Source organism: Kovacikia sp. CALU 1929 (assembly GCF_056784235.1).
Map to the genome: position 1 here is coordinate 115344 of NZ_JBXBCF010000075.1, position 56991 is coordinate 172334.

General features: G+C 49.9%; 57 protein-coding genes (2 of these 57 running past the window's edge). 27 read left to right on the forward strand and 30 right to left on the reverse strand.

The window, feature by feature from the left end:
- Positions 1-1494, reverse strand: partial view of a bifunctional 3,4-dihydroxy-2-butanone-4-phosphate synthase/GTP cyclohydrolase II gene (gene ribBA / locus AC1S52_RS18985; RefSeq protein ID WP_482030611.1) — the 5' portion only. Its footprint begins 186 nt before the window's first position; the window shows 1494 of its 1680 coding nt (coding positions 1-1494); its start codon is at positions 1492-1494; the stop codon falls past the left edge of the window.
- Between the two features lie 427 nt (positions 1495-1921).
- Here ribBA and argC point away from each other — a divergent pair, with 427 nt between their 5' ends.
- Positions 1922-2980, forward strand: coding sequence for an N-acetyl-gamma-glutamyl-phosphate reductase (argC, locus tag AC1S52_RS18990; protein ID WP_482030612.1), 1059 nt, complete (start codon positions 1922-1924; stop codon positions 2978-2980).
- Between the two features lie 177 nt (positions 2981-3157).
- On the opposite strand, the gene AC1S52_RS18995 is transcribed toward argC, so the two are convergent.
- Entirely contained in the window at positions 3158-3481 is a 324-nt protein-coding gene (locus tag AC1S52_RS18995; protein ID WP_482030613.1) for a phasin family protein, read from the reverse strand.
- A gap of 541 nt (positions 3482-4022) precedes the next feature.
- Here AC1S52_RS18995 and AC1S52_RS19000 point away from each other — a divergent pair.
- Both AC1S52_RS19000 and AC1S52_RS19005 read left to right on the forward strand, forming a co-directional pair.
- A complete protein-coding gene (locus AC1S52_RS19000) occupies positions 4023-5684 on the forward strand; it encodes an iron uptake porin (RefSeq protein WP_482030614.1) in 1662 nt (553 codons plus the stop codon).
- Between the two features lie 32 nt (positions 5685-5716).
- Positions 5717-6034: a TIGR03792 family protein gene (locus AC1S52_RS19005; protein ID WP_482030615.1), complete on the forward strand. Its 318-nt coding sequence runs from the start codon at positions 5717-5719 to the stop codon at positions 6032-6034.
- A gap of 78 nt (positions 6035-6112) precedes the next feature.
- Here AC1S52_RS19005 and AC1S52_RS19010 read toward each other — a convergent pair whose 3' ends face one another.
- A complete protein-coding gene (locus AC1S52_RS19010) occupies positions 6113-6400 on the reverse strand; it encodes an RNA recognition motif domain-containing protein (RefSeq protein ID WP_482030616.1) in 288 nt (95 codons plus the stop codon).
- Between the two features lie 393 nt (positions 6401-6793).
- Here AC1S52_RS19010 and AC1S52_RS19015 point away from each other — a divergent pair, with 393 nt between their 5' ends.
- From AC1S52_RS19015 to AC1S52_RS19025, 3 genes are all read left to right on the forward strand, one after another.
- The gene (locus tag AC1S52_RS19015) at positions 6794-8002 is read left to right on the forward strand and encodes a 4-hydroxy-3-methylbut-2-enyl diphosphate reductase (RefSeq protein WP_482030617.1); all 1209 of its coding nucleotides are present in this window, start codon (positions 6794-6796) and stop codon (positions 8000-8002) included.
- A 176-nt stretch (positions 8003-8178) separates the two neighbouring features.
- The gene (locus AC1S52_RS19020) at positions 8179-9168 is read left to right on the forward strand and encodes a tetratricopeptide repeat protein (protein ID WP_482030618.1); all 990 of its coding nucleotides are present in this window, start codon (positions 8179-8181) and stop codon (positions 9166-9168) included.
- Between the two features lie 165 nt (positions 9169-9333).
- Positions 9334-9483 carry a hypothetical protein gene (locus AC1S52_RS19025; protein WP_482030619.1) on the forward strand — a complete coding sequence of 50 codons (150 nt, stop codon included), beginning with the start codon at positions 9334-9336 and terminating at the stop codon, positions 9481-9483.
- 137 nt (positions 9484-9620) lie between these two features.
- Here AC1S52_RS19025 and AC1S52_RS19030 read toward each other — a convergent pair whose 3' ends face one another.
- Positions 9621-10115, reverse strand: coding sequence for a hypothetical protein (locus AC1S52_RS19030; protein ID WP_482030620.1), 495 nt, complete (start codon positions 10113-10115; stop codon positions 9621-9623).
- Between the two features lie 520 nt (positions 10116-10635).
- Between AC1S52_RS19030 and AC1S52_RS19035 the strand changes: the two genes are divergently transcribed.
- Positions 10636-11259 (forward strand): esterase/lipase family protein, encoded by a 624-nt coding sequence (locus AC1S52_RS19035; protein ID WP_482030621.1) that lies wholly within the window; start codon positions 10636-10638, stop codon positions 11257-11259.
- Positions 11260-11303: 44 nt separating this feature from the next.
- On the opposite strand, the gene AC1S52_RS19040 is transcribed toward AC1S52_RS19035, so the two are convergent.
- Positions 11304-11744, reverse strand: a complete 441-nt coding sequence (locus AC1S52_RS19040; protein WP_482030622.1) for a VOC family protein — start codon at positions 11742-11744, stop codon at positions 11304-11306.
- A 178-nt stretch (positions 11745-11922) separates the two neighbouring features.
- Between AC1S52_RS19040 and AC1S52_RS19045 the strand changes: the two genes are divergently transcribed.
- On the forward strand, positions 11923-12849 hold the full coding sequence (locus tag AC1S52_RS19045; RefSeq protein ID WP_482030623.1) for a TIGR00297 family protein: 927 nt from the start codon (positions 11923-11925) through the stop codon (positions 12847-12849).
- Between the two features lie 320 nt (positions 12850-13169).
- On the opposite strand, the gene AC1S52_RS19050 is transcribed toward AC1S52_RS19045, so the two are convergent.
- Together AC1S52_RS19050 and AC1S52_RS19055 are read right to left on the reverse strand one after the other, a co-directional pair.
- Positions 13170-14579, reverse strand: coding sequence for a hypothetical protein (locus AC1S52_RS19050; RefSeq protein ID WP_482030624.1), 1410 nt, complete (start codon positions 14577-14579; stop codon positions 13170-13172).
- A 254-nt stretch (positions 14580-14833) separates the two neighbouring features.
- Positions 14834-16489, reverse strand: a complete 1656-nt coding sequence (locus AC1S52_RS19055) for a PAS domain-containing protein (RefSeq protein ID WP_482030625.1) — start codon at positions 16487-16489, stop codon at positions 14834-14836.
- A gap of 958 nt (positions 16490-17447) precedes the next feature.
- On the opposite strand from AC1S52_RS19055, the gene AC1S52_RS19060 reads away from it, so the two are divergent.
- From AC1S52_RS19060 to AC1S52_RS19085, 6 genes are all read left to right on the forward strand, one after another.
- The gene (locus AC1S52_RS19060) at positions 17448-19337 is read left to right on the forward strand and encodes a protein kinase domain-containing protein (RefSeq protein ID WP_482030626.1); all 1890 of its coding nucleotides are present in this window, start codon (positions 17448-17450) and stop codon (positions 19335-19337) included.
- A 160-nt stretch (positions 19338-19497) separates the two neighbouring features.
- Positions 19498-21192, forward strand: a complete 1695-nt coding sequence (locus AC1S52_RS19065) for a 4Fe-4S binding protein (RefSeq protein WP_482030627.1) — start codon at positions 19498-19500, stop codon at positions 21190-21192.
- 135 nt (positions 21193-21327) lie between these two features.
- Positions 21328-22872, forward strand: coding sequence for an FHA domain-containing protein (locus tag AC1S52_RS19070; RefSeq protein WP_482030628.1), 1545 nt, complete (start codon positions 21328-21330; stop codon positions 22870-22872).
- Between the two features lie 438 nt (positions 22873-23310).
- Entirely contained in the window at positions 23311-23601 is a 291-nt protein-coding gene (locus AC1S52_RS19075; RefSeq protein WP_482030629.1) for an ArsR/SmtB family transcription factor, read from the forward strand.
- Between the two features lie 10 nt (positions 23602-23611).
- Positions 23612-24148, forward strand: a complete 537-nt coding sequence (locus AC1S52_RS19080) for a DUF3122 domain-containing protein (protein ID WP_482030630.1) — start codon at positions 23612-23614, stop codon at positions 24146-24148.
- A gap of 223 nt (positions 24149-24371) precedes the next feature.
- Positions 24372-24701, forward strand: coding sequence for a rhodanese-like domain-containing protein (locus AC1S52_RS19085; RefSeq protein ID WP_482030631.1), 330 nt, complete (start codon positions 24372-24374; stop codon positions 24699-24701).
- Between the two features lie 346 nt (positions 24702-25047).
- Here AC1S52_RS19085 and AC1S52_RS19090 read toward each other — a convergent pair whose 3' ends face one another.
- Both AC1S52_RS19090 and AC1S52_RS19095 read right to left on the reverse strand, forming a co-directional pair.
- On the reverse strand, positions 25048-25788 hold the full coding sequence (locus AC1S52_RS19090; RefSeq protein WP_482030632.1) for a CADD family putative folate metabolism protein: 741 nt from the start codon (positions 25786-25788) through the stop codon (positions 25048-25050).
- On the reverse strand, positions 25781-26716 hold the full coding sequence (locus AC1S52_RS19095; RefSeq protein WP_482030633.1) for an ATP adenylyltransferase family protein: 936 nt from the start codon (positions 26714-26716) through the stop codon (positions 25781-25783). The genes AC1S52_RS19090 and AC1S52_RS19095 overlap by 8 nt, the downstream gene beginning before the upstream one ends.
- A gap of 238 nt (positions 26717-26954) precedes the next feature.
- On the opposite strand from AC1S52_RS19095, the gene AC1S52_RS19100 reads away from it, so the two are divergent.
- The 4 genes from AC1S52_RS19100 (at position 26955) to AC1S52_RS19115 (ending at position 29478) form a co-directional block, all read left to right on the forward strand.
- A complete protein-coding gene (locus AC1S52_RS19100) occupies positions 26955-27521 on the forward strand; it encodes a Uma2 family endonuclease (RefSeq protein ID WP_482030634.1) in 567 nt (188 codons plus the stop codon).
- 91 nt (positions 27522-27612) lie between these two features.
- Positions 27613-27822 (forward strand): DUF4058 family protein, encoded by a 210-nt coding sequence (locus AC1S52_RS19105; RefSeq protein WP_482030635.1) that lies wholly within the window; start codon positions 27613-27615, stop codon positions 27820-27822.
- A gap of 253 nt (positions 27823-28075) precedes the next feature.
- A complete protein-coding gene (locus AC1S52_RS19110; protein ID WP_482030636.1) occupies positions 28076-29107 on the forward strand; it encodes a cyanophycinase in 1032 nt (343 codons plus the stop codon).
- Positions 29108-29190: 83 nt separating this feature from the next.
- Positions 29191-29478, forward strand: a complete 288-nt coding sequence (locus AC1S52_RS19115; protein WP_482030637.1) for a hypothetical protein — start codon at positions 29191-29193, stop codon at positions 29476-29478.
- A gap of 66 nt (positions 29479-29544) precedes the next feature.
- On the opposite strand, the gene AC1S52_RS19120 is transcribed toward AC1S52_RS19115, so the two are convergent.
- Entirely contained in the window at positions 29545-30402 is an 858-nt protein-coding gene (locus AC1S52_RS19120; protein ID WP_482030638.1) for a DUF1206 domain-containing protein, read from the reverse strand.
- On the opposite strand from AC1S52_RS19120, the gene AC1S52_RS19125 reads away from it, so the two are divergent.
- Positions 30401-30538: a hypothetical protein gene (locus tag AC1S52_RS19125; protein ID WP_482030639.1), complete on the forward strand. Its 138-nt coding sequence runs from the start codon at positions 30401-30403 to the stop codon at positions 30536-30538. The genes AC1S52_RS19120 and AC1S52_RS19125 overlap by 2 nt on opposite strands.
- On the opposite strand, the gene AC1S52_RS19130 is transcribed toward AC1S52_RS19125, so the two are convergent.
- The 6 genes from AC1S52_RS19130 to AC1S52_RS19155 form a co-directional block, all read right to left on the reverse strand.
- The gene (locus AC1S52_RS19130; RefSeq protein WP_482030640.1) at positions 30522-31136 is read right to left on the reverse strand and encodes a nucleotidyltransferase family protein; all 615 of its coding nucleotides are present in this window, start codon (positions 31134-31136) and stop codon (positions 30522-30524) included. The two genes, AC1S52_RS19125 and AC1S52_RS19130, sit on opposite strands and share 17 nt — an antisense overlap.
- Positions 31118-32275 carry an XdhC family protein gene (locus AC1S52_RS19135; protein WP_482030641.1) on the reverse strand — a complete coding sequence of 386 codons (1158 nt, stop codon included), beginning with the start codon at positions 32273-32275 and terminating at the stop codon, positions 31118-31120. The genes AC1S52_RS19130 and AC1S52_RS19135 overlap by 19 nt, the downstream gene beginning before the upstream one ends.
- A 30-nt stretch (positions 32276-32305) precedes the next feature.
- Positions 32306-32680, reverse strand: a complete 375-nt coding sequence (locus AC1S52_RS19140; protein WP_482030642.1) for a hypothetical protein — start codon at positions 32678-32680, stop codon at positions 32306-32308.
- Between the two features lie 154 nt (positions 32681-32834).
- Complete coding sequence (locus tag AC1S52_RS19145; protein ID WP_482030643.1) at positions 32835-34949, reverse strand: xanthine dehydrogenase family protein molybdopterin-binding subunit; 2115 nt, start codon at positions 34947-34949, stop codon at positions 32835-32837.
- Positions 34946-35938, reverse strand: coding sequence for an FAD binding domain-containing protein (locus AC1S52_RS19150; protein WP_482030644.1), 993 nt, complete (start codon positions 35936-35938; stop codon positions 34946-34948). Before AC1S52_RS19150 ends, AC1S52_RS19145 begins: the two co-directional genes overlap by 4 nt.
- On the reverse strand, positions 35935-36708 hold the full coding sequence (locus AC1S52_RS19155) for a 2Fe-2S iron-sulfur cluster-binding protein (RefSeq protein WP_482030645.1): 774 nt from the start codon (positions 36706-36708) through the stop codon (positions 35935-35937). The genes AC1S52_RS19150 and AC1S52_RS19155 overlap by 4 nt, the downstream gene beginning before the upstream one ends.
- 316 nt (positions 36709-37024) lie before the next feature.
- Here AC1S52_RS19155 and mutL point away from each other — a divergent pair, with 316 nt between their 5' ends.
- Both mutL and AC1S52_RS19165 read left to right on the forward strand, forming a co-directional pair.
- Positions 37025-38812, forward strand: coding sequence for a DNA mismatch repair endonuclease MutL (gene mutL, locus AC1S52_RS19160; protein ID WP_482030646.1), 1788 nt, complete (start codon positions 37025-37027; stop codon positions 38810-38812).
- 363 nt (positions 38813-39175) lie between these two features.
- Entirely contained in the window at positions 39176-39613 is a 438-nt protein-coding gene (locus tag AC1S52_RS19165; protein ID WP_482030647.1) for a hypothetical protein, read from the forward strand.
- A gap of 202 nt (positions 39614-39815) precedes the next feature.
- On the opposite strand, the gene AC1S52_RS19170 is transcribed toward AC1S52_RS19165, so the two are convergent.
- From AC1S52_RS19170 to AC1S52_RS19200, 7 genes are all read right to left on the reverse strand, one after another.
- Positions 39816-41834 carry a ribonuclease catalytic domain-containing protein gene (locus AC1S52_RS19170; RefSeq protein WP_482030648.1) on the reverse strand — a complete coding sequence of 673 codons (2019 nt, stop codon included), beginning with the start codon at positions 41832-41834 and terminating at the stop codon, positions 39816-39818.
- A 137-nt stretch (positions 41835-41971) separates the two neighbouring features.
- Positions 41972-42187 (reverse strand): 30S ribosomal protein S18, encoded by a 216-nt coding sequence (gene rpsR / locus AC1S52_RS19175; RefSeq protein WP_482030649.1) that lies wholly within the window; start codon positions 42185-42187, stop codon positions 41972-41974.
- A 104-nt stretch (positions 42188-42291) separates the two neighbouring features.
- Positions 42292-42486 carry a 50S ribosomal protein L33 gene (rpmG, locus tag AC1S52_RS19180; RefSeq protein ID WP_482030650.1) on the reverse strand — a complete coding sequence of 65 codons (195 nt, stop codon included), beginning with the start codon at positions 42484-42486 and terminating at the stop codon, positions 42292-42294.
- A gap of 58 nt (positions 42487-42544) precedes the next feature.
- On the reverse strand, positions 42545-43063 hold the full coding sequence (locus AC1S52_RS19185; RefSeq protein WP_482030651.1) for an RDD family protein: 519 nt from the start codon (positions 43061-43063) through the stop codon (positions 42545-42547).
- Positions 43064-43960, reverse strand: coding sequence for a low-complexity tail membrane protein (locus AC1S52_RS19190; protein ID WP_482030652.1), 897 nt, complete (start codon positions 43958-43960; stop codon positions 43064-43066).
- Positions 43961-44251: 291 nt separating this feature from the next.
- Positions 44252-44755 carry a DUF29 domain-containing protein gene (locus AC1S52_RS19195; protein ID WP_482030653.1) on the reverse strand — a complete coding sequence of 168 codons (504 nt, stop codon included), beginning with the start codon at positions 44753-44755 and terminating at the stop codon, positions 44252-44254.
- A gap of 174 nt (positions 44756-44929) precedes the next feature.
- Positions 44930-45208, reverse strand: coding sequence for a hypothetical protein (locus AC1S52_RS19200; RefSeq protein ID WP_482030654.1), 279 nt, complete (start codon positions 45206-45208; stop codon positions 44930-44932).
- A gap of 333 nt (positions 45209-45541) precedes the next feature.
- Between AC1S52_RS19200 and thrC the strand changes: the two genes are divergently transcribed.
- Positions 45542-46666 (forward strand): threonine synthase, encoded by a 1125-nt coding sequence (gene thrC / locus AC1S52_RS19205; RefSeq protein WP_482030655.1) that lies wholly within the window; start codon positions 45542-45544, stop codon positions 46664-46666.
- Positions 46667-46820: 154 nt separating this feature from the next.
- On the opposite strand, the gene fabI is transcribed toward thrC, so the two are convergent.
- Positions 46821-47615 carry an enoyl-ACP reductase FabI gene (gene fabI, locus AC1S52_RS19210; RefSeq protein ID WP_482030656.1) on the reverse strand — a complete coding sequence of 265 codons (795 nt, stop codon included), beginning with the start codon at positions 47613-47615 and terminating at the stop codon, positions 46821-46823.
- An 813-nt stretch (positions 47616-48428) separates the two neighbouring features.
- Between fabI and ntcA the strand changes: the two genes are divergently transcribed.
- Positions 48429-49100 (forward strand): global nitrogen regulator NtcA, encoded by a 672-nt coding sequence (gene ntcA, locus AC1S52_RS19215; protein ID WP_482030657.1) that lies wholly within the window; start codon positions 48429-48431, stop codon positions 49098-49100.
- A gap of 27 nt (positions 49101-49127) precedes the next feature.
- Here ntcA and nagA read toward each other — a convergent pair whose 3' ends face one another.
- Positions 49128-50282, reverse strand: coding sequence for an N-acetylglucosamine-6-phosphate deacetylase (gene nagA, locus AC1S52_RS19220; protein ID WP_482030658.1), 1155 nt, complete (start codon positions 50280-50282; stop codon positions 49128-49130).
- Between the two features lie 89 nt (positions 50283-50371).
- Here nagA and AC1S52_RS19225 point away from each other — a divergent pair, with 89 nt between their 5' ends.
- The 3 genes from AC1S52_RS19225 to AC1S52_RS19235 all read left to right on the forward strand — a co-directional run bounded on the left by AC1S52_RS19225 (position 50372) and on the right by AC1S52_RS19235 (position 52403).
- Positions 50372-50827 carry an NUDIX domain-containing protein gene (locus AC1S52_RS19225; RefSeq protein WP_482030659.1) on the forward strand — a complete coding sequence of 152 codons (456 nt, stop codon included), beginning with the start codon at positions 50372-50374 and terminating at the stop codon, positions 50825-50827.
- 146 nt (positions 50828-50973) lie between these two features.
- Positions 50974-51489 (forward strand): 5-(carboxyamino)imidazole ribonucleotide mutase, encoded by a 516-nt coding sequence (gene purE, locus AC1S52_RS19230; RefSeq protein ID WP_482030660.1) that lies wholly within the window; start codon positions 50974-50976, stop codon positions 51487-51489.
- 83 nt (positions 51490-51572) lie between these two features.
- The gene (locus tag AC1S52_RS19235; protein WP_482030661.1) at positions 51573-52403 is read left to right on the forward strand and encodes an SDR family oxidoreductase; all 831 of its coding nucleotides are present in this window, start codon (positions 51573-51575) and stop codon (positions 52401-52403) included.
- A gap of 59 nt (positions 52404-52462) precedes the next feature.
- Here the strand turns inward: AC1S52_RS19235 and AC1S52_RS19240 are convergent, their stop codons facing one another.
- The 5 genes from AC1S52_RS19240 to AC1S52_RS19260 all read right to left on the reverse strand — a co-directional run bounded on the left by AC1S52_RS19240 (position 52463) and on the right by AC1S52_RS19260 (position 56108).
- Positions 52463-53278 (reverse strand): lysophospholipid acyltransferase family protein, encoded by an 816-nt coding sequence (locus AC1S52_RS19240; RefSeq protein WP_482030662.1) that lies wholly within the window; start codon positions 53276-53278, stop codon positions 52463-52465.
- Positions 53279-53357: 79 nt separating this feature from the next.
- Positions 53358-53888, reverse strand: a complete 531-nt coding sequence (gene tadA, locus AC1S52_RS19245) for a tRNA adenosine(34) deaminase TadA (protein WP_482030663.1) — start codon at positions 53886-53888, stop codon at positions 53358-53360.
- Positions 53889-54031: 143 nt separating this feature from the next.
- Entirely contained in the window at positions 54032-54358 is a 327-nt protein-coding gene (gene grxC / locus AC1S52_RS19250; RefSeq protein ID WP_482030664.1) for a glutaredoxin 3, read from the reverse strand.
- 163 nt (positions 54359-54521) lie between these two features.
- The gene (locus AC1S52_RS19255; RefSeq protein ID WP_482030665.1) at positions 54522-55100 is read right to left on the reverse strand and encodes a YdcF family protein; all 579 of its coding nucleotides are present in this window, start codon (positions 55098-55100) and stop codon (positions 54522-54524) included.
- 159 nt (positions 55101-55259) lie between these two features.
- Entirely contained in the window at positions 55260-56108 is an 849-nt protein-coding gene (locus AC1S52_RS19260; protein WP_482030666.1) for a tetratricopeptide repeat protein, read from the reverse strand.
- Between the two features lie 220 nt (positions 56109-56328).
- On the opposite strand from AC1S52_RS19260, the gene thyX reads away from it, so the two are divergent.
- Positions 56329-56991, forward strand: the 5' portion of a protein-coding gene (gene thyX / locus AC1S52_RS19265; protein ID WP_482030667.1) for an FAD-dependent thymidylate synthase. Its footprint extends 60 nt past the window's final position; only the first 663 of its 723 coding nucleotides appear in the window; the start codon lies at positions 56329-56331; the stop codon falls past the right edge of the window.

Genomic DNA, 56991 nt, shown 5'->3' on the forward strand with positions numbered 1-56991 from the left:
GATCTGGGAGATCGCTTCGGTGTAGGGATGGCTGGGCTGCTGGTACCATTCGGGGTCTCCAATCAGGGGTTGTTCAAACCCAAGGTGCACGACTAAATCTGCTTCGCTAAACAAGGCAGAGGCAACCGGTCGCGTTTCTTCTTGTAATATGAGATCGTGAGTTTTTGCCAGGTGGCGCAGTTTCTCCAGGCGGTTGTAGCGGTCGGTAGTGGTCAAGTTGGGATCTTGCCAATGGAGAGCAATGGTCACCAGGTAAGCTCGCAGCATCCAGTGACCCAGTTTTTCTGCCTTCGTCGCAAGATAGCCAAAGTTGTAGCTGGTCGCCTCAATCAGCAGGGGAACCCGTTCCACCACTTCCAGCCCATATCCCTTTAGTCCGGCAATCTTGCGGGGATTGTTAGTAATCAGGCGCATCTGGTGAACCCCCAGATCATTCAAAATTTGAGCACCCATGCCATAGTTTCGCAAGTCTGCCGGAAAACCAAGATGCTCATTGGCTTCTACCGTATCAAACCCCATGTCTTGTAGGGAGTAAGCCTTCAGCTTATTGACCAGCCCAATCCCTCGCCCTTCCTGACGCAGGTAAACCACAACCCCCCGCCCCACACTTTCAATCATCTTGAGTGCGGCTTGCAGTTGCATCCGGCAGTCACACCGGAGAGAGCCGAGGGCATCTCCAGTTAAGCATTCAGAATGCATTCGCACTAATACTGGTTGATGGACAAACTCAGCAGGATCGCCTTTGACAATTGCCACATGCTCGGAGTCATCCAGGGTGTGGCGATAGGCGTAAATTTTGAAATGCCCAAAGTCGCTGGGCAAGTCGGCGATCGCCTCCCGACAGATTAGCCGTTCATGCTCCAACCGATAGCCAATCAAATCAGCAATACTGATGATTTTGAGCTGATGTTCCCTGGCATATTCAACCAACTCTGGCAACCTTGCCATTGAGCCATCGGGATTTTGAATTTCACAAATGACTCCAGCGGGGTACAGCCCCGCCAGTCGCGACAGGTCAACAGCCGCTTCTGTATGCCCTGCCCGCTTGAGTACACCTCCCTCCCTTGCCCGTAGGGGAAACACGTGTCCCGGACGACGTAGATCCTGAGGGCGGGTGAGAGGGTTAATAGCAATCTGAATCGTGCGTGCCCGATCTTCAGCCGAAATCCCCGTCGTCACCCCTGCACTTGGGGAAGCATCGATACTAACTGTGAATGCCGTCTGGTTGCTGTCGGTGTTATTGGTCACCATCAGTGGCAAATCCAACTCATCCAACCGCTCTCCGGTCATTGCCAGACAGATTAAGCCACGGGCATAAACCGCCATAAAGTTAATCAAATCTGGCGTTGCAAATTGGGCGGCACAGATGAGATCCCCTTCATTTTCACGGTTCTCATCGTCTACCACGACGATCGCCCGACCTGCCATCAGATCTGCCAGTGCTGCCTCAATAGCATCAAACTTGAAGGGAATGGAAGAGGGGGAGGATTCCACAGAAAAGCTCAAAGCGATGATTCCGTAAAGTTTCTTAAAGCTTACTCACATTTAAAATTGTAGTCCGTTTCGTTGGCTAACCGCAGGAGGGGTTGTGAATAGCCGGATGAATTGAAACGGCGTTCTAACTCTTCTAACTCTAAATTCATGCCTGGAATCATCAACGCCCCGTATGAATAAAAACAGAAGCAGCTACTACACCAAAAATAGGTTGTCTGGTATTACAATGCATCAAACGTCAAAACTCTTGCGTCAATGCCTGAGTCAGGTTTAAACCCTATCCAACAATTTTCTGGGTTTGGTGCTATACCGCTGGCAGTTAAGACTGTTTGGATAGGGTTTTAGAAGGTCGATTTTTGCAACGCAAAGATCTATGTTCTGCAAGAAGTCTATTTCAGTAAATCGACCATCGAGAAGGTAAACCATCATGGGGGACATGGAACACGTACCGGTTGGGATCATTGGTGCGTCGGGGTATGGTGGAGTGCAATTGGTGCGGCTCCTGATGGATCATCCGCGTCTGGAGCTTGCCTATCTAGGCGGTGAGAGCAGTGCTGGACAATCATTTTCAGATATTTATCCTCATCTGGGGCACCGAGTACAGCAAACAGTTGAAGCATTGGATCTGGATCAGATTGCGGAACGCTGCCAGGTTGTCTTTCTGTCATTGCCCAATGGCTTGGCACTCAAAATGGTTCCTACCTTACTGGAAAAGGGTTGCAAAGTTCTAGATTTGTCGGCTGACTATCGCTTCTTTGACCTGGCCACCTATACATCCTGGTATGGTGGCGAACGGTCAGATCAGGCGGTTGCTGAGTCAGCAGCCTATGGTTTACCAGAACTGTATCGCGATCGCATTGCCCGGTCCCAACTGATTGGCTGTCCCGGTTGCTATCCCACGGCAAGTTTGCTGGCGCTTTCCCCTTTGCTAAAGCAGGGATTGATTGTTCCCGAAACCGCCATTATTGATGCCAAATCAGGCACCTCTGGCGGCGGACGGCAGGCAAAAACGAATATGCTGCTGGCTGAGGCAGATAACTCGCTGGGAGCTTACGGAGTGTCTCGCCATCGGCATACGCCGGAGATTGAACAAATTTGCAGTGACCTGGCAGGGCATGAAGTTCTGGTGCAGTTTACGCCCCATTTAATCCCAATGGTTCGTGGCATCCTGGCAACCGTGTACGCTACTCTGCGTGATCCTGGGCTAGTACGGGAGGATTTGCTCACCATCTATAGTGCTTTCTATCGCAATTCCCCCTGGGTCAAGATCCTGCCAAGCGGAGTCTACCCTCAAACTAAATGGGCATGTGGCACTAACCTCTGCTATATCGGTGTAGAAGTCGATCCCCGCACCGATCGAGTGATCGTCATGTCGGCGATCGACAACCTGATGAAGGGGCAGGCAGGGCAGGCAATTCAATGCCTCAACATCATGATGGGATGGGAAGAAACCTTAGGATTGCCGCAACTGGCATTTTATCCGTAGGTCTATAGCGGTTTCCGGCTGAATGAGGTGTGGGAGTTTGAGGTACGGTGGGACGCAAAGTGTCTTCACCGTACCTCAAACCTTTAAAGGGGCTATAAAACTTTTACTGGAAAGCTCTGGGTCTGAGTTCGCCGTGTTGTTCCTTACATATGTAAGAGTTTTGAACACTCTTTTACGTTAGCGCCATAGCTTATTTTCCAGATCTCTAACCTGGCGTTCCAGGCGATCGATCCGTCCCCGTAGCTCATCCATTTCGGATTGGCGGGGTACGCCCATGTCTTGCAGCAAGTTACGCATCTGGCGTTGCATGGTGGTTTCAAAATTCCCCTGCTCGGACTTTAGCTTCTGCACCAGGTCGTCCATCACTACCTTAGCCTGGTCAGGGTTAAGCTTGCCGTCTTTGACCAGTTCATCGCTGACTTCCTTGATTTTTTCCGCCACGATTGATGTGGTGCCTACACCCAGCATGAGCAATTGCGTAAGCCAATTGTTGTTATCCATACCATTTTCCTAAACATTGAACTGAAACAAGGCAGAGGATTGCTCTCCAATTACAACCCTATTCTGTCAAATTTGCCGTTGCCATTGAGCAGTTCAGCGTTTGTAACGTTTTTCCCTGTTATTCAGGCTTCCTTTGTCAAGTTTTTTTGACCTGCTGAAGAAATGCTTTCCAAAGTTAGAAGATAGGACTCATAGGGATTCTCATGGGCATTAAGGTACACCCATACTCCACACTGTTCAGGCTTCTAGTGTGTCAGCCAAACCATTGAGCGCTCAGGTCGAAAGTTCACTTCAATGCCCGGCGCTCCGTCCTAACGGGATGTACCTGACTTAAATAGCTATCGCCAGGTTGCTTAGGACATTGGGGGTAAAGGGGGTGTGGGGCGTTGCTCCCAGCCAGGGGTTCCGTGCAGGGGACCCCTGCACCCCGTCCTAAATCAGGTGGCTACGGCTATAAACGGGAATTGCTATATCGACTAGCCAATTGTTTAAGGAAACAGGTTTCAGTTTTTATAAAACTTTAGATATTTAAGGAACGGCAATGACTTTACTAAAAGGGAGTTCAAAAGCCTTCAAATTTTGGGCGAGTCTGCTGATAGGAGCGATCGCAACCACATCAAGCACTCTCCTGGCTGGCTCAGGAGCTTCAGCTTCTGATCCTACTCACCTGGAAGATCCGTTCGCTGATTTGGATGGAATGGAGCAGGTGACCTCGGTTTCCCAATTGAGGGATGTTAGACCCACGGACTGGGCATTTCAGGCTCTTCAGTCCCTGGTAGAACGCTATGGCTGTATTGTCGGCTACCCCGATCGCACCTACCAGGGAAACCGTGCCCTCAGCCGCTATGAGTTCGCTGCTGGCGTTAATGCCTGCATGGATCGGATCAGTGAGTTGTTGGCGGCGGCAACCAGCGATCTGGTCAGCAAGGAAGATCTGCTGGCGTTACAGAGAATACAGGAAGAGTTTGCCGCAGAACTGGCAGTACTTCGGGGTCGGGTGGATACGCTGGAAGTTCGTACTGCCACCCTGGAGGCACAACAATTTTCGACCACCACTAAGTTAAATGCTCAATTGATTGTGGCAATCACTGATACTTGGGGCGATCGCGTCGGTGGCGAGTCCAATCGAACTCAACCTTTCTTAGCGGATCGTGCCCGCCTCAACTTTGAAAGTAGTTTTAGCGGCAGAGATTTACTCAGAGTGCGGTTGGAATTTGGCAACTTCCTTGCCTCTGATGGCAGTAGCCAAATTGCCAGACTGACTGGCACCAACATGACGCGGCTCAACTTTGATACCAACTTTGCCAACCTGGTCAGCATTCCCCACGTCCGTTACTTCTTTCCGGTCAGTGAGTCCGTTTCCTTTGTCGTGGGTCCGGTCGGAATCGGCTTCACCGACATTACAGACACCATAACCCCTCCAACCGTCGCAGACGATGGACTGGGTATTCCCTCTCTATTTGGTCAATACAGCCCTTTCTATCGTCAAGGCGGCGGCGGTGGTGCCATGAACTGGAACATTACCAAAGACATGATTTTGACGGTTGGTTATCTGGCTGGTGGTAGTCCCAACTCCCCCCTTGAAAAAAATGGCTTGTTTGATGGCAACTACCATGCGATGGCTCAACTTGCCTTTTATGGTGCCTGGGGCGGGTTGGGTATTGGTTATAGCCATTCCTACTACCCTGGAGGCAGAGTCTTTTTAGCCGGGACAACGGGCAGCGCTTTAGCCAGTTCGCCCTTTGGCAACACCATTCCCACCAGCAGCAATGCCTTCAACCTGAGCGGCTTTTACCGAGTCTCTCCTAATTTCAATATCCACGCCTGGGGTGGGTACATTCGTGCCACGGCTGAGACAGCTAACCTCAGTCTGCTGCCGAACGGGCAGGGGGGTTCCAACCTGTTTCTGGTCAATGAGGCTGACCAGGCAAGTCTCTGGTATGCCGCATTTGGTGTGACCTTCCCTGATATTGGAGGCAAAGGGTTCATGCCCGGCATTTTAGTCGGCATTCCGCCTAAGGTCAGCAGCAGTGATGTGTTACGAGAGCGCAGCACTGCCTACCATGTGGAAGCATTTTACCGGCTTCAGTTGAATGACCAGATTGCGATTACTCCAGGTTTCTGGGTCATCTTCAACCCTGAAAACAATAGCGGCAATGATACCCAGTACGTTGGGGTTGTGCGCACAACGTTTAATTTTTAAGGCATCAAGGCAAATTATGGAAGGTCTGACCTATGGTGATTGAGTGGCTGAAAGTTAGGGTTTCCCCGGAATTGAGGGAAAAGTATATCCAAAAGGACGAGGAAATTTGGACCACGGCTTTATCCAAATACCCTGGCTTTCTGGGTAAGCAGGTATGGATTAACCCCAAACAGCAGAATGAGGTGGTGCTGGTAATTCAGTGGCAAAGTCGTGAGGCTTGGAATCGCGTTTCGGCACAGCACATGGAAGAGACTGAGCGCCTGTTTTCACAAGCGATGGGGGAAGCTGTCTACAGCATTATCGAAGAAGGAGAGTACCAAATACGCAAGTTTCCGCAAGCCCAACAGTAGAGCTGCGACTTCTCAGAGAAATCGTAAGTCCTGTAGATGTGGATGTTGAAACCAGCACCCAGCAACTAAAGCAAATCCCTAAAAAGAGCTACTGGTATAGCTTTTGCTATCACCGCTACGGTTTTCTCGGGGTTTGGCTTTGTTGACTTTGAGTTCCCGTCCCAGCCATTCTGCACCGTCGAGTTCAGCGATCGCGGCATCTTCGCTTGCCTCATCCTTCATCTCAACAAATGCAAATCCACGCTTTCTACCTGTTTCCCGATCTGTGGGAAGGCTGATTCGGGAGACCTCACCGTAGTCTGAGAAAACCTCCCGCAAATCATCCTCAGTAGCCTGGAAGGACAGGTTACCAATGTAAATAGTCACGCTACTCTCCAACCAAATCTTTAGGGAAGACATCCAAATGAGGATCGAAAACAGTGCAGATAAGAACTGTTCACAGCACCCCATCAGAATATTACTCGTTGAGTATTATAACCGAATCTAGCTGTAGAAGCAGCATAGATCAAACAAAATGTCTACCCTCAAAGCCATCAATTTCTATCGGGGGTATGGCGGCTTTTGAGGAGGAGAGGGGAGAGGGGAAAGGGAGCAGAGGGGAAAGGGAGCAGAAATTTAGCTCCTGACTTCCGACTCCTAACTCCTGACTCCCCAACTACTTGAAGTACGTGATTGAATGGAAGTGGTTTTCGGCTAGGCTTTAAGATGGAGTGTTTGCAAGCTAAGGTGTGGTTGTAGCGTCTGAGGGGTAACCGCTGAATGGATACGAAGGCTTTTAAGCGATCGCTAAACAGTTCCGAAAACTATCATCGCAAGGGCTTTGGGCACGAAGCCGAAGTGGCAGATCAGATGCAGTCAGAGTATGAAAGCCGTCTGATCCAGCAAATTCGCAACAGCAACTTTTGCCTGCAACGGGGAGAGGTCACCATTCGGCTAGCAGAAGCCTTTGGGTTTTGTTGGGGCGTGGAGCGGGCTGTGGCAATGGCATACGAAACCCGTCAGCATTTCCCGACTGAGCGCATCTGGATTACTAACGAAATCATTCACAATCCTTCGGTTAACCAACGGTTGCGGGAGATGGAGGTTCATTTCATCTCAGTGACAGCAGGTAATAAAGACTTCTCTGGCGTGGAAGCAGGAGATGTCGTGATTTTGCCTGCTTTTGGAGCCAGTGTTCAGGAGATGCAGTTTCTCAGCGATCGCGGTTGCACCATTGTTGACACCACCTGCCCCTGGGTGGCGAAGGTATGGAACACGGTTGAGAAGCACAAAAAAGTTGCCTATACCTCGATCATTCACGGTAAGTATAAACACGAAGAAACGATCGCAACCAGTTCCTTTGCAGGCATTTATTTGATTGTGCTGAATATGCAGGAAGCTGAGTACGTCGCCAACTATATCTTGAAGGGCGGCAATCGCGATGAGTTCATGGCAAGGTTCAGCCGTGCCTGCTCTGCTGGGTTTGACCCGGATCTCGACCTGGATCGGATTGGGATTGCCAACCAGACCACCATGCTCAAGGGTGAAACGGAGCAGATTGGCAAGCTGTTTGAGCGCACCATGATGCAGAAATATGGACCTGACCAACTCAACCAGCATTTCCTCAGCTTTAACACCATTTGCGATGCCACCCAGGAACGCCAGGATGCCATGTTTAAACTGGTCGATGAGAAGTTAGATTTGATGATTGTGATTGGGGGTTACAACTCTTCCAACACCACCCACTTACAGGAAATCGCGATCGAGCGGGATATTCCCTCCTACCACATCGATAGCGACAGTCGGATTGGTCCTGGGAACCAGATTGAGCATAAACCCTTGAATGGTGACCTGGAAGTCACTGAAAACTGGCTACCGGAGGGCCCAATTGTCATTGGCATCACATCGGGTGCTTCTACCCCAGACAAGATCGTCGAGGATGTGGTCGAGAAAATCTTTGCTATTAAACAGGTTGCCTCGGTCGTATAAGTTTCTTTACGATTGCAGCCTTCCGCTCCGTACCTGGGGAAACCTAAGCTCAAGTTCCGGTCAATCAGATGATGGGGATCGCTGCGGTAACGGTCAGAACTTAAGCAATTCTGTCTTCTAACTCAATCCGTAGCTTAAACTATTGATTGACAGGGTGGATCAGAGTTGTGTCAGTCATGGTAGGGTTTTCCGAGTTTAAGCCGGTGGGCTTATTGGCTCGAATTGCTAGTTTTGCCGCAATTCCAGGTCCAAAGCCCGCATCGGTAGGTAATGGAACAGAAGCCGAGCTTCATGACGGCTTCTGCATTACGCTGGAAAGCCAGGACGGTGCGGAAGTGTCCATTTCGGCTGAAGCGATCGCCTACATTGCCAGTGAAGCCGTTGTTCTCCATAATGTTGAAACCTACTTGCAACTAGGTGAAGTCTTATATCAGCAGCAGCAGCTAACGGATGCAGTGGCAATTCTTCAGCGGGCTGCCCAGCTTTATCCAGAAAACCCGCTCGTTGCCCGACAATTGGGAACCGTATTTGCCCAACGGGGTCAGCTTAGGGAAGCGGCATCTGCCCTTCAGAAGGCGTTACAGTTGGCCCCTCAGGATTTAGAAGCCTGCCTCTGTCTGGGAACAATCCTGGAAGGACTGGGTAACCTGAACGGAGCGATCGCCCTCTACCAAAGAGCCATGCGGCTAGATCCGCAAAACCCAGTTCCTTACAAATACTTAGGGATGGTGAGGATCCGGCAGGGAAACTTTAAAGAGGCAATGACTCTTTTCAACCGGGTGATTCAACTCAATCCTGACCATGTGGATGCTTATATTGAACTGGGTACGATTCTGTCCCAACAAGGGGCGTTGAACGAAGCAATCACGCTTTATCGCAAAGCCATCCAACTCAGCCCCAACGAGGCGAAAGCTTACTTTAGCCTGGGAGTTGCCCTCCACAAGCAGACCAAGTTAGAAGAGGCGATCGCTGCCTACAACCGGGCAATTCAAATCAACCTGGACTACGCCGAAGCCTATCTGAATTTGGGCATTGCCCTGGATCAGCAACACTCCAGGGAGAATGCGATCGTGGCGTTGCAGATGTCCAGGAACCTGTATCGCAAACAGGGCAATACCCAGAAAGCCAACCAGATTGAAACCAGTCTTCAGTTGTTTCAGGTTTGAAATTACCGCCGCGCCCAGTCTGGTTGCCTCTATGATTCTGGCTCAAAAAACCTGGGTGATATTTCTGCGATCGAAGACATTACTAAACTGAATTTAAATAGACAGAGCAACTTCGCAGTCTGCAATAGTTTGCCACCCAGGTATTGGAAGAGTCTGAGAGCCTAGATGTGGCAGATCCAAAACTACTCCCCTCAACCCTGTATCTACATCCGCACTGAAACAATTATCGGCGATCACGTCCGAATAGCGATCGCCGACAATGGTGCCGGGATGACCGAGAGCCAGCACCAGAAGCTTTTTAGACCAACCCGATAGCGAACTCAAATGGGTTTCAGCACCCGGTCAGGGTGCCGAACTCCGGATGGAAACCCCAATCTACCAATTAGGAACAGGTTTATTGATAATCCATCAGTGGATGATGTAAACCGCTAAACCAGCCTAAATCACTACCCCTAGTTAGATGCCTTCACATTGCGTGCCATATCCAGGTAAGAAGCCATATTTGCCCCAGGGCGACGACGACCGTTGGTGCTGGCAGGCAGGAGGTAGTCTGTGGCAAAATTTGTAACCGTCGGTTGAGGTAGGTTAAGTACCTTAGTAACCGCAGCGGGTTGGGGTGCCTTAGCTGACTCAGCGGAATTGTTATTCGTTCCAGCTTCAGCCTTTGCGGCGGCTAATTGCTCTGCCCGCTTAGAAGACTTCTTCTCACCCTTCGCCGCAGGCGCAGAAGCCGCAGTGGGATCCGCAGACTGGCTGGGGGCAGAGGAAGTGTTACCGCCCTTTGCATCCTCAAGCTCAATATAAAATCCATTGGAGCTTTTCTTGGGCTTGGACTGCCCAGAGGCACTGTTTAAATCAGCGCCCTTTTTCTTCGAGCCTAATAGCCCACCCAGAAAGCCAAAGATTCCAGAAAACAAACTCTTGATGAGATTAATCAAACCGCTCATTACAACTGCTCCTGAAGTTCGTACCGATTTGCTGGCGCAAGGTTTGGGGACAGGATAATCTTAAAGATATTTAAGGCTTTACATTGACCCATGTATGCCAATCAATATCAACCCACTTTAATGACAGAGACTCTAAAAAATCAGATGGATAAGCAAGACAGCGATCGCATTGGACGCTCTGCTGGTCATCTGGCTATAGCCTGACAAGTGGAATCCAAACGTTTATCGTCACCGATTATGAGATTCTGGCGGGGAACAACGCAAGATTTATCTAAACTTCTTCGCAAAAGTTAACTCTCACACAAACAGTAAAGTATCCAACAGCCATTTTTATCTGGGAGAAGTATGTCTTAATCCTGGATCCCTGATCTTTGATTGACTAATACCTCCAAGCTATACCGCGTCCGACCGAGAAACGCTCCATCTATAATCTTACGTTTGATTCGCCGCTGGGAAAACCAAATCATTACAATAAAAAATCATTGCGGTATATTACGAGGCAACTTCTTACAGCCCAACTATGACGACTTCAGATTTACGCAATCCAGTTTTGCTGGTTCATGGGATTTGGGATACGGGCATCATTTTTCACTCAATGCGGTCTTACTTGAGAAGTCTGGGCTGGTCAGTCTATGAGCTTGACATGACTCCCAATAATGGAGATGGCAAACTAGAGCATCTGGCAGAGCAGGTTGCTGATTATATTGACCGCAGTTTTGCTTCAGACATGGCAGTAGATGTCGTTGGCTATAGCATGGGGGGTATTGTTAGTCGCTATTATGTTCAGCGCCTGGGGGGCGTTCGGCGAGTGCAGCGATTGATCACCCTGTCATCACCCCACAATGGCACCTGGGTTGCCTATGGTTCCCAACGTCCCGGATGTTTACAAATGCGCCCAAACAGTTCTTTTCTGACCGACTTAAATCGGGGCATCTCCATCCTCAATCAGCTCAACTTCACCTCTATTTGGACTCCGTTCGATACGATGATCATGCCAGCCAGTAGTTCCCAAATGGCAGTAGGGAAAGACGTTAGGGTATGGGTCTCAGCGCATCACTTGATGGTTTCTGACCCCAAAAGTCTGCAAGTCGTTGCCAGTTCACTGGCAGAACCGCTTAGAAGCATTGCTAGTGTTCAAGGATAAGGTTATTCAACACCACCCAAATCCAGGATTTGAAGTTTAACAATTCAAGCTTGACCTATCCGATCGCCAATCGCTGCAAAATCCCGGCTCCCAAAGATGGCTTCAGGGTGGCAGTAAAATTTGAACTCCAGCAGGTTATAGAACGGATCCTGGAGGAAGAATGTACGGTGTTCCAACGGTAGCCCCGGAAACCGCCGTTTGGGTTGCTGGTAAAACGTAAGCTGTTTGTTCTGTGCCCGTTCTAGCAAAGCTTCCCAATCTGCTTCCGCACTGAAGACTAAGCCAAAATGTCTGGGATAAATTCCCTTTTGAAGGGGCAACGATTCATTGGTCACATGGGCTACAAGCTGATGTCCGTACAGATTGAGAATCACCGAAACATCACTTTCCCGCCCCACTTCACAGCCCAAACCCTGGGCGTAGAACTCCTTCGTCTGGGGAATGTTGTTGACGGGAAAGGCAAGGTGGAAGAGGGTGGGGGACATGGGAGGTGAGGGGTGAGGGGTGAGGAGTTGAGAGTTTTGAGTTTTGAGTTGAGAGTTTTGAGTTGGGGGGTGGAAGGAAAAAGGGGGAGCTTGAGGGGGCTTTTGGGGAAGAGGAAGGGGTGGCAAAATAAACGTGTTGCTAGCCCGGTTCAGGTGAATGCTGCTTCTATTCTCCCCAATGTTTAATCTTCCGACTTTAATTTTCAATTTTCTTCTTGTCAGGAACTTACAGATCAATAACATTCCACTACTCATCCACCCATCCACCCATCCACTCATCTACCCCCTTCAAACTGGAATTTTATTTGCAAGCACCTCCCTTACATCCCCCAGCCCCACTCCCTGGTTAATTGCCGTTGCTCTGAACACGGTGCTGGCTGCGATCGCCTGGGTTGCTCCGAAAAAGTTGCTGACCCCAGCCGGACTGTTGCACGGTTGGTTTTTAGGGGTGCTGCTTTGGGGCAGTTTGGGCTGGCAGGGCTATGGAGTGGTGATGTTCTATTTTCTGGTGGGGTCGGCAGTGACCCGGATTGGCTTGGCAGAAAAGGAAGCCGCCGGAATTGCTGAGAAACGCTCTGGGGCAAGGGGACCAGAAAATGTCTGGGGTTCAGCGCTGGTGGGGGCATTGTGTGCAGTTGGAGTACTGCTGATAACCTCGCTGGAGGTAGAAGCAGGACAGGGGTGGATTCCCTTGCTACTGGTAGGGTATGTGGCAAGTTTTAGCACCAAGCTGGCGGATACGGTTGCCAGTGAGATTGGGAAAGCCTATGGTCAGCGCACATTTTTAATTACGACATTGAAGCCGGTTCCGCGTGGAACAGAGGGAGCCGTTAGTTTGGAGGGGACCCTGGCAGGGGTGGTGGCTTCTGTGGCGATCGCCCTGGTTGGTTGGGCAGTGGGGCTGATTCCCCTGTGGCAAATTGGAGTTTGTGTGATTGCGGCATTCATTGCCACTAACCTGGAAAGCGTGATTGGGGCAACATTGCAATCCCGCTATGGGTGGTTAACGAACGAAGTGGTGAATATTTTGAATACGCTGATTGGGGCGATCGCTGCCATTTTGATAGTTTGGGGTTGGCAAGTTGTCATGCAAGGCATCTATTAAACCCGGCATTGTTTGTTCATACAACTCAATAAAGAATATGATTCCAACTTATACTCTCGTTGTGTAGAAGAGCATCTTCCAGTTATGAACCAATGTTTTACTGAGATTAACGATCAAAGGAATCAACGAACAGAAGCCCATCCCTATGATAGAAATGGAAATTTGAGAATTAGAATTGAGAGATCAGAGTTAAATGAACTTATTGATAAGGAAAGAAAAGCTCTGGAAGAACTTTGCAACTTTAATTTCTCAACCTATCTGTTGAAGCTTCGCTCTAGTTCGTAACTATTCAGCCTCATTTGGAGGTTATTGTGCCTATTTCATAGTGGCTGTTTAGAAAACTCAACCTCAAATAGCTGTTTCAGCACCACCAGTGGATCCTTTTGGGGAAGGCTCATATTGACAAACAGGTTATGAGCCAGCTTTAACTGGGCTGTACTGTATTGCCTCTGGTTCTGAGCCTGGGACACTGCCAGACTGAGATCATGAAACCACTTAATCAAAACCGGGAGTGGGGTTTCCAGAATAATCGAGGTGCGATCGCTAGAAAATCTGAGAATTTGCCGCTTAAAATGGGCATTCATCAGGGTATAGGTGGTTCCTTCCTGAACCAACTTCCAGCGAGATTGGGGCATTGCCTTCTCACTCCAGGTAACCCAGAGGCGCATCCGTTTCAAAACTGCGGCTCCATCCTGCTGATTGATTAAAGCAAAGGTCAGGGGTTTAGTTGCTGGCAGTTCCAGCACCCGACGGGGGGGCTGGGAGGCTATCCCTTCAGAATCATTCAAAGCCTGTTCAAGTTTTGCCTGGGAAATCTGGGTGGAAATATTTTCATCTTTAAACCCATCATTCAATCCACCAGTGCAGGCAGGCACTTCATTGTCAAAGGGGTAACTGGAAACCCTTGGTGGATCTATATGGTTAAGCGATTTCGATCGCTCTAGCGCAGGTATGATTGTGGTCACTTCCCAACGGTAGCGATCTAGCCTGCCGCCTTCGTGCATACAAGCAGGGAAAGGATATGCCTGCCTGGCGATCGGTTGATGGGTGACTGGATCTACGTATTCCAGATGTAAATAAATTTCTGGTATATCATCCTGTTGTTTGGTAAATGTGTAATCGGGCGGCGGCGGTTGCAGGCAAATCAACCGAACAACTTGATTAATGGCAGGATTTGAGCAATCCCGCAACTGAAAAACATTGTGCGGTGAGTTAAAGATAATACACCCCTCTGCATCTAGAAAATAGGAAAGCGTACAGCCTTGAGGGATATAAAATAAAGCACCAATGTATCGGTCTAGCTTTGGTTTACGCCGCCTGAGATAAACGTAGTACTGGGTTGGTTGATCCAGTCCCCGGGATTGATAGCCGTAGTCTTTTTTGAGCAACAGGCGTGTATGGTGACTAGATGAGGCGGAGGATATGCCTCGTCGGTGGCGATCGCCAATTTCTCGCAGCCCAAATTCTAAAACCGTTTGAATCTGGTCAATTTCAAGCTGGGTCAGCAATTTCCGAATCAATGCCACTTTGCTTCTGGCGTGCAGTTGAACTGCCTGTTCCAGGATATCGGCATGACATTCAGCATCGCTTTCCAGAGGGACAGCCATTTCGGAGGACTCATTCTGAGAAAATGGCTCACTCACTGACTCAACATTTGGCTGAGAGTTTCGCTGAAGGGTGGCTTGAACCAGCCCCTCATTCACACCCAGGGCAGGAACTTCACGACTCATAAAAGGAAGAAAATACAGGACTTGTTACCATCCGCTATGTTGAAATAGCGCAGCACACCTGAATCAACCAATTTTTAATAGGTTTATTCTATCCCAAACCTTTCTGGATTCAGTCAACCTGGGTAAAAGATTATGCAAAGTAAAGGTGAAATCCAATTAGAATCTTGAGTCAATCGAATTTTGAGTCAATAAGTTTAAGTTCCCCGAAATCTTTAAGATTCCGGGGAACTTAAACCATAAATCCAACTTGAGTATCATTCATTGATACCCGAAACTACGGATGGAATGCAGTCCAGGCGATTTGAATGCATCAAGCTGGGAATTATCTGAGCCATTGCACGGTTAATTGCCTGACAGCGATTTAGTTCTACTTCTGTTTGCTCGCGTTCGGCTTCGGCACGTTTGCGATCGCTAATGTCAAGTAAAACGCCATCCAGCCACAGTAAATTACCCTGCTGATCAAATACACCTTGTTTCCGTTCCGAGATCCACCGAATGTGCCCACTGGCATCGATAATCCGGTATTCGATTGAACAGCGGTAGCGATCGAGAACTGATTGGATCAATGAGTCAGTAATTAGTGATATATCATCTGGATGAATGATACTGAGATAAGACTGTGCCTGATTATTGAGAAAGCTTGCCGCAGAGTACCCGGTCATCGCTTCGATGCCATCACTGATATATTTCATGGTATAGGTTGCATCACACCGAAACACCGCTCCTGGAATATTAAATATTAGCGATTTGAGTTTTTCCTCATTGGCTTTTAGTTCGACTTCCAGGCATTTGCGATCAGTGATGTTATATCCCGTAATTACCACCCCATCAATTTCCAGCACCGAGGGAAAGGGTTGCCCTTGAATATATAAAGATATCCATTTCCCAGATTTTGCTCTCCACCAGCATTCAATTCCGGGGTTTTTGGGCTGAACCTGGTTGATCCATAATTGGAATGCCAGTTCAAACTCATTGAAGTTGGCGGGATGAATCAATTCCGTAATATGCCGCCCCAGCAGTTCATTCTCCTGGTAACCCAACAATTGTTCAACGGCAGGACTCATATAGATAATCTGTCCGTTGTTGCTGGTCTGCACAAATAAGTAGGGGCTGTTTAAGACGAATGCCTTCCACTTTTCTTCGGTTCTGACCAAAGCATTGTAGATTTTTCGGCTTTCAGTAATGTCTTCTAAAAGCGCAACGAAATAGTGGCGATACCCATCAACAGAGCCTGGTAATGTGATGAGTGAAACGGTGGCATTCATCCAGAGAACTTCCTGGTTCTCAGCCACCAGACGTTTTTCTATCGTATAAGAGTCTATCTCTCCTTGCAGTAGTTTTTGCCTCAAAGCCGCATCCACCAGCCGATCTTCTGGGTAAACGTATTTTTCCAGGTAAAAGGCTTCACGATCGCTCCTACCCAAAAGATCGTGTAGACGCTGATTGCACTGGATAACGGCTCCCTCCGGACTGATCAGAGCAGTCGCCAAACTGGAACAATGAAATCGCGCGATCGCTTGCTCGTATTCTGCAATCAGTTTTTGCCTGGTTGTATCTGAGTTAACTGCTTTTGCTGTTAAGAACATCAATCCAGCATCTCGATTGAATTGGAGGGAACATTCAATATCCCTCCAGTCGTCTCTTGTTTTAGAAAAGAAGTCCATCGCTTCCCCTTGCAGGGCACGCTCCCAAAGTCTGTCTAATATCGCCAATGTGGTTGATCCGGATGCAAAGTAATCAAAGAACTCAACTTCTTCAATCCTTGCGTGTAATAGCTCTAAAAAGCTTTGACTGGCGTAAATCGTCTGTCCACGATCGCTGTATATACAGATGGGACTGAGCGACCGCTCCAGAACTTCTAATGAATTGTGAGAATGAATCCCAGGAATATCCCAGAAAGTAAAAACCATCTTCCCTGTGTCCTTGCATTTCAGATGGAGCTATGGATTTCAGCATCTTGAACTCTGCAAGTCCGATACCGATTTACTTACTCTCTGATAGCTACACCCTATTTCTACCGTTGGTAGCTGCGACACCCGTGCTGATCAGCCAATGTGCATTTTATTGCATCACTGGCAGTGTTTGATTTCAGGGAACATCCAGGCTGACTTTTGACATATCGCCCATGACATCCTATCACAGCTAGATTGATTCACCCAGATTGATTCGTTGGCGGTACAACTTTCCATAACCCCTGAAGTTTTTAAAGATACCGATTGACCGCGATATTATATTTATTCATTTCTCTTCAACAAAAAACTTGTTTTATGCTTGTTTGTAGATTGTCACAGTGTCTGTGCCTTATTGTGTGTGCCAGTCGGATTTCACTCGGCAGCTCAGAAAACTAATTAGAACCATGCCGTTAAAGGGGTTCTAGTTAACTCAACCTCATTTTCTCTGCCTAGTTCTGTCATAAGGCATAGACATCAGCACTTTTGGTCACTATAATCTACTGAGACAGCTACACCGTCGTACCACTGAGTTACCTGGCAGCGTGCTGTCTACTCCTGGGTTGCCTACCACTGATTCAGAGTGACTCTTGAAATGGGTTAACCACAAATTTGGGTATTAGTTAAGTAAATAGATGGAATCAAATGTAGGCTAGGTTCGCGTTAGCGCAGCCATTCTGTGGGCTATGTAACCCATGCGGGTGTTGGCTTACGTGCCTCACCCCAACCTGCAGAGGTCTTCGATTTAATTAGCCCCACCTACTGATCAAGTGTTGGGTGTGGTAAAGCCAATGGGTGATGAGATTATTTGCCCCCCAGCCCCAATTTTTGGGGGAGATTTTTGAGTGTGAGGAAGTGAAGCCAGATTAACTGCGACAGGCTTTGTCGTCATTCCCACTGTGTAGAAGGTTGAATTGGTATGATTGGGCAACTATTAACCGGGCGCTACCTGATCCTGGAAAAACTGGGAGCGGGCGGATTTAGTGAAACCTATTTAGCCCGCGATAAATATCTCCCCCGCCATCCGTTATGCGTTGTCAAACGTTTACGGTTGTCATCGAACCATTCAATTTCACCAGAGACAGCCCAGCGATTATTTGAAATGGAAGCTTCGGTGTTAGAACGTTTAGGACAACATCACACCCAAATTCCAACCCTATTTGCCTACTGTCATGAGCAGGATCAGGTTTACCTGGTTCAAGAATATGTGGAGGGTGAAAATTTGGGCAGATGGTTTGCCCAGGGACAACGACTCACCTCAAAAACTGTCACTAAGCTGTTACGAGAATTGCTCCCAGTCCTTGATTTTCTCCATTCCCGTCGTGTGATCCACCAAGATATTAAACCTAGCAATCTAATTCGGCGAAAACGGGATGGCAAAGTGGTTCTAATCGACTTTGGGGCAGCCTGTATTCTGCCAGAACATCCGTCCCATACCCCTGTTGAAAGCGAAGATCTTTCTTTGGCGATTGGCACTCCTGGTTATATGTCTGATGAACAACAGCAGGGTATGCCCCAGCTAAATAGCGATCTTTATGCCTTAGGAATGCTGGTGATTCACCTATTAACTGGAGTTCACCCGCGGGAGTTTAAGCAAGATCTGATCTCTGGAGAAATGGACTGGCATCGCTATCTGGGCGAACAAACTGTCGAACCAAAACTAATTGTGATTCTGGATCGCATGGTACGGGTGAAACCAGGCGATCGCTACCCGCTTGCCTCAGATGTTTTAAAGGATCTGCGGACTCTGTCCAGAGTTAGACACGCATGGCAGCAGGCAGCAGGTTCCAAATGGCAGAAAGTGGTGCAGCAAGGTTTGATCCCCACTGCCCTTGTACTGGCAATGGGCGCAGTGGGAGGACCCTATGTTTATGCTTACAGCAAACAAGCCAAGATCCTTTTAACCCAGCTAGGGCAACAGTTTCGTAAGTCTGATGTTCACCTATCTATGTTACGAGAAGTGCCAGTTCAGTTTGAGGTGAGTCAGATGCTGATTGCGCCGAATAACCATCTTTTTGTGACTGCGGGTAGCGATCGCGTTTTGCGCCTGTGGTCTTTGCAAACAGGAACTATGCTCAAATCTCTCTACGGAAATGCGGCTGCTATTACTTCTATAGCCATCAGCCCAGATAGCAAATGGTTGGTCAGTGGTAGTGAAGACGGTACTATTCACCTCTGGAATACCGCGACTGGTAAGCCTTTGCGAGTATTTCGGGGACATCAGCATCCCGTAACCTCGATCGCCATCAGTTCAGATGCCCATCGGCTAATCAGCGGTTGTAAGGGTGGGATTTTGCGCCAATGGAACCTGGAAACGGGAATCCGAATGCAAACCCTGAAATTGCCTGATGCTGAAGTCACCGCAGCCGTCTATGGTGCCACTCCAAACAGTTTGATTAGTGCCAGCAGCGATCGCCAGATTCAGATTTGGGATTTGCGTACCGGGCAACTACACCGCACCTTTACCGGGCACACAGATGCGATCGTGGACTTACAGATGGCGAGTCAGGATACTCTGTTTAGCTTTGGCAAAGACCAGGGACTGGTGTGGGATCTCAACCGCGAAGAATTGGCAATGGTGTTCCCTGAAAAATCTGCCCACCCAATGACTGCATCTCTAAACAGTCAGACCCTTGCCACCGTTCACGACAACGGCAGCTTACGGTTTTGGACTCATAAAGCAGGACGACTGATACCCAAAGAAGCAGGCACATTGGGACAGAATGCCCGTGCCGCGATCAGTCCCGATCACCGTTATGTAATCAGCTCAAACCGCGATCGGCGTTTACGGATATGGGAGATCAGGTAGGTGTCAGGTGTCAGGTGTCAGGTGTTTGCCTGGTAATCGGTAATCGGTAATCAGTAAACCTCTGCCCTTTCATTTTCTGCCGCTTGTCAATTTCAAAACTCAAAACTCTCCACTCAAAACTTCTTCTCCTCCCTTCCCCAATTCACACAAGAGGTGCCCTATGTTGCACAAAGTTTCTGAGAAAACGATGCATAGTATCCGCTGGGTATTGACCCTGGGATGGTTTTTATTGATTGCATCGCTGTTTTATGACCCAATTACGCCGATGTGGACGCAGCCGGATAATCTGGCAAGTCCGTTTCGGATCGATCCCGATCGATGCATTGCAATTCGGAATGACTGTCTGTTACAAGTACCATTTTCAATGAGTGCGCTGATCTGGTGGGCGATGATTGTACCAGCGGCAATCTTTATTCTGCTGGTGTTTGGACATGAGTTTTGGCGGCGAATTTGTCCTTTATCTTTTCTGTCCCAAATTCCGCGGGCGCTAGGAATTCAACGAAAACGAAAAACCCGTGATCCGGTAACAGGTGAAGTGCGTTGGGAAGTGGTGACGATCGCCGAAACTTCCTGGCTAGGGCGAAATCATCTGTACTTTCAATTTGGGTTATTCGTCCTGGGATTGGGAATTCGCATTTTATTCATCAATTCCGATCGCATGGCTCTAGGTAGTTTTCTGATTGCCACCATACTCTGTGCAATCCTGATCGGTTATCTGTATGCAGGCAAAAGCTGGTGCCATTATTTTTGCCCAATGGCACCTGTGCAGCAGATTTATACAGGACCGCGATCGCTACTGGGGAGCCAGACCTTTCGAGAACAGAAACCAGCCATCACCCAGTCCATGTGTCGCACAGTTGACGCTCAAACAGGTAAGGAATTCAGTGCATGTGTTGGTTGTAAGGTAGCTTGCTTTGATATTGATGCTGAAAAGACCTATTGGGTAGAGCTGAAAAAGCCAGGGCGGCGGCTGGTTCAGTATGGCTATCTAGGAATGGTCATTGCCTTTTACCTGTATTACTTGCTCTATGCTGGGAACTGGGATTACTACTTCTCCGGTGCATGGACTCGTGAGAATGATCAAATTGCCAAAGTGTTTGACACTGGCTTCTACATCTATGGCTATGCCATTCCCATCCCAAAAGCGATCGCAGTGTTTATTACCTTTGGTGTTCTGATTGCAATCACAGTGACCATTGGTTTCATTCTAGAAAAACTCTGCCGCCGATTGGTGGTGTGGCGAGGTCGTCCTATCTCCCCAGAACAGGCTCAACACCTGACGTTTACGCTGTTTACTGTAGGGTCATTCTGGACCTTCTTTTCCTATGGAGCGCGTCCTTCCCTGAACCGGCTGCCCCTCTATCCCCTGCTGACCTTTAACGCGCTGATTGTTCTGGTTGGTTCTGTCTGGCTGTATCGCACCCTTAAACGTACCCGCGCCCAGTACGAACGGGAAAACATGGCGAACAGCTTGCGTCAACAACTGCAAAAACTATCCATTGATTCCAGCTTGCTGGAAGGGCGTTCTTTAGACGAGTTAACCCCCGATGAAATTTACACCCTGGTGAAAGTGATGCAAGGAGTTTCTGAACGAGTGCGGCTACAGACCTATATTGGTGTCGTCCTGGATTTGTTAAGTCAGAAAACAACTGATGTTTCTGGTAGTTTTGAGTTCTGTCGAAAGTTACGAGAAGATTTGCAACTTAAGGATTCCGATCACTTCGCCACGATTGAAGCGATCGCATCTACAAAGCCGGAAGTCCTCGCTTCTTCCCCATCTCAGGTATCCCAGTTTCACGAAGTCGATACCTTAGCTACCACAATTGCTAGACGGTCTAGAAAATCGGGAGAGTAGGGGATAGAAGTTGAGAGTTGAGAGTTGAGAGTTGAAAGTTGAAAGTTGAAAGTTGAGAGTTAGAGATATCGTCGCAGCTTCCATGTAAGCAATCTTGTGTAGGGTGGGCAATGCCCACCAAAGGAGGTTAAACGCATGTTGATCCTGAAATCGGTTAACTTTGAGCAGCAACAATTTCAACATCACCGGTTAGAGCAGTCCTATCCGGGGCAGCAGGAATGGTTGGTTGGACGCAATTCTACCTGTGATCTGGTTTTGTCCAGTCCCGAAGTCAGCCGGATTCATGGACGAATTGTTTACGCTGATGATGTCTATCATTTTGTAGATAATGACAGCACCTCTGGATCGTTACTGAATGGCAAAATGGTTACGGCTAAGGACAGGCACCGCCTTCGCCCTGGAGATTTGCTTCAGCTTGGGGAAACCTTTCTACATGTGGAAGAAGTGATGGCGCTCTCCTCTAATTCGGCTGTTTCTAACTCAGGTGCTTACCCTGTTTTCCAACAGCCAGAAAAACCGTGGAGCAATGAAGATTTGCTGTGTCGCTGTTGTCGCATCGTGGATGAAACACCGGATGTCAAAACGTTTTATTTCATGGCAGAGCCGCCTGTTCTGTTCAATTATCTGCCAGGGCAATTTGTTAACCTGGAGGTGACTATTGATGGGAAATCGATTATTCGTTCCTACTCTATTTCTTCATCTCCGACGCGCCCTTACCATCTCAGCTTGACGGTAAAACGGGTTGCCAGCCCTGTGGAAGACCCAGCGTTGCCCCCAGGTCTGGTTTCCAATTGGCTACATGATCATCTTCAGGAGGGCGATCGCTTGAAGCTTATCGGTGGTCCTGTAGGGCGCTTTACCTGTCTACCCCTGCCCGCCAAACTGCTGCTCATTTCAGCGGGGAGTGGCATTACCCCAATGATGTCCATGACTCGCTGGATTCAGGATACCCTGGCAGACTGTGACGTGGTGTTTGTCCACAGTGCCCGTACAGCAGACGATATTGTGTTTCGCAGTGAGTTAGAGGCGATCGCTGCCCAAATGCCCAATTTCCATCTAGCCGTGACGCTCACTCAACAGTCCCCCGGACGTTCCTGGATGGGACTCACCGGGCGGATCTCTGAATCTTTGCTGCAAATGGTTGCCCCCGATCTGCCTGAACGAGCGGTGTATGTTTGTGGACCAGAAGGATTTATGCGAGATGTGCGATCGCTCCTGGAAGGGCTGCAATTTCCCATGCAGAACTATCAGGAAGAAAGTTTTGGTCACAAGCGGTCAAAACCTGCTCAGAGAGAGCTTTTGTCTTCTGCGATCGATCCATCCCAATCTGGGATTGCAGTTTCTAACAACGGTAATGGTCAGTATCTTGATGAGCTAAATAAGCCAATTTCCGACAGATCTATTCCGGCACAGACGAACCCTGTGATTCGGTTTACCAAATCTGGGCAGGAGGTATTTGTCGATGGTAGTGCCTCAATTTTGGAGGTTGCAGAGCAGGAAGGCATTCAAATTCGGAGTGCCTGCCGGATGGGGGCGTGTGGAGCATGTAAGGTGCAGGTCTGCCAGGGACAGGTGCGCTATGACACTCAACCTACTGCCCTGACCGCCGCCGACCAGGAAGCAGGCTATGCCCTGGCATGTGTCGCTTACCCCGCCGACGAACTGGAGATTGATGTTTAGTCAAGGTCCAACCAATCTGCTGTTCGTTATCCCGCTCTACCCACTCTTCGAGAAGAGCAAAGCTCTAGAACCTAAATCCCTCTCCCAGCCAGAATTGGGAGAGGTTTTTCCACAATCGCACACACCAAAATCAATTATTTGACTATATAACCGCATGGTGATATTTTTGATGTTAGCCCTTTTGAGAGTTCAATGCTAAAAGCCGATGGACGATCCTAGCAACCTTGAACTTTGCTCTGTCTGCAAGTGATGTCTGGTTGCGGGCAGTATGGTGTTCATCAGCCTGTTCCTGTCGTTTATGGAGTCACAATTGCAACCATACTCTACAACAGAGAGGGTTACGCGATCGAGTTCCCATCACAATGGTTACTTCGGAACCCTATGCTAGAGCCAATTCAGGTAAAAGGATGAAGAGGCGTGATTGTAAGTGATATGGAAATGGTGTTCAAACTTGGTGAACTAGAGGAACTTGCTAGCCGGTTCAAGATCCTGGCAGAACCCACCCGGCTGCAAATTCTGGTGGTACTGTGCAATCAGGAAAGGAGTGTGCAGGAAATCTGCGATCGCACTGGGTTACTCCAGGGCAATGTCTCCAAACATTTACGATTGATGAAAGATGCCGGGGTTGTCGTTTGCCGCCGGGAAGGGGTTTGGCGCTATTACCGGGTAATTGATACGGAATTGCTTGCTTTATGCGCTCATGTTCACAGATCTCCCAAGAATCAATAAAACGCCTATTATGAAATGTCAAATTCGGAAGTTTTTTGCCTGGCTATTATTGGTCGGAGCAATTGTCCTCGGTGTTTTATTGGGGATGGGAATGCTAAATGCTCCCAGTGCTACCGCCGCCATCCGTCAACTGGAGGAAGCACCGGGACAGATAGTATATCAGTCGCGACAAGCCCTCAAAGATCAGCATGGCAACACCTGGCAGGCGATCGCTTTCAAGCGCACTCGTGCTGATGGTCCGGTCAGTTTTAACCTGCGGTTGGTTGGCTTTCCCAACGTGGTTGAAATTGATCGTTCCCAGCCTTTGACCTTAATGGATTCTCTGGGCAAAACCCTAACCGCTCTCAAGGACGAGCGCAACCTGTTTACGGATGCAGCAACACCCCAACCCAATGTCGGTCAGTACGACCTTCAACCCCTACTACCGCAGCTACAGGCAGAAATTCCTTTAAAGCTTTCGTTGCCCACCCTTCAGGATGAAGCAGTTCTATTATCGGTTCCACCGTCGTTAGTTCAAGAATGGCAAACCGTTTTCAGCTCCGAATAATTGTCATAATACCAGTTCAATATGAGTTTGCACTTAACAATGGGCTTAAGCGTCTTGTCTACCAAGCTTTCTTCTGTGCAGCTTCAAAGAGAATGGGTATATAGCGGTTCCTTTCTGGGTGAGGTATATCTCATCTGTTTGACTCAAGGGTTCTGCGGCTATCCATGTACCTCACTGGATTCAAAACCGCTATAAGCAGAGTTTGAAAGTTTAGGGAATAAAAATGAAATCAATTAAAAAACAATTTGACAACCCAGTTTTGCTCTCTCCGACTCAATTGAGATCACGTCAGAATCAACTGCTGATCATTGATGTGCGAGACTGGTTGGAATACTGGCTAGGACATATTCCGGGAGCACGGCGGTTGAACCAAAAGCGCATTCTTGAAGAGATTGCTAAAGATCAAGCGATCGCCGTCACCTGCCTCTCAGGACACCGAAGCGCAATCATTGCCCAATGGTTGGTAACCCAGGGCTATCACCAGGTCTACAACCTGAAAGGGGGAACGTTAGCCTGGCAGCATGTGGGCTATCCTTTGCAGCGTGGCAATTAAGCATAACCATTAGGAGATGGAATGATGGTGATGGACAAGCGATTTCATCCTCCCTTACAGACCTTTTTTCCAGCTTCGTAAAATCAGAACTTTCGGGTTGCTGGCGGGGTTAATACTGGTTTCAGGGGGGCTGATTGGTGGCTTGAAAGATGGCACCCCTGGGCAAACGAATTAAGCAAATTTCTGGTTACGAAGCTTCTGCTTTGTAACCCTTCCAGAGAAACTCCAGCTTCTCCAAACCAGCAGGGGAAGCTGGAGCTTGCAACAAACATTGTCAGGCGAGCCTGGCAACCAAAACACTAATGAAAGTCAAGTTTGAGATTCCGGAGGTCTGAGTAGTCCCTATCTACGCCGCTGCTTCTACCTGTAGGTCGCCGCAGTAGGTTTCATAAACCCCATCCAGAAATTGCCATAGAGCCGTAGCTGCCTTTTCAGCCACTTCCAGGGCTTCTGCCTGCTTTTCAGATGTATTGGCATGTTGCTCAATTAGCTTTAGTTCAGCCTCCGTGTGCCACACGTCAGCCTTCTCATGCACCGTAAAGAACTGGTAATCTTCACTGTTGGTCATGCCATAGAACTGCTTCAAACCGTCAATTTTGACGGAAGCCACTTCGGGAACTTGAGACTCGTAGGCGTATAGTGCCGCCAAACCAGCATAGAACGGAGAATTGAGGCACAGGCTGCGGAAGGTGTCTACCAGATTGGTGGTGGTCGGCAGGGGGGCAGTCTCCGCTAGTTCTGCTTCGGTGGCACCGAGGGAAAGGGCAAACCGCTTCCACAGGGCTGGGTGGTTGTTTTCGCCCCGCTCTTCCTCAATCAGGTTTTCCAGGATTTCTTGACGGGCTGAGATGGAACTATCAAATGCAGGGGTATTGAAATGGACCGCGCTCAGATAGGTGGGAAACGCCAGTACATTCCGAAAATATTGAATCGCGTAATGCTTCAGATGCTCACGGGTCAACTTGCCTTCTGTCCAGGCGACGTAAAAGGGGTGGGTCAGTAGGTGGTTTTGATCAACGGTTGCCTTTAATTGTTCACGAATTGCCATGCGTCCTCCACCGGGTATGTAAGCAGGAATCTTATTCACTATAAGGAGTCTCTGACGGTAGGGCAACACCCTGTAACACCGCCATTGGACCCACTTCCTTCAAGAACCTCATTTGGGGTTCGTTGCGAACCAGCAACGCTCCCGAAAACCCCAGGGAGTTGACGGCGATCGCCGCAAATTTTTCCTGCGATCTCGGCACCAGTAGCATCCACTCCCGTGTGATCAGCAGATTATAGGATCCCGCCTGCCATCCATCGGTCGTATTGTCCCGCGCCAGACCGACTGCCGCCAGCAAACGGTCATAGAACTCCAGGGTGATTTCTGCCCGCTTCAGAAGGGAGTCGGATGGTTGAAAGGTGAAGCGGGCGATCGCGTGTCGGAACGGAAGCAGGGCAGTAGTGCCCATGGCACGGGGAAAGTCTGCGGCTTTCAAGGCGGATTCAATCGGAACAGCCGGACCCTCTGGCAGCATCGGTAAGGGAATGAGTTGGAGATGCTTATGACGCTGGCTGGCACCCGCTTTTTGCCCACCGTTGTAGAAGACCAAACCATCGATCTCGTCCAGACAAACCCAGGTTGCTACGAAGTCCTCCAGCGTCAGTAACTTCTCCTGGTCTTCAAACCCACGGGTAATCATCAGCAGATGATAGTCCACCGCGTTGAATTTATTCAGCAGGCACAGGTGAGTCTCGGACAGGTCGGCAACAAACAGGTCTTCCTCATAGGGTAAAAACGGGTTAAATGGTTGCTGCGACTGAGCAGACACCTGTGCCTGCTGCTGTTTAGCCTCTTCCTTACGGGCAAGATTCGCCAACATGCGAACAATAAACTCAATGCCGTCCTGCTCCACCAATTCATAGGTTGTTGGAATCGATTTCAGGGCACCGCACCTGAGCGCATGTTCTGTCCGCTCAACCACTTTGCTCCATAACGTTCCCGGTGACAGAAGGCTAGTTGGTACAGACATGGGCTGTTTGTTGTTCGTTAATAGCGACTGGCTGTTTGCTTTCCCAAGCTACCACCTACCCCCTTCCGCCATCTACCGCCTGGCTAATGAATCCAAACCCCTGGCTCCTGAATTCTTTCCCCTTCCTAACAACTAACAACCAAAAACTAGCAGCTTTCCTCCCCTAACCACCTCCTGACACCTGGCACCTGAACATTTGCTATACACTGAACAAAAGCACTCTTTCGGCAAAAGAGCCATGCAGGCTAAAGAGCAATGTTATTCCCCAGAAGAGTATCTGGCAATAGAGGAAGCGGCTGAGTACCGGAGCGAGTATTACAGTGGTCAAATTTTTCCAATGGCAGGAGGCACCCCCAATCATAACCGCATCGCAGTCAATTTTGGTTCAGCCCTTAATACCGCATTAGCTGATCAAGCCTACGATGTGTTCATTAGCGATATGCGCCTCTGGATACCACAAGTAGAGCTATACACCTATCCAGATGTGATGGTGACTGCTGGGGAACTAGCCCTTGCAGAAGGACGAAAAGATACCATTACAAACCCATTGCTGATTGTAGAAGTTCTTTCAGAATCGACTAAGAACTATGATCGAGGCGAGAAATTTGAATTTTATCGATCGCTCCCCAGTTTCCAGGAATACATTCTGGTTGACCAGAGTAGAGTTCATGTTGAGCATTGTGTCAGGACGGCTGATAACAAATGGCTTTTGTCGGAATTTGGAAGCATGGATGCTGTACTGACCTCAGTTTCCATATCGTTTCAAATTGAGTTAACAACTATTTATAAAAAAGTACAGTTTTGAGCGATCGCTATTTCCACGTAAAGGCTCTTTGATTTTTGGGTTTCGCTGCACTCATTTAATCGAGATTGATCTGTTGTGAAGCGATGTGCTGATGCCGATGGATGGAGTCGAAGAGGCGTGGAATTATCGAATTTTGGTCAGTCGCAGTGAACAGCGTCCGGTGGCGGATTTGTATGGATTTAATCTACGAGAACCGATTCCCAGTTTTCCGTTACCATTGCAGGCGGAGGATAGTCTTCCCACCGTGGATTTGCAGACATTACTACCCGTTCTGACGAGGCGGGTTATGAATACCGCTTAGGATATCAGCGCCCAGTGCCGCCGCCTGCGTTGTCATCGGCTGATCAACAATGGGTAGATGAACTTCTGACTCCATTGCGAGGTCAGTGAGGGCAACCTAGATCGTCAACAATGGGTTTTGAATGAATGATGGGTGGAATGAGGCGATCGCCCAGATAATGAAAATTTGCTACGAAGAATGGGAAGTAGAGAATTAGCCAGTTCTTTGTGAAAAAATTGATGTTGAGGTAACCGATACCAACAAGGTGAGTGATATGACCAATACACTCAATGATAATCGCGATCGCTTTGATTATCGGCTTGAATGCGGGACAGAAAAGAATACCGATGCCAAACCAACGGCTGGCATTTTGTTAATCGGTGGTGCCGAAGGGGGGCGATTGGGAGAAGATGCCGCGACTCAATGGTTTCTGAAACGAGCAGATGGGGGCAATTATTTAGTAGTCCGCTCCGGTGGGACGGGTTCCCAAGCCGCCTGGATCTGCGATCGCTATCGAGATCTGATCGCCTCCGCGGCTGAACTGTCGATCGATAGTCGAGCCGCAGCGAACAGTCCAGCGGTCATTCAACATATTCGCAATGCCGATGCCCTCTTTATCGCGGGGGGCAATCAAAACGAGTATGAAGATTATTGGGAAGGGGCAGCCGTAGAAGATGCGATCAATAACTTAATCAATCGCAAAAAGGTACCTGTCGCCGGAACCAGTGCTGGGATGGCTATTCTAGGCGACTTCTACTATGTTCCTGCCCATGAAGGCGTACTGAGTTCAGAAATTTTGAATAATCCGTTTCACCACAATACGAAGGATATTTATCGGAGTGATTTTATTAAAGTCCCACTACTCAAACAGGTCATCACTGACACCCATCTCGATCGCCTGGATAAAGACCATCCTGAAACACGATATGGGAGACTGTTTGGGTTCCTGGCTAGAATTGTGCATGACAATGGCAATCAACTACCCGTTTATGGGATTGGTTTAGAAGAAGGTGCCTTTGTTGCGATCGATCAAAAGGGAATTGCAAAGGTGTTTGGCAATGGCACTACCCAAGGGCAAGATGCCTATTTTTTGCAAACTCAAGGAGCGGTACCTGAGCAAATTCAACCAGGGTTGCCCTTAATCTGGAATCACAACGGGCAGGCGGTTAAAGTCTATAAGATTTCAGGAACGCCTGAAGGCAGTGGAGGCTTTGACCTCAACCATTGGTCTTATGCTTCTGGTGGGGACTGGGAATACTGGTTTACCAGAGGTGGAGTTTCTGGTTTCAAGCGCCAGCCCATTTAAGTGTTTTTTGAATCCAGCAATTCCCAGTAGGGTGGGCACTGCCCACATTTTCCAAAAGCTTTGACTACGGCGCTTTGTGGGCGATGCCCACCCTACAATTTGTAGCTTATCCAATCGGCAACCGCTGTAAGCATTTTTTGAATCCAGTGAGGTACATGGATAGCCGTAGAACCCTTGAGTCAGTTCAACGTGATGGGCACGCAGGCTTTGCCCATCCTACGCTGGCTTGGGTACTTCAACGTTTGGTGATGGGCACGCAGGCTTTGCCCATCCTACGCTGGCTTGGGTACAGTCTTTATCGGAAGTCTCCAAGCTGTGCTGGGTGGGTGATCAGTCGGGTGATTTCAATGCCAGCGCTGGGTACAGGTTGAGCATTTGGTATTTTCCGTAAGGGGATGGACGAACAGGCACTTAGCCAGCAACCCCCTCAGCAGCTTTTAAGCAGACCCAATCTGCCGATAGCGTGCCTGCACAATATAGTAAAGTCCGTAAGCAATCAGACCGATCGCCACAATGCCTAAAACCCACGCCCCATAGGGTTGCTGTGCCAGGGATTCTAGAGCACCACCCAAACCTTGTACGTGCTTGGGGTCAGACTGCCGCGCTGCCTGAAGGAAAAAGAAACCAATGACTCCAAAAACAACACCCCGTGCCGCCAGCCCTAGTCTGCCCAGACGAGTCGTCCAGATCTGTTCCGCTTGGCTCATTTCATCCAGCTTCAACTCTCGCCGAAACTTTGCCTTATAAGCTCCATAAAACTGGTAAAAACCCAGCCCAATGAACAGCGCCCCAACCGTGCCGACCAACCACTGCCCAAAGGGCTGCGCTAACAGGCGAGCCGTCCAGTCTTGTGAGGCATGGCTACTACGATCGGCAGTACCCAAAACGATTCGTACTGCGGTTAGCGCTAAACCGAGGTAGATCAAACCATTGCCTGCATAGCTACAGCGCTGAAGCAGACCTTTTACATCGGTGCCCTTGTGATTCGGGTCAGCAACTGCCTCAACCAATCGCCACAGGGCATACCCTAACAATCCGAGCGCCACTAAACTTAGCAAAACTTGTCCAAACGGTTGGGTGACTATTGTGCGTAAGGCACCTTCGGTATCCGTTTTTTTACCGCCTATGCCAAATGCTGCCTGGGCTGCTAGTAAGCCAACCAATGCATAAACAATCCCTTTGGCTGCAAAGCCTAGCCGGGCGGACCGTTCCATCCAAGGGTTGGCTGCGACCTGTTTGGCTACTTGTTCCGCTTGCTGTCCAGCGTTTCCGGTGGATGAATGCCGCCACTTCATGACTGTTGCGTTTCCGGTTATGAGTTTGCAGGGTGATCCCAATCAAGCTGCGTTCAGCATAGCAGAAACCTGGTATGGCAAAGTGTTAACGGCGAGTGTAACCGTTGTGGTTGACTCATCTAATCAATCGCTCTAACCGTTGTCATGTCTCGTAATAACTGCTGATACTCGGCAGGAGTATCTAAATCAATGGCTCCCTTTGGGAAGGAAACCGGAAAAACTTGTTTAGCGTGCTGCTTGATTAAATACTTCGCTCCGACATTTCCATGCATCATCATTAACTCTGCAAACAGAGACCGATCAAACAGGGCAGGCACTCCGACAGTATTGGCGTAGGCAGAAGCAATCACTGGGCTTTGAGTCGTTTGATAGGTCGTGACTAATTGATTCAGTAACGGAGCGGAAACAAACGGTTGATCACATAGGACAATGACTACTGCATCCAAGTTCTGGTTGATTGCGGTTAGCGCTGTCATGCCAGTGGAAATTGAAGTACCCATCCCTTCTGTCCACTGATGGTTTTCAACCATATTCAGGGCAAGTGTCTCAACCGCTAACTTCATGCGCTCAGCTTGTGAACCTAACACCACCACCACTGGATCACAGCAAGAGGCGATCGCCACTTCAGCCATGTAGCGCAACAGGCTGCGCCCCTTAAACGATAACAATTGCTTGGGCGTTCCCATCCGGGTAGAAGCGCCTGCTGCCAAAAGGATTAAGCCGATGGTAGACATAGACACTCTGGATTGGGGTCGTGAATGGGAGCGTTACGATCTCTCAGCATCCCGCCGCTGCGGTTGGTTAAAACCGCTTGAATTTCTGCCACGATCGCCAACGCAATTTCCTCAGGCGTTTCAGCACCTAGATCAAGCCCAACTGGATGATAAAGGCGTTGCCGTTGAACATGGGTTGGGGTAAATCCTTCCCGGTGTAAATCCTGCAACAATTGCTGAGTCCGTTGTTTCGGTCCAAGCACGCCTAAGTAATGAATGGGAGAAGCTAACAGCGATCGTAATAGGGTTTGATCGTGCAGGTAATGATGGGTCATGACGACTGCGATCGTGCGTGCGTGTAACGTGAGATGGGTTTCAAGTTCATTCGGGTGGCAGAGAATGATTTCATCTGCTTGGGGGAAGCGATCGCGGGTTGCAAAGGCGGGTCGATGATCAATCACCGTCACATGCCAACCAAGTTGTTTTGCCAGTTGCACCACTGGAATGGCATCATACCCTGCCCCAAAGATCAGCAGTGGGACAGGCGGATGAATAACTTCGATCAGCACTTCAACAGAACCCTGATCCAACCCGTAGGTGAGGACTTGAGTTTTTTCTTCGGCAAGTATTCTGTAAGTGTCCTGCAACAGAAGTTTTAGCAGTTGAGGATTCGCAATTCCATGCGCCATTGTACCGTCAGATTTTAGGAACAATCGATCTGCAATTTGGACATCAACCTCTCCTTCAACGTGAAAGACCGTAGCGATCGCGCCCGGTTGATTTTGCTGAAAACAGTCTGCAATCACTTCGAGCTGGCGCTTGGCAGACTCTGGATGCAGCGACTCAATCAGCACTTGAACGGCACCATTACAACCCATGCCCAATCCCCAAATGAAGTCATCACTGGCAGTCGTGTCATATTGCACAGTGATTGGCTTTGCCGCTTGAAGCAACAACGGCTTTGCCCGTTCAAACACATCACTTTCCAGACAGCCGCCGCTAAGTGCCCCCACCATTTGCCCTGTTTCGGTCAACAACATGCGTGCGCCCGGTCTGCGATAGACAGAACCGATTGTTTTGACAACGGTAGCGATCGCCGATCGCTGTCCAGAACCCTCGCTCTGTTCAAATGCTTTGAGGATAGTTTGTAATTCTTTCATGACACGATATGTAACTAATTAGCCCTCATTTCAACCCTTCTCTTTGGGGCTACCGTGTATAAAGATCTTGGCTTCGTTGGAGTCTGGCTCTGGGGGACTTCCCCCCAGTCCCCCGCCGCTTGGGGTCCTAACTCCCCCAAACCCCCCGAAAGGGTCTAGCGTTGGGGCTTCAAGTCTAGCGCGACGAGAATCGGTCAACCATTGCTTCCACTTCAAAAACCAACCACTCCCCTTGCCACCCGTTTGCCCTTGCTTGAAGACCCAGTGGGATGAAGGTTGCGATTGACGACGAGATCGCATCGTTTTGGAGGGGGTGCGGGGGACGCAACCGTCACCTGCCACGGGGGGGTTGGGGGGCAGCCCCCCAAGCAGGGTTTTGGCATTCACCGTTGACTCTGCGATCACCTACCGATTCAACTTTCACACTTGTGTATACACAGTAGCCCAAAGGGCGAGGGGACAAGATTTCTAGCTCCCTTCTCCCTGGGGAGAAGGGTTGGGGATGAGGGCATCTATTCAGCAATACCTTTCTTTTGTAGAAATCACCCAAAGGGTGATCTCAGGCAATCAACTTATCGGGAAGGAGTGGCAAACTGCGGAGCCGCTTGCCCGTTGCGTGGTAGACCGCATTGGCGATCGCTGCTGAGACCCCCGTAATGCCAATCTCACCAACCCCGCGCACCCCTGCCGGATTGAAATTCAGATCCGGTTCACCGACGAAGGCAACATCAATGCGGGGAGTGTCTGCATGGGCAGGGATGTGATACGTTGCCAGGTCATAGACAACGGGATAGCCAGTATTAGGGTCAAAATGGCATTCCTCCATCAGAGCATGACCAATGCCCATAATCACACCACCGCGCACCTGACTGGCAGCAGCTTTGGTATTGATAATGCGACCAACATCCATGACCGACACCCAGCGCGTTACCCGCAGTCGTCCAATCTCTTCATCAACAGTGACTTCGCAGAAGTGGGCACCCCAGGACTGAAACGCCCATTTTTTCATTTCGTCACCGGGAGCGGACGAGGCGGAGGCTTCGATCGCTGCCCGTCCCGACTGCTGAAGCCCTGCACAGGCTTCGGTGGCAGTCGTGCAGTTAGCGCTTTTGAGAATCTCCTGACAGGCTTTGATAATCGTTGGGGCGAGAGAGGCAGTCATCTGAGAACCACCCGCCAAGCCGCCATCGGGAAACTGCGAGTCGCCCATTTCTACCCGCACGTTTTCCACAGGGACTCCTAAGGTTTCGGCGGCGGTCATCGCAACGACGGTATACGATCCCGTCCCCATATCATTGCCAGAGGTGAGGACATGGACGCTGCCATCGGGTAGCAAACGCACCTTAGCGGCAGTCGTACCCCGATAGCCAGGGAATGTGGACGCTGCCATACCCCAACCCACGAGTTTGCCATCGCGGGTGAGCGATCGCGGCTGCGGTCTGTCCTTCCAGCCAAACCGCTCTGCCCCAACCTGAAGGCAGTCGGCAAAATGTTTGGCGGAGAATGGTAAACCTTTACGCTGATGCTCCCTGGCTTCATTTTTTAGCCGCAGGTCAATTGGGTCGAGCTTTAGCGCCCAGGCAAGTTCATCCATTGCCGACTCCAGCGCCCACATCCCCGGATTCTCTCCCGGTGCCCGCATAAAGGTCGGGGTTCCAATATTCATCACTGCCAATTCTTGATTGAGCAGCAGATTGGGAGCGGCATACATGACAGGCGTGACAGATGTACAAGGCTCAACGAAGACATCAACCGGAGAGGTGGTAGATTTCACCTCATGTGCGATCGCGCTCAATCTGCCATCCGCGGCGGCGGCCAGTCGTACCGTTTGCTCTGTTTCAGACCGATGCCCTGTGTTGGCGGTCATCTGTCGGCGGCTCATGGCAACCTTCAGCGGACGCTTAATTTGGCGAGCGGCGGCGGCAGCCAAAATCCCGTGGGACCAGGGAAATGCTTTACAGCCAAACGCACCACCCAGGTAGGGAATCACGACTCGGACTTTTTCCGAGGGCAACCCAAACAATTCAGCATAGGTGCGCTGGCTAAGGGCGACCCACTGAGATGGCTCGTAAACCGTGAGTGAATCTGTCCCCTGCCAATGGGCAATGATGGCGTGGGGTTCCATCGGTGCGTGTAGCTCCGTTGAAGTCGTGTAAGTTGCCTCCATCTTCGTAGTGGCACTTGCCATCCCAGCGGCAAAGTTCCCTTTCGTAAACTTGAACTCCTCTCCCATCTGTGGTGGGGCTTCCTTGAAAATGGCGTTCTTAGCTTCGATTGTGGGGGGCTGGGTATCGTATTCGACCTGAACCAGTTGCGCGCCGTGTCTTGCCCGTTCAAACGTGTCTGCAATCACTAAGCCAATGATTTGCCCTGCATAGTGAACCTTGTCGTCTGACAGGGGCAACCGGGCTTCGTAGATTTTTGATGTCGCAAAGTTGTTGCTGGGCTTGAACACTTTGGGGGCATTGGTGTGGGTAAAGATGGCAATGATGCCGGGTGCTTTTTCTGCCTCGCGGGTGTAGATCGCCCGGATCCGCCCATTCGCGATCGTCGCTGTGACCACGTACCCATGCACCAGTCCCGCGACCTCGTGCTCTGCCGAGTAAGTCGCAGTGCCTGTGACTTTGGCGTATCCGTCTGTGCGGTTGACCGCTGTGCCAATGACCTTGTTCATGCAATCCCTCCTCCTTTGGCTGAAACGGCGAGGGCGCGTCTAATCGCCCGCTTGGCTAATTCAACTTTGAAGCCGTTGTGGGCAAGCGGCTTGGCTCCTTGCAGCGCAATCACTGCCGCCTGCTGAAATGTTTCGGTCGTTGCCGCTTTGCCAGTCAGAAATGACTCCGCTTCCGTAAACCGCCACGGTTTATGCGCCATGCCGCCCATTGCCAGCCGTGCTGTTTTGATGCGGTTATCCGCAAGCTCAACTGCCGCTGCGACCGAAACCAGGGCAAAGGCATAGGACGCGCGATCGCGCAACTTCAGATAAACACTGGATTTTGCAAAGGGAGCAGGGGGTAAAATCAGCGCCATAATCAGTTCTCCCGGTTCCAGGTTCGTGTCCCGCTGCGGGGTATCGCCCGGTAACCGATGGAAATCTGTAAACGGAATTTGACGCTTGCCTTTGGGTCCTTCGACTTCCACGATCGTATCCAGTACTGCCAGAGGAACGCACATATCAGAGGGATGCACTGCCACACACCGATCGCTGGCTCCAAACAGGGCATGGGCCCGGTTGATGCCGGTCAACGCAGCGCAGCCTGCTCCTGGTTGCCGCTTGTTGCAGTCAAAGGCGGTGTCGTAGTAATAGGGGCAGCGTGTCCGTTGCAGCAGGTTGCCGCCCACCGTCGCAACATTGCGAATTTGCTGCGAAGCACCAAGCAAAATGGCACGCGCCAACATGGGATAGCGACGCCGGACTTCGGGATGATCGGCAACGGCGGTGTTGGTGACCAATGCACCAAGCCGAAGACCGTCTCCCGTCTGCTCAATCTGCGTCATCTCCAGGCGGGTGATATCGATTAGTTGGGAGGGTTCATCCAGAAACACCTTCAGGCGATCGACCAGATTGGTGCCACCCGCAATAAACATCGCATCGGTACTGGCTGATGCCTGCTGCACGGCTTGTTTGACCGAGGTGGCGCGGACATAGGAGAAGTTTCTCATGCTGATACTCCTGCTTCACGCACTAACATCGCCGCCGCAGGAGAAGGCGGCGTTTGTCCGGTTGCCTGCTGGACGGCTGCAACAATCCCGTTGTAAGCGCTACAACGACAGAGATTACCGCTCAATCGCTCTTTGATTTCAGTTTCAGAAAGATTCGCCAATCGGGGCGGATTGGTCAAATCGGCTGTAACGGCACTGGCACAGCCTCGTTTCACTTCATCCAGTAAAGCAACGGAGGCACAAATTTGTCCGGGGGTGCAGTAGCCGCACTGAAACCCATCGTTCTCAATAAATGCGGTTTGTACAGGATGCAAGCTATTCCCCGTTGCCAGCCCTTCCACGGTGACAATCTGCTTGCCCTCCTGCATGACTGCCAGGGCGAGGCAGGAATAGACCCGCTCTCCATCCACCAGAACCGTACAGGCTCCACATTGTCCGTGGTCGCAGCCCTTTTTGCTGCCAGTCAGTCCCAAACGTTCACGCAGGGTGTCCAGCAGTGTGACCCGTGGTTCGATCGCCAGGGTTTGTGGCTTGCCATTAATAGTAAGGGTTACAGACATTTCACCTTGTCCAGGAGCGATCGCTGGTTTTTCAGTTTGAGCGGCTGTAGCTTGATTGAGCAATGAAGGAGCCGCGATCGCTGTTCCGGCTGCGGTCAACGCCTGCCCTAAAAAATTTCGTCGCGATTTATGTTTCTTGCCGTTTTCGGGGGGATGCATCAGCAATACCTTTGGTTTGCGTCCAATCAATTTCAAGACTATGTATGTCAAGACTATAAAGGAATCTCGATTTAGGAGAGTTCATCTCTATACAGGTTTATCCAAGGGGGCGTTGCTGAACGTGGGCATGAAAGCCAAATTCGCCCTCACCTAGCCCTTTCCCAACAGGTGAGGGCACAAGAATTTTAGTTTTCTTATCCCTGGGGAGAATGGTTGAGGGTGTCGCTGTTCAATATGAGTTTGCACTTAACAAGGGGCTTAAGCCCCTTGTCTGCCAGGCATTCTTCTGGGCAGCTTCAAAGAGAATTGGTATAAGTCTTAGTGGTTTGATTCTAAATTAAGCTGGCTCTCGCCTACACTAGGAGTCATGCAATCTGGGATTGAGTCCTTACCTCTCGAAGTCGTACATCTGATTGCAGCGGGTGAAGTGATTGACTCGCTGGCGGCTGTTGTACGAGAACTGGCAGAAAACGCCCTTGATGCGGGAGCAACCCGGATTTCAATTGCTCTCTATCCAGAGCAGTGGCGAATTCGAGTGGCAGATAATGGTGCCGGGATGAGCCTGGACGACCTGAAGCAGGCGGCTTTACCCCATACCACCAGTAAAATTCACTGTTTTCAAGACCTGGAAAAGATTGTTAGTCTGGGGTTTCGGGGAGAAGCCTTACACAGTCTCGCTCAGTTAGCAGATTTGGAAATTTTGAGCCGTTCCTGTGCTTCCTCTGAAGGGTGGTGGGTTGGTTACGATATCCAGGGATATCCGGCTCAGGTGGAACCTGCGGCGATCGCCCCCGGCACAGTCGTCATTGCCGATCACCTCTTTGGCAACTGGGCTGTCCGTCGTCAAGGCTTACCCCCTCTAGGGCATCAGCTTAAAGCGGTACAAACTGTCATTTACCAGATGGCGCTCTGTCATCCCCATGTGACCTGGCAAGTCGAGCAAAACGATCGCACCTGGTTCAATCTGTGGATGGGCAAAACAGCCCGTCAAATTCTGCCCCAAATTCTGCGAGAGGTGCCGATGACTGCCTTGCAAGAACTCACCGTTCAGGTTGCAGATCCACCGGGTGAATTTAGTCCAGGGGGTGCTCTGACAACGCCGCCGCTACTGCCGTTGCCATCCTCTCTCTACCTTCTCCTCGGACTTCCCGATCGCTGCCACCGTCACCGACCGGATTGGGTTCGGATAGCGATTAATCAGCGTTTTGTCCAACTGCCAGAATTAGAGCAAACCATTCTGGCTGGGTTTCGCCGCACCTTGCCCCGAGATCGCTTCCCTATCTGTCTTGCCCACCTCCACATTCCTTCCCACCAGATTGACTGGAACCGCCATCCCGCTAAATCTGAAGTCTATTTGCATCACCTAGACTACTGGCGAGAGCAACTGACTGAAGCCATTGATCAGGCATTACGTCTCAGTGCTGCCAACCTTGAAAGTACGCTTTACTCCGATCGTGCCAACCAGGTGTTGAAAACTGCCGAGGCAGGCAGGAGTTACCACACGCAGGGAATTCAGCCTCTAGATGGCAGAGGACAGCAGGAGGGGCAGGAGAGCAAAGGGGCAGAGGGGAATTCTCAACTCTCAACTCTCAACTCTCAACTTCTGACACCCGGCACCCGCTTAAAAGCGATCGCTCAAGTTCACAACATGTATATCCTGGCTGAACATTCCACCGGAGTATGGTTGATTGAACAGCACATCGCCCATGAACGGGTGTTGTATGAGCAGTTGTGCGATCGCTGGCAAATGGTACCGTTGCGATCGCCGATTGTCTTAAATCGGCTTGCAATCGGTCAGGTGGAACAATTGCAACGCCTGGGGTTAGAGGTAGAACCCTTTGGAGAGCAGGTCTGGGTGGTGCGATCGGCTCCAGAGCTTTTATCTGATCGGGATGATTGCCCCGCAGCCCTTCTAGAACTCAGCCTGGGAGGTGATTTACAGGCGGCACAGGTAGCAACTGCCTGCCGCAGCGCCATTCGCAATGGAAAGCCGCTAACCCTCGAACAAATGCAGACCCTATTGAATCAGTGGCAGCAAACTCGTAATCCCCGCACCTGCCCCCACGGTCGTCCAATTTGTCTGATGTTGGAAGAATCCTCCCTTTCCCGGTTTTTCCGCCGCCACTGGGTCATCGGCAAGAGCCACGGAATTTAAAGGGAATTGGCAGCAGCAGAAACAGGATGGGAAATTGAGCGGTTTCCGATGGAGTCCCCTTTACAATTCCAACGATGCTTACAGCCATTTTCATTTGTGTATGCCACACCGATCCACTGTTTCCCATGAATCTAAAGGCATCACCTGTGTGGCACCCGCCTGAAAACCGCTGTAGCTCTGATTGCGGTTTAGATTAGGAGCGATCGCAGCCAAAGGCAAGTTTTTTTGTGTTGCAATTCATGTTCACGGCTATGATAGGGGCGGTCATCGTCAGTTCTTGGAGCTTTTGTTGACTTTTAGTACAAATGTACCGTAGGATTTCCTACATCGTCGGTGTACCTTTATTCACAAAAGAGCAAAGCCATGAGCCTATCCAACTCCCCGCTGGTCAAGCGTAGTCGTTTCTGTCTTGCTGCTGCCGGTGCTGTATTAATTCAATTTCCTGGTGTGTCAATTGCTCAGCAAGTGGCTCCCTGTCGCCAATTGGGTAGGGACAATACCGTTGTCATTATTGAAGCCAGTAATAACGAGCGCCTGCAACGGGTAAATCAGGTGGTGAATGAGCGTAATTTGAAAGGGCAGTTCTGTGCTTCTAGACGAACCGGTAGAACGGTGTGGATGTCGAATCAGCTCAGTAATGTGGAGTTAGCCGTCAAGGTTTTTGACTACTTTAGGGCGGTTGGCTTGGTCAGCCCGGTGAACCTGAATGGCAATGGCAATGAAGTTCCAAGCCCATACCCTGCTTTTCCAGATAACCAAAATCCTAACAATGCTCCAAACGGTCGCGGTGTGCGGATCTGAGTGGAAGAAGGCAGAAGGCAAACCTTAACGACAGGCAGAGGTCAATTCGGAGCGCAGTAAAAAATCACTGTCCTTGATGATAAAGGGAATATAGCGTTTCCTTTCTGGGTGAGGTACATCTCATCTGTTTGACTTAAGTGCTTTACGGCTATCCATGTACCTCACTGGATTCAAAAACACTATAAAGGGATTCAGCGGTTGATTAATTCGTGACCGTTTGAGCTTGCTGGTGCATCATTTCCTGGAAATGGATGAAGTCCTGCCGAGGGTTGGCATGTAGGACTTTGATTTCCAGGCGATCGCCCGGTGAAACAGAGCGACTAAACCGCATGGGCAGCTCAATGCCCAGATCCTCCAGCAGAATCAATCCCAAATTCTCATGTTCCCTGAGCCAGCGCAGCATCAGAGCATGCCAAACCTCGTCGGCATTGCGGCGTAAAAACTCTAACCCCCAGTATTTATTCGTTTGTCGTTCAACCAGGGTCGCTTCATAGGCGGCAGTACTGACACTGAGCGTTAGCTCTTTCATTTCTTCGGCTGAAAAAGGTAATTGGTCTCCCCGCAGGTGTGCCTTGATCTGAAAATGTGCCAGCAGGTCAGTATAGCGACGAATGGGGGAAGTGACCTGGGCGTAAGTATCTAGCCCTAGACTGGCGTGGCGGGCGGGGGTAATCCCCATTTCACTGCGAGGCATACAGCGACGAATCGCACAGGCACGCACAGGTCCAGGTGGCAGTAAGAGTAGTTCTTCCTCGGGTGGCAATTCGGGTTGGGACTGGTAGCGGAACGGCAGGGCTAAACTCTGAGCCTGCCCATAACGAGCCGCCACTTCTCCTGCCAAAATCATCATCTCTGCTACTAAGTAGCGTGCGACGGAATCGTTCAGCACTTGAATAATGATTTCATCATCCGCAGACACCTTAATGGAAGACTCGGGCATATTAATACTAATTGCGCCTTGGGTTTGCCGCCATTGCCGCCGGCGTTTTGCCCACTGGGCGATCGCCTCCAGTTCTGACTCTGCTTCTACACCCAGTTCCAGCATTTCATCCACATCTTCATAGGTGAGGCGATAGGTTGCTTTAATCAGGCTGGCGTGGATGCTATAGTCCTGAATCGCCCCTGCCGGATCTAAAACGACACCAAAACTCAGGGCACAGCAGACTTTTCCCTGTATCAGGCTCATGGGTCCGGTTGCCAGTTCTGCCGGAAACATGGGAATCATCCCCGTTGGCAAATATAGGGTTGTACTGCGCCGACGAGCTTCCAAATCCAACTCATCGCCGGGTTCTAACCAGCGGCTAGGGTCAGCGATATGAATCCACAGGCGTTGAGTTCCATCCGACAAATATTCCAGGCTCAAACCGTCGTCAATCTCACGGGTACTTTCATCGTCAATGGTGTAAACCTTGAGATGGGTCAAATCCAGACGATCAGTATCTAAATCGGGAGGGGGTGAGATTAAACGGTGATGTGCCACTTCCAGTACCTTCGCGGGAAACTGAACTGGGATCTGGCTGCGCCTCAAAAACAGGTTTTCGTGAAGGCTCCACAGCCCCAAATCCACCAGCAGTTGAAAGGCAGCTTCAGGTGTCTCAGGTCGTTTCAAGTGTAGCAGGGTTTCCAGGGCAGGTGCCCGATGGGTAGCTTCTTCACCAAACGTAGCAAACCGCTCCATTGCATCCAACCGGGAGCGATCGCTGACTTGCCATTCGATTGGCTGCCCTGAGAGTGCCTGCTCTATCCGCGAGATAAACTCTCCCCACTCCCGCTGGCGCTGTCCTGCCATCTCTAATTGGTGCCTTAGCTCTGCCACTTGTGCTTTGGGGCGAGGTTCGTACCGATCACCTTTCTGCTTAAAGTAGAGGCGATCGTCAGATAGCAGCCAGTGGGCAGCATAGCCCAATAAAGGACTTTGATCAGAAAAGAGTAACAGCGCCATCCCTGACGGATCGATAGATTCCCCCTCATCCACCAAAAGTTCCCAGGCAACCTCCAAACTAGAAGGATCGAGGTTGATCTGAGTTTCTTTTAGAAATGAAGGAATATCAGAGGACTTATAACCTGCCCCAACCTCATAAGTGACCTGTCGGGGATGAAGCGTATGGGACTGCCCTCGCTCATCGATCGCAATCCAGTGTTTTTTACCTTCTGGACGTTCGATGACAGCAAGGCGGCGATCGCCGTTCAGACGAAATTCAACAAGGGTTCCCTTCTCCATTGGCATTGGTGGGGTGAGGGGCTGGTGTAGCTGGGCACAGGGAACCTATAAGCACAGGAAGTTATCTAACTGAAAAGCCAGAAACTGGCAGACACTATCCTCATGTAACTCATCCCTGAACCCTGCACCTGAATTGATTAACCTTCCTGATTAATGAAGGGTAGCAATGCCAGAATACGAGCACGCTTGATTGCCTCAGTTAGATCGCGCTGTTGCTTGGCAGTTAGTCCCGTAATTCGGCGAGGAAGAATTTTGCCCCGTTCGGTAATGAATTTGCGCAGCAAGTCAACATCCTTGTAGTCGATGGGATCTTCTGGCTTGATGGGAGATACGCGGCGACGAAAATAGGTCATGGTTTGGTAGTCAGTAGTCAATAGTTAGTGATCAGTAACCAGCCGTTTAGAGTGAGCGAGAAACCAGGCAATGGGATGGTTCCTGTTGCCTATCATCGGTCACCTTACTTAATTTCTTTATGCACAGTGTGACTGTTGCAGTGGGGGCAGAACTTTTTCAGTTCGAGCCGTGCGGTAGTGTTGCGGCGATTTTTCATCGTCGTGTAGCGGGAAACACCGGGCGATCGCTTGTCGGGGTTTGTGCGACACTCGGTACACTCCAGCGTAATGATGATACGAACGCCTTTATTCTTAGCCATAATCCTACAAAATCAAAAAACTGGAAATCATAGACGCAAACATCCATTATTTCACAAGCTATCTACGTTGTGCAAACATTTTTTTCAGCTTGATATCGAGGGAGTAGCCCCGTCGGGTCTGAACGAGGACAGTACGGGCAAGACGATCATGGAATGCCTGCCGCCCCTCTTCATCTGTAAACGCAAACCCACAGTCTGCCAGTAGCGGAATTACCCCAACCAGGATGAAGCCATTGGTGGGACTCAAATTGACTAACCCAATGAAGACGAGCAACGCCCCTAAGCCTGCGATCGCCTCCCGTTTCAGCAGCTCTTTAAGGGTCGGGGTTGAACCATGCCTGAGTGCAGCCACTCGAATATCAAATGCCCACCGTCCGAGACTTTGTCCCTTATTTCTTTCCACCACGACCACCCGTAACCCCAGCCAGAGCAGGGCAAAAAATAGAATGTAAAGGGTACTACCGCCAAACAAGCTCAATAGGGAAACCAGCCCAAAATCCACTGCAAAAGCAGCAATCCTACGATCCATCGGCACCCTGGGATACCGACGAGGTGGCTCTGGCTCACCGTTCATCATTTACTGTCCCCAAACATCGTCCTCAGAAGCATCCTCCCCACGAGCAGAGTCTCCATTCAGGGATGGCTCTGACTCTAGCTTAGATGAAGCCTGTTCAAATGAGTCCTGTTCAACCGTGGGGCTGGCAGCTTCCATTCCTTCAAACCCTGTACGCGGCTCTAATTCATGAGCCTGCCATTCAGGCTGAGCCGGTTCAACCTGCGATTTGGTTTCTGCCCTCGGTTGGGATTCTAATGCGGAGAGGGTAGTGGTTGCTTGCTCAACCACGGCAACCGACGGCGCAACCGCCGGCTCTAACGGGGCTTCGGCGATCATAGGCGGCAAAATTTGCTTGATCTGCAACCCAAATAGGGAAAAGCTACGGCGGATCCGCTCCAGTGGGTAGGGAGTGGTTGAGGTAAATCCTGCTTCGCTGTGCAGCATCACGCTCAGGACGCTAACCGGAACCTGGGTAAATAAGTTAATGGCAAGGAACGCGATCGCTGCCATGAGCAAGCCCAGCAACCGCCAAGCTGGTGGGAAAAGAGCAACCGGGGCAGCCATGGGAGCCACTTTGTAGACTTGATATAGCAGCCCAAATAGCAGAACAGAAACACCCACTGCCAGAATCTGATTGCGCTGAGACTTAAATAAGGTCAGCAATCGTCGCTGGTCTTCCGTAATCTGCTCTGGTTTAACCGCAACGGCTACCAGGCTGAAGATGTAAAACGGACGTTGCCATTGCATCCATAGCACAGGTGCAATCCCGATTGCTCCGACCAGAAGTAGTTCAAGCCATACAGGCAGGACCGGATCACCCACGGCAAAACCAAGCAGACAAATTTCTACCAGGATGGGAACGACTGCCAAACCAGCCAGGTGAATCCACAGATACGGATCAGACCAAAAAGAGCGCATAGCCAAAAACTCAACGGATGAAGCCCATGCCAAGTATAAAACTGTAAGACGAACACCGCGAGTTGATTTTCTTGTATTTCCGTTGCCCTATGGGTCGAGATTGTCTGTAAGGTTATACAGACAGCGGTTACCAGACGAATGACGAAAAAAGAACACCAGATCAACGCATCACCTTACAGCGGTTTTCAGACGAGTGCCACACAGCGAATGCCTGTGCATTCAGACAAAACTAAAGATTTATGTGGCATACACAAATGAAAATGGCTGTAAGTCCAGATTCAGAAGTCCCTATCAATCTTGCTCTTCTGCGAATCCGCTTAATTCACCAGGGTAGAAATGACTGTCTAATATTGCTGTCAGGCTGTAAGGACATTCCGTGGGGAAAGTGCGATGGGGTAAATCAATCTCTCCAACGGCTAGTTCAACCCCTTTCAAATACCCTTTAAAAAGGGCTTCTTCAAGGTATGGCTTGAGACTAGGATTATCTTCAAGCAATTCAGTGATATCCAGGCGTTGAATGCGAAGAGTTGCTAAATAACTACGGCTGCGATATTGAGGTTGGTAGTGCCATTTCAGTAAATGCCCAATCAGAACGCTCAAGCGGTTACGAAGTTCTTGACGTTGCTCCTTACCCAAGGATTCAATTTCCTCGATTAAATTCGGTAAGTCAATCTGCCCCCATTGATGGGTGCGAAGAAGCCTCGCCTGTTCCTGCGTCCAGGCATAGAAGTCAACTTCATAGAGCTTGAGTGTAAGGTAAGGATTTTTGGACTTTTCTGAATTGGTTTCGGGCATATGCCTTAGCTGACTCCAACCACAGCCCTTAATTAGCTCTTAGACTATTCGTAAGTTGCTTGTCCCAGCAATAAAGATAACAAAAAAGCTGAGAACAGACCTCCAGCCTTACAAATGAACCTGGAAATCGATTCTCAAAGCTTTTGACGGAAAAACTTCAACGAAGACAATCGCTTAAACTGAGGCGCGATCGCGGGCCGAATCGACGGTTGGTAACACTTCAGCAGTTTGACGCTGTTCCTTAATGGCTTTTAACTGCTGGAGTAAAGACTCGGTTTCTGCCTGGAGGTTGAGAAACTTCATTTGCTGGTCGAGACGATATTGAGTTTTCATTGCTTCCAGAAGGCGGGATTGCCGGGAATCTGTGGAGGATGCTAATTCAGGAGAGGAAACCAGCACCGTTGCACTGGACATATTGAGTGAACGTTCGGTTGTTAATGTCTGACTAGTCATTTCTACTCACTTACACCACTTTCAATATCTTAACCTAAGCTTCACAAAAAATTGTAATTCATTGTTACAAAACAAACGGTAGAACTGGCTCAGTTTTCAAACTGGTCGATGAGAACTCCTCCTACTGCTGGACTTGGAACCGCTAGGGGATGGGTCGAGGATCGGGGTACACTAAACGTACCTCCCTTCGCCAGACTCAACGCTCAGGTGAATTTGAACATTTCCATCTAAACGCAGAACTCCAAGTTTAGTATGTCTGTTCAACACAGCATTGTAGACGGCAAATGGTGAAATCGAGTTCTTTGTTTCATCTGATCGCTGCTGGAAATCCCCGTGTCTCTAACTCTATCTGCATCCCAGACCTTCCCGACCGATCCCCATTCCCCATCCCCCTCTCCCTCGCAGGGCTGGCATGGGTTGATTGAGTCCTATCGGCAATACTTGCCTGTAACTGAGCAAACGCCAGTGATAACCCTCAATGAGGGCAATACACCATTGATCCCGGTGTCTGCGATCGCTGAGCAAATTGGCAAACAGGTGCGGGTATTCGTTAAGTTTGATGGCTTAAACCCCACCGGCAGCTTCAAGGACCGGGGCATGACGATGGCAATTTCAAAGGCAAAAGAAGCCGGCGCGCAAGCCGTGATCTGCGCCAGTACGGGTAATACCTCTGCTTCTGCTGCTGCCTATGCTGGACGCGCTGGAATGCGTGCCTTCGTGCTGATCCCCGATGGCTATGTCGCAATGGGTAAGCTGGCACAGGCGTTGCTTTATGGTGCTGAAGTTCTAGCGATCAAGGGCAATTTTGACCGGGCACTGGAAATTGTGCGGGAAATGTCTGCGAATTATCCGGTTACCCTGGTTAACTCCGTGAATCCCTATCGGCTTCAGGGGCAGAAGACGGCTGCGTTTGAAGTCGTGGATGTCCTGGGTGATGCTCCTGACTGGCTCTGCATCCCGGTTGGCAATGCCGGGAATATCACTGCTTACTGGATGGGTTTTTGCGAGTACCACCAGGAACAGCGGTGCAGTAAATTGCCGCGTATGATGGGATTTCAGGCAGCCGGTGCCGCCCCCTTGCTGTTGGGCAAGGCGATCGAGCATCCCGAAACCCTGGCAACCGCGATTCGCATTGGCAATCCGGCAAATTGGGAGCGGGCGATCGCGGTTCAAGAAGCTAGCCAGGGCAAGTTCACTGCTGTCACCGATGACGAAATCCTCGATGCCTATCGTCTCCTCGCTTCCCGTGAAGGAATTTTTTGCGAACCGGCAAGTGCCGCCTCTGTGGCTGGGCTGTTGAAAGTCAAAGATCAGGTTCCAGCAGGAGCAACCATCGTTTGTGTTCTGACCGGCAACGGGTTGAAAGACCCAGACTGTGCGATCAAACACAGCCACAGCCAGTTCAAACAGGGCGTTGAGCCGGATTTGAAGTCGGTTGCTGATGCAATGGGGTTTTAAGGAAAGCGATCGCGGGGGTGGTGAGGAGTGAGGGATGAGGAGTTGTTGATTGTTCGTAGAGCCTCCAGACCTCCGAGGTTTTGAAAACCTCGGAGGTCTTAGCCTGACGAGTTAACATCTCTATCTTTCAACCCGCAACTCTCAACTTTCTGTTTCACGCCTCCCCTTTACCCTCACTCATTCCCATAATTTCGTAGCCTGCATCAACGTAAATAATTTGCCCTGTGATCCCGCTTGAAAGGTCACTGCACAAAAAAGCGGCAGTATTGCCAACTTCAGTTTGAGTCACGGTGCGGCGCAGGGGAGCAACCTGTTCAACATGGTGAATCATGTCAAGGATGCCGCCAACCGCAGAAGATGCCAGAGTCCGGATGGGTCCAGCGGAGATGGCATTAACTCGGATATTTTGGGGACCTAGTTCTGATGCCAGATAGCGCACATTCATTTCCAGAGCTGCTTTTGCAATCCCCATCACGTTGTAATTGGGGATGACCTTGACTCCTCCCAGGTAAGTGAGCGTGACCACACTGCCCCCTGCCGTCATTAGCGGTTGAGCAGCGGAGCATAGCTTGATCAATGAATAAGCGCTAATGTCCAGGGCGGCTGCAAATCCGGCGCGCGAGGTATTAGCAAAACTGCCTGTCAAATCTTCTTTGTTAGCAAAGGCAAGGCAGTGAATCAGAATATCGAGCTGTCCCCACTTGTCTTTGACGGTTTCAAAGGTTGATTGAATTTGCTCGTCGTCCTGAACATTGCAGGGAAGAAACAGAGAGGGCTGTACTGGCTCTACCAGATCCGCAATCTTTTTAACGCGGCGTTCCTCATCAGGCAGATAAGTTATTCCAATCTTTGCTCCTGCTTGATGGAGCTGTTGGGCAATGCCCCAGGCGATGGAACGATTGTTAGCGATACCAGTAACCAGGGCGTTTTTTCCAGTCAAATTCAGCATAACTCTCAATCTGTAGGTAAGTGGTGAGGTGTCAGGTGTCAGGCTTCGACGTGAGCTTCGACGTGAGCGCTCAGCCGAACAGTGTCAGGTGTTGGGCGTTAGGTGCCTTTATTCTTTTTCGCTTCGTGGACTGCTCTATAGAGAATACTCAAAGATGGGGTATATCGGATAGCAAAGGTGTGCAACATAATAGGGAAATGACGTTTCCCGTCTAAACTGTGGTTGACCTTATAGATGCGCTCGAATCCTTGACTCCCTGGATTAGGGCATTCCCACTTGATTGAGAATGGTGATACAGCGGTTCTCATGCTGATGCGGTACAAGCTGGTGGTTTGTTATGAGTCATTAGTCCCTTGGGGGCAACCAATGACCAATGATCAAGAACGACCAAAAACGTACTTCACAAAGTTGAGAATTGCTATATCGCGTTTTTAAGAACAGTATTTGGCAGAAGAAACGCCAGTATCAAATTAATTAACTGTGGTGATAGCGTTTTTGAATTCAATGAAGTAATGGATAGCCGTAGAATCCTTGAGTCAAACAGATGAGATGTACCTCACCCAGAAAGGAAACGCTATAAGATGTTCTTAAACCATCTGGATTGGAGTTCAGGTGGTGCAAGTCCGAGTTAAATTTAAGCCTTTTTAGACAGCGAAGGGTTAAGGCAGTAGTCCAATATGTAACATCAGGCACAAAAACCTGCGGTGTAGTAAGTTTAAGTGTTCTAAGTTACAGATCTATCATTAGGTTCACTTAACTTAGGGCTGTACCTATTAGTTAACCGGGTAATCTTTTGGGTAGCAGGTAGGGTATATGGTTGTGATGCAAGATAAACCATTGGCATCTGTATTCCGCCAGATGGGGGGCGGGGCTTTTCCACCCGTTGTTGAAACGTTTGAACGGGGTAAAACAATTTTTTTCCCAGGAGATCCAGCCGAGCGTGTCTACTTTCTTCTTAAAGGGGCAGTCAAGCTATCCAGGGTTTACGAGGCGGGAGAAGAAATTACGGTCGCATTACTGCGAGAGAATAGCGTCTTTGGAGTTCTTTCACTGATCACCGGGCACAAGTCCGATCGCTTTTATCATGCCGTTGCATTTACCCCGGTTGAATTGCTCTCAGTCCCAATTGAACAAGTTGAAAAAGCACTGAAGGATAATCCTGATCTATCGATGGTTTTCCTGCGAGGGCTATCGTCCCGGATCTTACAGACTGAAATGATGATTGAAACCCTGGCTCACCGGGATATGGGTTCTCGGCTGGTCAGTTTTTTGCTGATCCTATGCCGTGATTTTGGGGTGCCCAGCAGTGATGGGATCACGATTGACCTGAAGTTGTCTCACCAGGCGATCGCGGAAGCAATTGGCTCCACCCGCGTTACCGTCACTCGCTTGCTTGGAGATCTACGCCAGGACAAAATGATCTCCATCCACAAAAAGAAAATAACTGTTCACAATCCAGTGACGTTAAGCCAGCAGTTTACTTGAGGAGGAGAGGAGAGGAGTTTGTACCCCTTACTCCTTTCCCCTCACTTCCCTCTCCAACCTGTTCCAGGTCAGTTCACCATCAGAGGTAAGATGCCATCGGAGAAGGTGGGCGGGTTGACCAATGTGGTTAGCCGACAGCCCGATCGCCTGACGGGGAGAACAAGTTACCAGGGCGATCGCTTGCTCCACGCTGCAAAGCCCCCATCTAACTAGATTTTGTGCGCCGGTGAGTAGGGGGAGGGTGGTTCCAGACAGGGTGCCATCGGGGAGTCGTGCTGTGCCTTCGTGAACCTCAATCTGGCGGGTATCCCAGGGATAGGTGCCATCGGGGAGTCCCAGGGGAGACAGGGCATCGCTGACTAAAAATATTCCCTGTTCGTAATTGCTTGCTTTGAGCAAAATATCCATCATGGTGGGGGAAACGTGCTCACCATCAGCAATCAGCCCGCAGTAAACGTTGGGGTTGGTGATGGCGGCTCCCAACAGTCCAGGTTCCCGGTGGTGCAGAGCTGGCATGGCGTTAAAAGCATGGGTGACCATAGTGGCTCCCATGCTAAACGCTCGTTGAGCCTGGGTTGCCCTTGCCAGAGAATGTCCCAGGCTGATGGTAATCCCCAAAGACTGGAGATAGGGAATGACCTTGTCGGTCTGATCCAGTTCAGGTGCCAGAGTCATGACCTTAACAAGGCTGGCATAGTCTCCCAGAACTCGTTTGACGTTCTCTAAAGTCAGGGGTAACAAATGTTCTTCGGGGTGTGCCCCTCGTTTCTGAGGATTGAGGAACGGACCTTCCAGGTGAACACCGAGCACTTGAGCAAATTTTGTCTGGTGACACTGGTGAAGGGTGGCAAGCGATCGCTGAATATTCTCGACTGAGGTAGTCACAATCGTTGGTAGAAACCCATCAACCCCCTGGTGCCAGAGAAACTCGCTAATATCCTTGATCTGGGTGCAATGGTCAGGATTGAGGTCAGGAAATGCCAGCCCTAGCGCTCCATTGATCTGGAGATCAACCCCTCCCAGGGAAACCCAATCACCCTCAACATCCAGAGAAGCTGTATTTTCAGGATGGGATAGCAGGGTTGGGGCGATCGCTTCAACCACTCCTTCACGAATTAAGATGTGCTGTAAGCCGTCCTGCCCAACAATGCGGGAATTTTTCAGAATCAAATTCTCAACCATGACACCTGACACCTGACACCTAACACCTTCATTTTCACCGCTTGTGTTCTAATCTTGAAATTGAATCGTACTGACTGGAGAAATAGGGTTTGCAAGTCCAATCGGGGTTAAAACGCGGCAAAGATTACATTGGGGTAGGGGTAGGGGCAGTTATTTTTGAAAACGGACAAATTCTCCTGATTGAGCGTTTGGTGCCACCAGAAGCCGGATATTGGGCGATTCAAGGAGGTGCCGTTGAGTTTGGCGAGACGATTGAAGCGGCAATCAAGCGGGAAGTTAAAGAAGAACTTGGGGTTGAAAGCGAAGTCGTGACACTGCTAGGAGTCACCGACCACATTTTGCCCGATGAAGAAGTTCACTGGGTTGCTCCTGTATTTCTGGTGAAGATTACAGCAGGTACGCCTCAAAATGTAGAAAGCCACAAACACCGAGACTTACGCTGGTTCTCACTCAATGACTTGCCCGATCAGATCACCCTGACAACCCGCTATGCGGTAGAGTTCCTGAAGAGCTACGATAGCAGGAAACAGGGAGTGGAGAGTTGAAAGTAGAGAGTTGGGGCGATAATCGGTAATGGGCGAAACAGTTACCTGACATCAAAAACCATCACCTTACATTCACAGTCCACTGACTACTGACTACTGACTACTGACTACTTTACCAACAACAACTAACAACCTCTCACCCTTCCATGTCCCCACCCCTGATTGGCATCATTATGGGCAGTGATTCGGACTTGCCCACGATGAAGGAGGCGATCGCAGCCTGCGAAGAATTTGGCGTTCTCTATGAGGTGGGGATTGTCTCGGCACACCGAACACCTGAACGCATGGTGGCATATGCCAAAGAAGCTCATCAGCGGGGACTAAAGGTAATCATTGCCGGAGCTGGAGGAGCTGCTCACCTGCCGGGTATGGTTGCGGCATTGACCCCGCTACCAGTGATTGGGGTTCCTGTTCCTAGCCGCCACTTGCAAGGAATAGACTCGCTTTACTCGATTGTGCAGATGCCTGCGGGAATTCCGGTGGCGACTGTGGCGATCGGCAATGCCCGCAATGCCGGACTGTTAGCCATACAAATTCTGGCAACCCATGATGCATCTCTACTGGAAAAGGTTCAGCAATATCGTCAAAGCCTGAATCAGATGGTAATGGAGAAGCAATCTAGGCTGAATCAAATCGGATATCAGAAATATTTGGAGATGTGAGTGCTAGGAGGGATGTTTGAAAATGGGTCATGGTCTATCTTAATCCGAAGGAATAGACTTGCAAGACATCGGAGGTAAAGGCAGTGAGTGATCGAGTACTCGTTGCAGGAGCAACAGGCGGCGTTGGGCAATTAGTGGTTGCCAGATTGATCCAAAAAGGGATGCCAGTGAGGGTTCTCACTCGTGGAGTAGAGCGGGCACAAAAAATGTTTGAAGGGAAGGTTGAGGCGATCGCTGGCGATACCCGTGACCTATCCACTCTCCCAGCAGCAACCCAGAATATCTCTTACATCATTTGCTGTACAGGAACGACTGCCTTCCCTTCTGAGAAATGGGACTTTGAGGTACCTGAAACCAGCAATCCAGTGCAGCAGTGGTTGGAATGGGGACAAATTTATTTCAATCCAGACTACCGCCGCACAAAAGCCAGAAACGGTCCCCAACAGGTTGATGCCGAAGGGGTTCATAACTTGGTTGCAGCGGCACCTCAAGATCTAAAGCGCTTTGTGTACATCTCATCCTGTGGAGTTGAGCGGAAAGATCAGTTTCCCTACACGGCGTTAAACGCTTTTGGAGTACTGGATGCCAAGCAGAAAGGCGAACAGTCCATCATTTCTTCGGGACTACCTTACACCATCATTCGACCAGGGCGGTTAATTGACGGACCCTATACTTCCTATGATTTAAATACCTTATTGAAAGCCACAACCGACGGTAAGCAAGGTGTCGTCATTGGCACTGGAGACAAACTAAATGGGCAAACCAGTCGGATTGATGTGGCGGCTGCCTGTGTGGAGTGTTTGCACAATCCAGCCACGGAAAGACAGGTATTTGAACTCATCAACCAGGGAGACAGAGCAGCGGTTGTAGATTGGGCAGCTTTATTTGCCCAGTTACCTCAAAATAGCGCCTAACCGTTGGTGTCCAGCAACCCACAGTGCTGTGGGTTGTTTGTCTGATCTGGTTCAAATGTTCAAACTGTTTCTGCTAAGTCTTTGAGAGAGCTAAACAAGCCAGCCGTCAACTGCTGAGCGTCACTTTTAGGTGAACCAAGGTTATAGTCAGCGACACGCAAGGGGGTGCCGACTTGAATCTTGGCGCAACTTTTCCAGGGAACGCCAGGTTGGCTGTAGTGGATATGAATCGGCACTATCTGGGTGTCCAGATCAGGCTGGTTGGTTTCTGCCTGAAGGGCAAGACGGGCAAGACCGGGCTTTAAGGGCTGGACTTCCCCTCCACAAAAAATATCTCCTTCAGGAAAGATCACCAGTACTTCGTTATTTCTCAGCAGTTCTATGCCGTAACGGAGGCTGGAGATCGCCGGACGCTTAGTATTCACCGCAAATCCGCCCAAATGCCGAATCAGCCAACCCTGCAATCCGACCACCTCATCGGCTGAGACCATAAAATGCAGGTGTCGTCCGGTAAGGTCATGTCCAGCAACATAGGGAATCATGAAGGCATCCCACCGCGATCGGTGGGTTGGAGCTAGAATCACAGGTCCTGACGCGGGCAGATTTTGCTGCCCGACAACCTCAATCTCCTTGAAATAGTGAGGGACAACCCCATAGCGCCCAATCGGATACGCCAGTGAGACTAACCAGGGCGTAAACTGATGGAGTGGAAGTGTCTCAGAATTTGAGGACCCTTGAAGCGAAAACTTTGCCGCATGCAGCAACAGGTTGTGCCTAAAAAAGCCCCTCTTATCAGAGGGCGGCACTTGAACATCTGGACTGGCAGAATGCTGAAGATTAGACTTCAGCGGAGTCATAGAATCAAACGAACTCATAGCGAGAACAGGGACTGGTTAGATGCGAGGGTGTTGTCTACCTCTACCCTAAATATCACCGGCTAAAATACCTTCTACCTTAAGGACACTTTCCCTGGTGGCATGAGTCACCAGAAGACTGATTTTGACGGCGTTGATTAAACCAAAATTGCAACTGCTCCCGACAGGAAGACTCCAGAATACCACCAATCACTCGTAAGCGATGATTAGAGCAGGCACTATCAGGCAAATTGAACACCGTGCGAACCGCTCCAGCTTTGGGATCATCCGTTCCATAAACCAATAGTCCTAACCGGGCAAGTACCAATGCCCCGGCACACATTGGGCAGGGTTCCAGGGTGACGTAAAGTGTGCATTGGTTAAGATGCCAATTTCCCAGCGTTTTGCCGGCTGCCCGTAGCGCCAGAATTTCAGCATGGGCAGTTGGATCATGGTCGCGCTCCCGGCGATTAGTCGCTTCCGCGATCGCCCGCCCATCTGTACCCACCACCACCGCACCCACCGGGACTTCCCCAGCATCTCCAGCCGTCTGAGCAAGGGCGATCGCCCGCTCCATCCACTGTCGGTGAACCAAATACTCAGGGTTGTCTGTGGGCGAAAAAAGGGACAAGAAGGGAGTGGGGAAAAGAGTTGAGAGTTGAGAATTCAGGGTTCGGAGTTGAGGGTTCAGAATTCGGAGTTGAAGGTTGAAAGTTCTCCCCTACTCCCCCTCCCCTCTGCCCCCTCTAACGACTAACAACCAACAACTAAAAACTAAAGACTCCCCTCCCCTTCTCCCTCTGCCAGTAAACCATCCAGTTTTCCTTCCATGTCCAACTGGTAGAGGTCATCACAGCCACCAATGGGCTGCTGGTTAATGAAGATCTGGGGGACAGTGCGTCGTCCGTTGGCACGTTCAGCCATTTTGACCCTGGCCGCTCCATTGCCATCAATTTTGTACTCTGTAAAGCTGACCCCTTTCCACCAAAGCAGCAGCTTGGCACGAATGCAGTAGGGGCAAGTTTGCCAGGTATAGATTTCAACCTGCGCTTTTATACGTTCGGGGTGTCTTCTCAGTAAAGAATTGAGGGTGCTCAACATGGTGGGGCTGTTCTCAAGGCTTTTTCTCAAATATAGCGGCTTCAGGACACAAGGATGCGTTAGTTCAGCGTAACGCAGTGCTGAGATCCAGACTGAAGCTGCCTATATTCAAACGCAAGGTCAGGTCAAACACGAGGTCAGGTTGACAAAACTGGGGTTCGTTTCATTTCATTCGATACCGGCTCTCATAACGACCACTCAGGGTTGATCCCGTATGCCCAGTGGCTAACCACAGAAATGCTCTGGCTCCATCCCGCAGGGATTTAGCCAGGGGTTCGGTTTCATATCTGGAAGGAACCGATATTGGCTTGAGATGGATTCCCCGGCTGCCAAACACAATCTCACCAATAACTTGGGAGCGTCGCATGTGGTAGTCGGAGGTAATGAGATAGACACTTTTGATCCCTTTAGCGCTAAACCTATCTACCAGAGTCGTAAAATTGGTAACGGTATCGACGGCGGCGTGGTCAATATTCAACCGGCTCGGCTCGATTCCTGCATCAGCAAATACAGCCATCGAATACTCTGGATTACTACCACTTGAAATCCAAATCGGAAGGTGGGGATGCTGGCGGGCAAACTCGGCGGCAAAGTCTTCCCGTTTGGTATCACCCCCCAGCACCAGCATTGCCTGAGGGCGCTCAAAATAGCCCCTCACTTCCCGGTAGCCTAGCCAAAGACCTGGAATCAGAAGTAGCAAAAGCAACCGCTTTAACTTGACCCATGTCAACCTAATAAACATTACCGCTTACTCAGGTAAAGCAAACTTAAAGCCTATCCAAACGGTGTCAACCACTAAAGCCTAGCGCTAAACCCAGGAAGTTTTCGCGTAGACTTTTGCTGATCATTTCATAGCATCCGTTACTCTAATCCAAAAGCAATTCCACGATAGCGTAAATAGCTACTGCGAAGAAGATTGGGATCCGGGAGGTTGCTCCTGTGATTGAGCAATGGTTGCTTTCATTTGGGGAGTATCTAGGAACTTCTGGGTGTCTGCCAGCAGGCGATCGCCCCACAAGTTTTCCTTCAAGAACTTTAAATCGCTATAACGACTATCTAGTTTGATCGCCGTTTCTCCCAGCGTCAAACCCTGCTGCCGCTCCCCTTTGGTATAAAGGGCAACGGCGATCGCTAATTGTGGTTCAGCCGCCTTTTTGTCAATGGCAGCCGCAGCCTGCCAGCGTTTCACCGCTTCATTGACATTACCCTGTTCATACTTAATCAATCCAATATTATTGATGGCGGGCCAAAACTCTTTATCCTGGGCAACCGCTTTTTCATAATGGGCGATTGCCTCTGAATACTGACGCAACATCAAATGAGCATTGCCCAGATCAAACAGTGCCCCTGGAACATTAGGTCTGATCTTTAACCCAGAAGTCAGGTAGTCAATCGACGTTTTGTAGTTTCCCTTTTGAAAATAAGCTGACCCTAACCCAAATAAAACTGCTGCATTCTTTGGATCCAGCGTTTGCGCTTGCTTCAGCGCCCCAATTCCCTCATCTAATTCACTGGTTTGCAAATACAGCCCACCCAGTAAAGACCAGACCTCAGGACTTTTAGGGGCAAGTTGAGTCGCCAGTCGTGCCCGTGGCAGTGCCAGTTCATACTGTTGGAACTGGGCTAACTGGGCTGCCTCCTGAGCCAGACTAAGACCCTGACGTTCTAGCTTAGTGGAGTCAAGCTGAACCGTATGGGGCACAAGTGCCTGCCCCAAAACTGGCTGGGTAACCCCCCAGAAACCCAGCAAAACAAGGAATGAAACAAGAGAGTTGCGATTAGGCACGGTTTGGCTCTAATAGGAATGACAAGTTATAGCTAGCTTAATCGATCTCAATTCCATCGTGGCATAAATATGGAGAGCATGGCTCTCTCTGCTAACGATGCTAATAAAAAGGTTGAGAATTGCACGAAGCCTATTAGTAAGGGATATGCTATGTAGCCTATCGTGTTCATGCCTTGAGATAGCTATGGATCGTTTTACGGTTGAAGTCATTGCCCAAACGCCCAATCCACAACAGGTAATCTATGCTGCAATGCACCAGGATTATGCTGAAGGCTTTGTCTGGGGCGATCGCGATCACTTCCCAACTGAAGAAAAGTGTGGCGAAGTTATTATTAAGCATCTGTTAGCGGGTAACCGGGGGCACTATGGACCTCTGGAACATCCTCAAATTGTGCTGAACTGCGGTTGGTTTCCCCACAGCACCATGCAGCAAATTCGGACTCACCGGGTTGGCATTAGCTTTGATGTCCAATCGTTCCGTTACACCGGGAGTCGCATTATTGATGTGGTAGAAGGCAGGCGGGAAGTCGAAGAGGTTTTCTACCTGCGTCCGTTGGGGGCATATAGCGATCGCCAGGGTAAGCGATACGACTACACCCTTGAACAACGGCAGCAGGATATAAATTGGTGTCTGGAAGCTTGCCGTCGCTACACAGAGCGCATTCAACAGGGGTTTGCCGAGGAACATGCCAGGGGGCTGATTCCCTTTGATGTGCGTCAGCACTGGGTTATGTCTGCAAACGTGCGGTCACTGATGCACCTCCTCGATCTGCGCTGGAAACTAGATGCTCAGCTAGAGGCACAGAAACTGTGTGAAACGATCTGGCCCCACTTTTATACCTGGGTA

Excerpts from the sequence above, each read along its gene's own strand:
- argC (WP_482030612.1), top strand. The coding sequence starts at position 1,922 with ATGGGGGACATGGAACACGTACCGGTTGGGATCATTGGTGCGTCGGGG.
- AC1S52_RS19255 (WP_482030665.1), bottom strand. The coding sequence starts at position 55,100 with ATGTTTATTAGGTTGACATGGGTCAAGTTAAAGCGGTTGCTTTTGCTA.
- rpmG (WP_482030650.1), bottom strand. The coding sequence starts at position 42,486 with ATGGCTAAGAATAAAGGCGTTCGTATCATCATTACGCTGGAGTGTACC.
- AC1S52_RS19025 (WP_482030619.1), top strand. The coding sequence starts at position 9,334 with ATGTGGCAGATCCAAAACTACTCCCCTCAACCCTGTATCTACATCCGC.
- AC1S52_RS19185 (WP_482030651.1), bottom strand. The coding sequence starts at position 43,063 with ATGATGAACGGTGAGCCAGAGCCACCTCGTCGGTATCCCAGGGTGCCG.
- AC1S52_RS19065 (WP_482030627.1), top strand. The coding sequence starts at position 19,498 with ATGTTGCACAAAGTTTCTGAGAAAACGATGCATAGTATCCGCTGGGTA.
- AC1S52_RS19130 (WP_482030640.1), bottom strand. The coding sequence starts at position 31,136 with ATGTCTACCATCGGCTTAATCCTTTTGGCAGCAGGCGCTTCTACCCGG.
- AC1S52_RS19105 (WP_482030635.1), top strand. The coding sequence starts at position 27,613 with ATGCCGATGGATGGAGTCGAAGAGGCGTGGAATTATCGAATTTTGGTC.
- AC1S52_RS19200 (WP_482030654.1), bottom strand. The coding sequence starts at position 45,208 with ATGACTAGTCAGACATTAACAACCGAACGTTCACTCAATATGTCCAGT.
- AC1S52_RS19150 (WP_482030644.1), bottom strand. The coding sequence starts at position 35,938 with ATGAGAAACTTCTCCTATGTCCGCGCCACCTCGGTCAAACAAGCCGTG.
- AC1S52_RS19045 (WP_482030623.1), top strand. The coding sequence starts at position 11,923 with ATGTTTAATCTTCCGACTTTAATTTTCAATTTTCTTCTTGTCAGGAAC.
- AC1S52_RS19115 (WP_482030637.1), top strand. The coding sequence starts at position 29,191 with ATGCCCACCCTACAATTTGTAGCTTATCCAATCGGCAACCGCTGTAAG.
- AC1S52_RS19125 (WP_482030639.1), top strand. The coding sequence starts at position 30,401 with ATGACTGTTGCGTTTCCGGTTATGAGTTTGCAGGGTGATCCCAATCAA.
- AC1S52_RS19110 (WP_482030636.1), top strand. The coding sequence starts at position 28,076 with ATGACCAATACACTCAATGATAATCGCGATCGCTTTGATTATCGGCTT.
- AC1S52_RS19080 (WP_482030630.1), top strand. The coding sequence starts at position 23,612 with ATGAAATGTCAAATTCGGAAGTTTTTTGCCTGGCTATTATTGGTCGGA.
- AC1S52_RS19240 (WP_482030662.1), bottom strand. The coding sequence starts at position 53,278 with ATGAGTTCGTTTGATTCTATGACTCCGCTGAAGTCTAATCTTCAGCAT.
- AC1S52_RS19075 (WP_482030629.1), top strand. The coding sequence starts at position 23,311 with ATGGTGTTCAAACTTGGTGAACTAGAGGAACTTGCTAGCCGGTTCAAG.
- rpsR (WP_482030649.1), bottom strand. The coding sequence starts at position 42,187 with ATGACCTATTTTCGTCGCCGCGTATCTCCCATCAAGCCAGAAGATCCC.
- AC1S52_RS19040 (WP_482030622.1), bottom strand. The coding sequence starts at position 11,744 with ATGTCCCCCACCCTCTTCCACCTTGCCTTTCCCGTCAACAACATTCCC.
- AC1S52_RS19095 (WP_482030633.1), bottom strand. The coding sequence starts at position 26,716 with ATGTCTGTACCAACTAGCCTTCTGTCACCGGGAACGTTATGGAGCAAA.
- grxC (WP_482030664.1), bottom strand. The coding sequence starts at position 54,358 with ATGTTGAGCACCCTCAATTCTTTACTGAGAAGACACCCCGAACGTATA.
- ntcA (WP_482030657.1), top strand. The coding sequence starts at position 48,429 with ATGGTTGTGATGCAAGATAAACCATTGGCATCTGTATTCCGCCAGATG.
- fabI (WP_482030656.1), bottom strand. The coding sequence starts at position 47,615 with ATGCTGAATTTGACTGGAAAAAACGCCCTGGTTACTGGTATCGCTAAC.
- AC1S52_RS19085 (WP_482030631.1), top strand. The coding sequence starts at position 24,372 with ATGAAATCAATTAAAAAACAATTTGACAACCCAGTTTTGCTCTCTCCG.
- AC1S52_RS19030 (WP_482030620.1), bottom strand. The coding sequence starts at position 10,115 with ATGAGCGGTTTGATTAATCTCATCAAGAGTTTGTTTTCTGGAATCTTT.
- purE (WP_482030660.1), top strand. The coding sequence starts at position 50,974 with ATGTCCCCACCCCTGATTGGCATCATTATGGGCAGTGATTCGGACTTG.
- AC1S52_RS19000 (WP_482030614.1), top strand. The coding sequence starts at position 4,023 with ATGACTTTACTAAAAGGGAGTTCAAAAGCCTTCAAATTTTGGGCGAGT.
- AC1S52_RS19060 (WP_482030626.1), top strand. The coding sequence starts at position 17,448 with ATGATTGGGCAACTATTAACCGGGCGCTACCTGATCCTGGAAAAACTG.
- AC1S52_RS19070 (WP_482030628.1), top strand. The coding sequence starts at position 21,328 with ATGTTGATCCTGAAATCGGTTAACTTTGAGCAGCAACAATTTCAACAT.
- AC1S52_RS19190 (WP_482030652.1), bottom strand. The coding sequence starts at position 43,960 with ATGCGCTCTTTTTGGTCTGATCCGTATCTGTGGATTCACCTGGCTGGT.
- AC1S52_RS19035 (WP_482030621.1), top strand. The coding sequence starts at position 10,636 with ATGACGACTTCAGATTTACGCAATCCAGTTTTGCTGGTTCATGGGATT.
- AC1S52_RS19005 (WP_482030615.1), top strand. The coding sequence starts at position 5,717 with ATGGTGATTGAGTGGCTGAAAGTTAGGGTTTCCCCGGAATTGAGGGAA.
- mutL (WP_482030646.1), top strand. The coding sequence starts at position 37,025 with ATGCAATCTGGGATTGAGTCCTTACCTCTCGAAGTCGTACATCTGATT.
- AC1S52_RS18995 (WP_482030613.1), bottom strand. The coding sequence starts at position 3,481 with ATGGATAACAACAATTGGCTTACGCAATTGCTCATGCTGGGTGTAGGC.
- AC1S52_RS19100 (WP_482030634.1), top strand. The coding sequence starts at position 26,955 with ATGCAGGCTAAAGAGCAATGTTATTCCCCAGAAGAGTATCTGGCAATA.
- AC1S52_RS19015 (WP_482030617.1), top strand. The coding sequence starts at position 6,794 with ATGGATACGAAGGCTTTTAAGCGATCGCTAAACAGTTCCGAAAACTAT.
- AC1S52_RS19050 (WP_482030624.1), bottom strand. The coding sequence starts at position 14,579 with ATGAGTCGTGAAGTTCCTGCCCTGGGTGTGAATGAGGGGCTGGTTCAA.
- AC1S52_RS19170 (WP_482030648.1), bottom strand. The coding sequence starts at position 41,834 with ATGGAGAAGGGAACCCTTGTTGAATTTCGTCTGAACGGCGATCGCCGC.
- AC1S52_RS19055 (WP_482030625.1), bottom strand. The coding sequence starts at position 16,489 with ATGGTTTTTACTTTCTGGGATATTCCTGGGATTCATTCTCACAATTCA.
- AC1S52_RS19120 (WP_482030638.1), bottom strand. The coding sequence starts at position 30,402 with ATGAAGTGGCGGCATTCATCCACCGGAAACGCTGGACAGCAAGCGGAA.
- AC1S52_RS19145 (WP_482030643.1), bottom strand. The coding sequence starts at position 34,949 with ATGAACAAGGTCATTGGCACAGCGGTCAACCGCACAGACGGATACGCC.
- AC1S52_RS19165 (WP_482030647.1), top strand. The coding sequence starts at position 39,176 with ATGAGCCTATCCAACTCCCCGCTGGTCAAGCGTAGTCGTTTCTGTCTT.
- AC1S52_RS19195 (WP_482030653.1), bottom strand. The coding sequence starts at position 44,755 with ATGCCCGAAACCAATTCAGAAAAGTCCAAAAATCCTTACCTTACACTC.
- nagA (WP_482030658.1), bottom strand. The coding sequence starts at position 50,282 with ATGGTTGAGAATTTGATTCTGAAAAATTCCCGCATTGTTGGGCAGGAC.
- AC1S52_RS19020 (WP_482030618.1), top strand. The coding sequence starts at position 8,179 with ATGGTAGGGTTTTCCGAGTTTAAGCCGGTGGGCTTATTGGCTCGAATT.
- AC1S52_RS19135 (WP_482030641.1), bottom strand. The coding sequence starts at position 32,275 with ATGAAAGAATTACAAACTATCCTCAAAGCATTTGAACAGAGCGAGGGT.